Genomic DNA, 57,671 nt, shown 5'->3' with positions numbered 1-57,671 from the left:
ACGATTTCTAATTTAGGGGAATATGAGATTACAGGTTATTTACAAAACCTGAAATTTCAAAAAGTAGATTCAGACTCTATTCGGCCTTTAACAGATAAACCGGCTTTGATTTTAACGGCTACATATTTGAAAACCATTGCAGATAAAACTAAAAATCAAATTATGGTTTATACTCTGGCAGATTCAGATACGAATAAAGATGGAAAGATTGATAGTAGTGATATTAAGACTTTGTATTTAAGTGATATTAGCGGAGAACATTTTACTAAGGTTTCTGAAGATTTTCAGGAGTTAGTAGACTGGAGTTTGATCGATTCTAAAAGCCGCCTGTATTTTAGAACAATAGAAGATACCAACCAAAACGGACAATTCGATAAAAACGATGTCCTGCACTATAATTACATTGATTTGACTTCTAAAAAATGGGAAGTGAAAAGTTATAAACCTATCTAAGTTTCTAAGGTTCTGAGGCCCTAAGTTTCTAAGTTTTTAAAATCTTGTAAATAAAAATGCCTGTTAGAAATTAAATGTAATTTTTAACAGGCTTTCTTATATCATAGCATTAAAAAAAAACTTAGCATCTTTCAAAGAATCTATATCAAAATATCACTTTCCAGATCCGATTTTTCAATTTCAAATCCAAAATCCAAACGCTCTACCAATTCAATTACCAGTTTTTTATACCAGTTTTCTGATTTTGGGTGAATGTATATTTTTTCGATTAATTGTTTAAGATCGACATTGATTTTTAAACCGTCATTTAATTTCAGATCACTTTTAGAAGTGTCGGTAATAATTCGTACTTCACGTTCATATTGAAAACTTTTGCGTTTAAATAGGAAAGGGAAGAATAAATCGTCAAACGGAATGTATTCTTTTTTGTAATCGATATAATTGACTTCGCCAATATACTGATCAAAATTGTTTTCGGGTTTTAATGCTTTTTGCAGTCTTCCAATAGTGGACTGAATGGCTAGTCCTTCACTGTTTTGTGTAAAAATTTGCCACATGGCAAAGGATTCGTATTCGTTAATATGCCAGCTGCTTACGGCTACTTGTTCCCGATGCGTTTTGTAATAATTTAAAAAGTCAGGATTATCAATCGCCAGTTTTTTAATTTCTTCGTAAGTAGGTTCGCTAAAAGTGCCTTCGTACTGATCTTCAAATTTATCAGAACGGGACATAAACAATTTTTTAGAAAGCAGTAAATCCAGAAATTTAGATAAATCTAAGTATTTCCAAACAATTGTATCCGGATCATCTGGAAGCTTTATGTTTGGATTGTTGAGATACATTTTTTTAAGTTTTAAAGATTAGTCTAAAAAAAAGCCACAAATTACACAGATTAAAATGATTTTATTTCGTAAAAAAAAGAATCTGGGTTAATCTGTGTAATCTGTGGCTAAAAGTAAATGCTTTTATTTAGGATTCAAAAGACTGCATGGTTACCAATTTGTTATAAGTACCATTATGTGCAATCAGTTCTTCATGAGTTCCTTTTTCGACGATTTTTCCTTTTTGCATTACAACAATTACATCTGCTTTCTGGATGGTTGAAAGACGGTGCGCAATGACAATAGAGGTTCTGTTCTGCATCATATTCTCCAGCGCAACCTGAACAAACTTTTCGCTTTCAGTATCTAATGCTGATGTCGCCTCATCCAAAATCATAATTGGAGGATTTTTCAATACGGCACGGGCAATCGATAAACGTTGTTTTTGGCCACCGGAAAGCTTGTTTCCACTATCTCCAATGTTAGTATAAATTCCTAAAGGTAATTCTTTTACGAATTCAAAAGCATTAGCAATTTTTAAAGCTTCAATAATTTCATCATCAGTCGCATCGAGTTTTCCTAATAAAATATTGGCTTTTATAGTATCGTTAAACAAGATGCTATCCTGAGTAACTAATCCCATCAGGCTTCTGAGTGATTGCAGGTTCATGTCCTTGATGTTCACTCCGTCAATCAAAATTGTTCCGTCGTTCACATCATAAAAACGAGTCAGCAGGTTTGCAATAGTACTTTTTCCACTTCCGGATTGTCCGACAAGTGCAACGGTCTGACCTTTTTTAATTTGAAGAGAGAAGTCTTTTAAAACGGTTTCGTCTTCGTATTTAAAGTTAATATTTTGAACGTTAATATTGTCATCAAAAGTTGTTTTTTCGACTGCATCAACTTTTGAGGTAATCGTGTTTTCCTGTTCTAAAATTTCAAGAACACGTTCAGCAGCCGCATTTCCTCTTTTTACTCCATAAGAAGCTTTAGATATTGCTTTTGCAGGCGTTAGGATATTATAAGCCAATCCCATATAGGCGATAAATGAAGGTCCGCTTAGAGTCTTGTCAATCAAAACCATTTGTCCTCCATACCACAATAGAATAGCAATAACAGTAATTCCCATAAACTCACTCGCAGGAGAAGCCAGGTTCTGACGATTACCTATCTTATTAGATAAATTGAAAAAACGTTCCGTTGAATTTTGAAAAACAGTATTGAAATAATTTTCAGAATTATATCCCTTTACGACTTTTAATCCACCTATAGTTTCTTCGATAGTAGATAAAAATGTGCCTTGTTCTTCTTGTGCTTTTGTTGATTGTTTTTTTAGTTGTTTTCCAATTAATGAAATAATGTAACCTGAAATTGGAATAAAAATAAAGACAAATAGCGTTAGTTTGGTGCTGATAATCAGCATTGTTGTTATGGTAAAAACTATCGTTAAAGGTTCTTTAACAATAAGTTCCAATATGGCTAGAAAGGAGTTTTGAACCTCATTCACATCAGCGGAAATTCTAGAAATAACATCTCCTTTTCTTTTCTCAGAATAGAAAGCTAAAGGAAGTTCCAGTGTTTTTTTATACATAGCATTTCGCATGTCTTTTAAAACACCATTTCGTAAAAAAGTGATAAAAAACATGGCTAAATAATCGGCTAAGTTTTTTAATAAAAAGATCGAGATGATGATCGCTACCATTATAGATAATATGTAGCCTGGGTCATGATTCCCTTTTGTCGTGGTGATGTAATAGCTCAAATAATCTTCTCCGTATTTCTGGAGTTTTAAAATCCCCTGATATACCGGTTTTATTTTTCTCGCCTTTGTTTGGTCAAATAATACCTGAAGCATTGGTATTAAGGCAACAAAAGAAAGTGTGCTGAAAAGCGCGTATAAAACATTAAAAAATATGTTTAAGAATGCGTATTTTTTATACGGATATATAAAAGGAACTATTTTTTTGAAAGTACTCATTTATTTGTAGATGTTGTTTTCTGCTATAGCAATGGCTCTTTCCAGCTTTTCTAGCAATAATTTTTTCTCTGGTAATTGGGTCAGGTAAGCTGAAACTTTGATTTGTTCATCGTTATCAAGCATTAAATAATTTATTTGTTCGGGAGATTTTTCACTGCACAAAATTAATCCAATTGGTTTGTTTTCGCCTTCTTTTTGTTCGTTTTTCTCTAACCAACGTAAATAAAGTTCCATTTGGCCTTTGTAGCCGGCTTTAAATTTTCCTAGTTTTAAGTCAATTGCAACCAATCGACGAAGACCGCGATGATAAAAAAGAAGGTCAATATAAAAATCCTCATCATCAATTGTTATTCTTTTTTGGCGGGCAAGAAAAGCAAATTCGCTGCCCATTTCAGTAATGAAATTTTGCAATTGGGCTAATATCGAACTTTCTAAGTCTTTCTCAGAATAGCTATCGTGTAATCCTAAAAAGTCTAAAATATAAGGATCTCTAAAAGTTAAATCAGGACTAATTTGTTTTTCGTTTTTTAATAGTGTTAAATCATTAACGATAGTCTGTTCAGGTTTTTTGCTAATAGCAGTTCTTTCAAAAAGCATACTTTCAATACGCTCTTGCAAAGTTCTGACACTCCATCTTTCATGAATACTCATCTGAATATAAAACTCACGTTTTATATTGTTTTCAAGGTAAATTAAAGTTCTAATGTGAGACCAGCTCAATTGTGCACACACTGTGTGCACAATTGTAAGGTCTTGAAATATAGAGTTTAACTTTATAAAACTGTGTAGGTTTCTTTTGTTAAAACCGGTTCCGTATCTTATAGAAAGCTCTTCGCTTAAATTTTTAATAAGCTGCTTTCCGTAATCGGCTCTGTCATTTTTTAGAATTTCGTCATTAATTGTTTTTCCGATTTTCCAATATAATAAGGTCAGTTCCTGATTAACTGTTTTAGCAACAAAATGACGGGTCTGATCTATTAATCCTATAATCGAATTTAATAGTTCAGGCTGATCATTTGTTTCAGGTTTGTCACTCATTCTTTAATTAGTTCAATTGCATTCCTGCAATAATATTTTGTATTTTTTCGTCTAAGAAACTTTCTGCAGCATCAAAATTTTGAACCGAATCTAATTCTGCATTAACGCTAATATAGAATTTAATTTTTGGTTCCGTTCCGCTTGGTCTTGCACAAATTTTAGAACCGTCTTCAGTATAATAAATCAATACATTGGATTTTGGAATATCCATTGCAGATTCTTCACCGGTCAATAAATTTAAAGCAATTGATGATTGGTAATCTTCGACCATAATTACTCTTTGTCCGCTAATCTCTTTTAAAGGATTTTCACGTAAATCAATCATCATCTGATTGATTTCCTGTAAACCTTCCATTCCTTTTTTAGTTAAGGAAACCAGGTATTCTTTATAAAAACCATTTTCAACATAAAGTTGTAAAAGTTCGTTGTAAACACTGCTTCCTGCTGCTTTTGCCTGAGCTGCAACTTCACAGATTAATAAAGTAGCTGCAACGGCATCTTTGTCTCTAACAGCGTCGCCAACCATAAAACCAAAGCTTTCTTCTCCGCCACCGATAAATTCGAGTTCAGGGAAATCCTTGATCATTTTAGCAATCCATTTAAAACCGGTCAAACCTACTTTACATTCTACGCCATAGCTTGTTGCTAATTCCATCATCATTGGAGTGGAGACAATTGTAGAGCCTACGAATTGTTTTCCGTTAATTTTACCGGCTTTTTTCCATTGTTTCAATAAGAAAGAAGTCATCAAAATCATCGTTTGATTTCCGTTAAGTAAAATCATTTTTCCGTCGTTGTTTCTAACCGCAACACCAAGACGGTCGCAATCAGGATCAGTTCCAACAACAATATCTGAATTGGTTTTATCTGCCAGGGCCAAAGCCATAGTCAAAGCTTCCGGTTCTTCCGGGTTTGGGGATTTTACTGTTGGGAAATCTCCGTCAGGAATAGCTTGCTCCGGTACAATATGTACATTTTTGTATCCTGCTTGTGTTAACGTATCAGGAATAGATTTTATAGATGTCCCGTGCAATGAAGTAAAAACGATTTGCAAATTGTCTTTGGCTTCAGCCGGAGTATTAAAACTTGCGTTTTCTATAGATGATTTTATAAAAGCTTTGTCAATTTCGGTATCGATATATTGAATAAGGCTTTCGTTGGCATTAAATTTAATTTTATCGTAATCTAAATGCTCAATTACATTAATAATTGCAGCGTCTTGCGGAGGTACAATTTGACCACCGTCTTCCCAATATACTTTGTATCCGTTATATTCAGGTGGATTGTGAGAAGCTGTTAATACAATTCCGCATTGGCACCCCAAATATTTAAGGGCAAAAGACAATTCCGGAGTTGGTCGTAAATCAGAGAATAAATAAACATGAATTCCGTTTGCCGAGAAAACATCGGCAACAAGTTTGGCTAAAGTATTACTGTTATGACGACAATCATAAGCAATAACGACTTTTAAGGGTTGATTAGGAAAAGCTTCATGTAAATAATCAGATAGCCCCTGAGTGTTTTTTCCAAGTGTGTATTTGTTGATTCTGTTGTTTCCAACCCCCATGACACCACGCATTCCGCCCGTTCCAAATTCCAGGTTTTTATAAAAACTTTCTTCAAGTTCTTTTGGCGATGTAGTCATTAATTCTTTAACCGCGGCTTGTGTTTCGTTGTCAAATGTAGGCGTCAGCCATTCGTTTACAGCATTTAAAATATTAGGTGCTATATTCATGTAAATGTCTTTTTAGTGTTTAAAATAAAGATAAGATTTTTTTAGGAGCTAATTCCTTACTTCCCGATAATTATCAGGATCTTATTTTTTTGTGGCTTTCGAATAATTACAGGAAAGCCACAAAAGGATGTCAGTGCCAACAGGCTATGGCTTTATGTTAGAAATTAACCTCTCGGGCTACTTTATAACGTGCTTCGTTGTTTTTAGTTCTTAGGATAATCTCACCAAGAAAACCGGCTAAGAATAATTGGGTTCCTAAAATCATAGTGGTTAAGGCAATAAAAAACCAGGGATTACTGGTGATTAAGCTGTATTTCATTCCGTTATACATATGGTATAATTTCGAAACGCCAATGTAACCGGCAAGTAAAAATCCAATAATAAACATTAGGGAACCCATTGCTCCAAATAAGTGCATCGGTCTTTTTCCAAATCGGGACAAAAACCAAATTGTAATCAGATCCAGGAAACCATTTATAAAACGTTCCATTCCAAATTTGGTTTCACCGTATTTGCGTGCCTGGTGAATAACTACTTTTTCGCCAATTTTATTAAAACCGGCATTTTTTGCCAAAACAGGAATGTATCGGTGCATTTCGCCCGAAACTTCTATGTTTTTTACCACGGTGTTTTTATATGCTTTTAATCCGCAGTTAAAATCATTCAATTCAACTCCTGAGGTTTTTCTTGCTGCCCAGTTAAAAAGTTTAGAAGGAAGGTTTTTTGCCACAACAGAGTCATAGCGTTTCTTTTTCCAGCCTGAAACCAAATCAAATTTCTGAGCCGTAATCATTTCATATAATCCGGGAATCTCATCCGGGCTGTCTTGTAAATCGGCATCCATTGTAATGATAACATCACCCTGGGCTTTTGCAAAACCAGCATGCAGAGCCTGAGATTTTCCAAAGTTTTTCATAAAGCGAATCCCTTTTACATGAGGGTTTTCGTTAGAAAAACTTTCAATGATATTCCAAGAATCATCTGTACTTCCATCATCTACAAAAATGATTTCATAAGAGTAATTGTTAGATTGCATCACTTTAATAATCCACGAATAGAGTTCTTTAAGTGATTCCTCCTCATTTAGAAGCGGTATAAGTATAGATAAATTCATTTATGTTTTTTATTCTTGTGTAGTTTTGCTTTTAAAAAATGCTGCGAAAATTAATCCGAAAATAGAACTTATTACTATAGCAAAAACAGATCCTTTAAGTAATTCTACTGTAGAATAAGGATTCGTTTCTTTCATTTTAGCAATCGTTTCGTTGATTACAGAAGCCGGCGATCCAAATTTTTGCATCATTCCTGCGGTATATTTAATAATTAATTCGTTTAAAGTGTCTTTTGCGCCCGGATCAATTACGTTAAATAAAAGAATGTTAAAAAGGGTAGAAATCAAAATTCCAATTACAGCAGCTATAAAATAAGTTGTAAAAGCTTCTTTGAATGTGTAAATACCTTTTAAATCTTTCTTGGTTTTAGAAAGTAAGACGATGCTTAAAGTAAGACTTATTGCTAGGCCTATAAGTCCCATCCACCATGCAGTAAACAAATTTAAATCGACTGCATATATGGTAGCAGTGATTAATGCCGATGCAATTCCGATCATTGCACCATAAGTAATTCCATTCTTTTTTATAACTTCATTAATCATATTTCGATATGTTTTAAAATTAATCCACAAATATAGTAATTACCAATATAATCACAGATAAAAAAAGCTTTTTCGATTTAGCTAAAAAAAAGTGAGCGAAACATTTGTTTATTAAAAAAGAATTGTAAATTTGCACACTTAAAAATAATTAAATTTTAAACAAAAAAGAGTATCCCTTATTTACACCTTTTTCTAACCATGGAAAAGCTTCAAAATGAAAATGCTCTGAACAATAAATAAAAAGAAAAGATGAAAAAAGGAATTCACCCAGAAAATTACAGATTAGTTGCATTTAAAGACATGTCAAATGATGACGTTTTTATCACTAAATCTACTGCAGATACAAGAGAAACAATTGAAGTTGACGGAGTTGAGTATCCAGTTGTAAAAATGGAGATTTCCAGAACATCTCACCCTTTTTATACTGGTAAATCTAAACTTATCGATACTGCAGGACGTATTGATAAATTCAAAACTAAATATGCAAAACACGCTAAAAAATAATAGCTGTTTTTATTTATACACAAAAGCCTTCCATTCGGAGGGCTTTTTTTATGGAGTTTTTTTTATCTTTAAAATACGATGTTAACTTATGGCAGTATTTTCTTTATTTATAAATGTACAGGTTTAATGAAACGCATAAATATTTGTAACTTTGAACCCGATAACCAAATCAAGATTTTAACAAGTACCAAATTTAATTATTTATGAATTACATTCTTTTTGACGGTCCGGTCCGGAATGCTTTATTACCTTTTACTTTTACAAGGCCCGTGGCTGATATCCTAATCGGAATTATGACGATTCGTCAAAAATGGGAAACCCGTTTGGGGTCTACTATAACAACAATTACCGAAGATTATTTATCTGCCAAATTTCCTATGGTTGAAATGGAGGAAAATGTGATGATAAATGCTGCGTATTTACCAAATGATACGCTTGCTGAAATGGTTTCGGATTTAAAGGAAAACCAGGCCATCTTTAAAGGAGATGATGTAATCGCTTTTTTTACAACAGAAAATCAGGAAGAAGTTGATTTTGATTCTTACGAAATCATTCCGTACAATGAAGATACTTTGACTGTAGAACATACATGGGATATTTTTTCTAAAAATGACGCTGCAATTCGCCAGGATTTTATTTATCTGACAGAAGATAGAAAATCACAGCCAATTCCGAAAAGTGTGAATGTCATCGCACCTGAAAATGTATTTATTGAAGAAGGGGCAAAATTAGAGTTTGTAACTTTAAATGCTTCAACAGGTCCTATATATATAGGTAAGAATTCCGAAATTATGGAAGGATCCGTAATTCGTGGTCCTTTTGCTTTATGCGAAAATGCACAAGTAAAGCTAAATGCCAAAGTTTACGGAGCGACTACCGTTGGTCCGGGATCCAGAATAGGAGGAGAGGTTAAAAATTCGATTCTTTTTGCCAATTCAAACAAAGGGCATGATGGTTTTTTAGGGGATTCTGTTTTGGGTGAATGGTGTAATATTGGTGCAGACAGTAACAATTCGAACCTGAAAAACAACTATGAGGAAGTGAAATTGTGGAGTTATGAAACAGAAGGTTTTGCTAAAACGGGTCTTCAGTTTTGTGGCCTGATGATGGGAGATCATAGTAAGTGCGGGATCAATACGATGTTTAATACCGGGACTGTAGTAGGAGTAAGTGCTAATATTTTTGGAAGCGGTTTTCCCAGAAATTTTGTTCCGAGTTTCTCCTGGGGCGGAGCGGCAGGTTTTACCACTTATGTAACCAAAAAAGCTTTTGAAACTGCAAAATTAGTAATGGGGCGACGAAACATAGATTTCGACGAAACAGAATCTGCCATCTTAGAACACATTTTTGAGGAAACCAAAAAATGGAGAAAAGATTAATTAAAAGATAATTAGTCCATTTGATAATGATAATGTAGCAAACCCGACAGGTTTTAAAAACTTGTCGGGTTTTTTAGATTTTAAAATTAAAGGGTTATTTGTCGATCTTGGTAAAATCTCCTTTTAAGTTGAATTTTAATTCTAAGCCGTTGGTTAGTTTTGTTTCATAACCAAAAGTTCCTATTTCTATTTTGGTTATTTTTTCTTTACGGAAATTTGTTTTTACATACGAGGCAATTTTTTTCGGAATAATAGACGAAGGGATTTTGGAGCTGTTTCCATCAACTTCTTTCCAGTTTCCTTTTTTATCAAATTCGATTTCAATTTTATTATCAAACTGAACTTTGTATTCTGTAGAAAGAATTTCTTTGTCTTCTATTATGTAACTGGGCTTTTTTGATCCAAAGTGAGTCTTTAGGAAAGTTTGTGCATTTGCCGGCAAAGCTTCTTTTTTAATGACCGTTTTTTGTGCGTTTGCAGAAAATCCAAATAACAATCCTGCAATTAGACCAATCGTTAAGTTTAATTTCGTTCTCATATTTTTGCTGATTTTTGAATTCATAGACAAGTTAAGGCTAAAATTCGAGTATATGTAGGAATATTTATGTGATTTTAAAATCGGGAATGTCAGTCATCTAAAAAATATTGTCTAATAGTCTAATTAATCTATCTTTGCGCTTTCAAAAAAATACTTGCTGGGACGTCTAACAATCTAAGCAGTCTAAAATCTAAAAATCTAAATGATTACAGTTAACGATATTTCGGTTCAGTTTGGTGGAACTACATTATTTAGCGATGTTTCTTTTGCTATAAATGAAAATGATAAAATTGCCCTTATGGGTAAAAATGGTGCGGGGAAATCGACACTTTTAAAAATAATTGCAGGCCAGAGCAAACCTTCTACCGGAAGTATTTCGGCTCCAAAAGAAGCTGTTATTGCTTACTTGCCTCAGCATTTATTGACTAAAGATGGTTCGACTGTAATGGAAGAAGCTTCAAAAGCTTTTGGTGAAATTTTTAAAATGAAAGCCGAAATCGATGAAATCAACGAACAATTAACCGTTCGTACAGATTATGAAAGTGATGCTTACATGAAATTGATTGAAAGGGTTTCTGACTTAAGTGAGAAATTTTATGCAATCGAAGAAGTAAATTACGAAGCTGAAGTTGAAAAAATACTAGTTGGTTTAGGTTTTGAGCGTGAAGATTTTACACGTCAGACATCGGAGTTTTCAGGAGGATGGAGAATGCGTATTGAATTGGCTAAAATTTTATTGCAAAAGCCGGATTTAATTTTACTGGATGAGCCAACCAATCACATGGATATCGAGAGTATTCAATGGTTAGAAGAATTCCTGATCAATTCAGCAAAAGCAGTTGTGGTAATTTCACACGACAGGGCTTTCGTAGATAATATTACCAATCGTACTATTGAGGTTACAATGGGAAGAATCTACGATTATAAAGCAAAATATTCTCATTACTTAGAATTAAGAAAAGACCGTCGTGTACACCAACAAAAAGCATACGATGAGCAACAAAAAATGATTGCAGATAACAGGGCTTTTATCGACCGTTTTAAAGGAACATTTTCTAAAACTGACGCCGTTCAGTCTCGTGTTAAGATGCTTGAAAAACTAGTTATTGTTCAGGTTGATGAAGTAGATAATTCCGCATTAAAATTAAAATTTCCGCCGGCAGCACGTTCCGGACAATATCCTGTTGTGGTAAAAGATTTGTCTAAATCCTATGGAGATCATGTGGTTTTTAAAGACGCCAATATTGTGATTGAAAGAGGGCAAAAAGTAGCGTTTGTGGGTAAAAATGGTGAAGGAAAATCAACCATGATCAAAGCTATCATGAAAGAAATTGGTATTGATGAGGGAAGTGTAGATATTGGTCATAATTCTCAAATTGGGTATTTTGCCCAAAATCAGGCTTCTTTATTAGATGAAAACGCTACGATTTTTGAAACTATTGATAATATCGCGGTTGGAGATGTTCGTACCCAAATAAAAAATATTCTTGGCGCGTTTATGTTTCAGGGTGATGATATTACAAAGAAAGTAAAAGTACTTTCAGGGGGTGAAAAAACGCGTTTGGCAATGATTAAATTATTGTTGGAACCCGTTAACTTACTGATTCTGGATGAGCCTTCAAATCACCTGGACATGAAAACCAAAGACATTATTAAAGATGCCTTACGTGACTTTGACGGAACTTTAATCCTGGTTTCTCACGACCGTGATTTCCTTGACGGATTAGCGACTAAGGTTTTTGAATTTGGTAATAAACGTGTAAAAGAACATTTTGAAGATGTAGCAGGATTCCTCGCGCACAAAAAAATGGATTCGATGAGAGAGATAGAGAAGTAATCTAGTTAAAATTATGATAATAAAAAGGGCGTTAGTTAATCTAACGCCTTTTTTTTGGGTTAAAAATATAAAAAAGTGATTATTAAATAAATGTTAAAAACATGATATAAGTCAGATTTTTAGTTAAAAGTATTGGGTAGATTTAATGTAGTAAAAAGAAGTTGTGGACAGCTGAATTTTTACGAATAAAAATAAATCTACACTTTTATCATGAAATTTCTAAATCAATCTTTTTTAGAAAAGATTATTTTTTTAATCTTTTTATTTCCCTTTTTTTTGAACGGGCAAACTACAGATTCTAATGCTTCAGGTGAGGTAAAATATCCTCAGTTTAAATTTCAGGGACTTTTTCAGGCCCGTTATTTAAATGATTTTAGTAAGGATATTGATGCTGTAACCGGACTTCAGCATACGGATGGTAATGCAGTCGAAAATACATTTGATATTAAAAGAATGCGTCTGGGCGTTACCACTAAATTAGGAGAACGTTTTGATGTTGTTGTTTTGGCAAACCTGGCCGATTTTAAATCAGATCCTAAAGGCAAGGTTTTAGAAAATGCCTTTGCAAGGTATATTTTTAGCAAAGATGTTGGTTTATTAGTAGGGCAGTTTAGGCCTGCATTTGGAATCGAGGAATTGAATCCGGCTGATATCCTTAAATCATTTGATTACTCTAATCAATATACTGAATTTGGAAATAATGGCTGGACTAGCTTTCAAATTGGTGCATCTGTGTTTGGCGGTTTTAATTTAGGAAAAACCCCTGTTACTTATGCTTTATCTGTTGTAAATGGTAATGGAAAAGATCAGATATCAGATAAAGATAATGGCAAACAATATTCTGCTCGTCTTGCTTTTGAACTGGATAAGAAGCATAATATAAATTTCGGGATCAATGGTGGTTTTGGCGAAGTTTTTACTCAGAAAGTTTTCGCTGTGGGGCTGGACCTTACTGCTGATTTTAAACTCGCAGATAAATTGATATTACAAACTCAGCTTGAGGCGAAACAAGGAATCAATCACTTCCTGTATTATTCTTTAGTTCCGGATTTGAGAACTCTAAATATCAATGATTACGAAATGCGAGGGGCTTACTTCCTGCCTAATTTGAGATATGAAATTAGATACCGGAAATTAACGGCGATAGAATTTTCGTGTCGATATGAATATTTTGACAGAAGCTTCAAAATCAATTCAAACGCCAGACAGACTTATACTCCAATGGCAGGTTTAGAATTTGGAAAAGGCTATACCGGACGTATCGAAATGGGCGTGCAGTTCGATAACTATAAACGAAACATTCCAAATACTACCACATACGATAATAACTTGTTTATTATTCAGTTTCAAGGCAGGTTTTTCTAAGCAGACTATTAAAAATTTAATTATAAGATCATGAAAGAAATAAATATAAAAAACACACTTATTACACTGGCAATAGGTTTAGCAATTTGGTTTGTTCCCACTCCTAAAGGACTTTCGCCGGAAGCCTGGCATTTGTTTGCCATCTTTATCTCCACTATTATCGGAATTATTTTAAAAGCAGCGCCAATGGGTACGATGTGTATGCTTGCTATTGCGGTAACTGCTTTTACCCAGGTTTTGGCGCCTGGAAATGCAGGAGATTCAATAACCCTGGCTTTGGGAGGTTTTGGAAATAAAGTGATTTGGCTTATCGGAATTTCATTTTTCATTGCCAGAGGTTTTATAAAAACGGGACTTGGTAATCGGATAGCCTTTTTATTCATTAAAATATTTGGCAAAAGCTCTTTAGGACTGGCGTATGGTTTAGGCCTGGCAGATTTGGTTTTAGCGCCGGTTGTGCCTAGTAACACCGCCAGGGGAGGAGGGATCATTTACCCGATTATGAAATCAATGTCAATGAGTTTTGGTTCAGATCCGGATAAGCCGGAAACACGCAGAAAACTTGGTGCCTATCTTACATTGAGTAGTTATAATGTAAACCTGATTGCTTCATCTATGTTTTTAACCGGAACAGCGAGTAATCCAATGTGTCAAAAATTTGCCGAAAATTTAGGCATCCATATTTCCTGGACATCATGGGCTCTTGCAGCACTGGTTCCTGGTTTAGTTGCTTTTTTTGCGATTCCTTATCTGTTATACAAAATTTATCCGCCTGAATTAAAGAAAACAGGAGATGCGCCAAAAATTGCAGGAGAGAAATTAAAAGAGATGGGGGCGATTTCTAAAAACGAATGGTTAATGCTGCTTACTTTTGTTATTTTATTGTTCCTTTGGATGACTGGTGACCTGTTTTCTATTGATGCCACTACCACAGCGTTTATAGGATTGGTGGTTTTGTTACTGACTTCTGTTTTAACCTGGGATGATGTAAAAGCAGAAAAAGGAGCGTGGGATACCATCGTATGGTTTGCCGTTTTGGTTATGATGGCAAGTTCTCTGGATAAATTAGGTTTTATAGGGTGGTTTAGTGAGATTGTAAAAGGTCAAATGATTGGTATGAGCTGGCAATTAGCCTTTTTAATTATTATTGGGGTTTATTTCTTTAGCCATTATATTTTTGCAAGCGCAACGGCTCACGTAGCGGCAATGTATGCGGCATTATTAGCGGTCGGAATATCTTTGGGTGTTCCGGGTCTATTCCTTGCTTTTATGTTAGGGTTTGTGGGGTCTCTTTACGGAACATTAACGCATTACGGGCACGGGCCAGCGCCGGTTTTCTTTGGTAGTGGTTATGTAGACTTAAAAAGTTGGTGGGTTAAAGGACTTATCACAGGACTTGCGATGCTTGTTATTTATTTAGTAATAGGAGGTTTGTGGCTGAATGTTTTAGGATATGTAAATTAACAGGTTAATATTTAGGATTAAAAAAGCACAGGAATATAATTTCTTGTGCTTTTTATTGCTTTTGAACGAAATGTTTAGGCTTCTTTTAAAACGCTTTTCTTTTTAAAATATAAAGAGGTATACGCTGCCATAAAGCAAACAATGCGTATGATAACCATATTCCAAACGGGTTTTGTGGTTTGGGAAAAAGTACCGTTTACTATAATTAATATTCTAAAAGCTTTCAGGAAATGAGTTAACGGAATCACATTTGCAATTGCCTGAACTGCTTGTGGCATGTGGCTTAATGGCCATGTAAATCCGCTTAAGATAAAACTTGGAGTGGCAATAACCATTAAAATCTCAGTAGCTTTTAATTGGCTCGGAACCAAAATACTGACCAGGATACCGATGAAAGAAACCGAGAGCACAAATATACCGGCAATAAAGGTTAATGGAAGTAAGTTTTTATAAAAAGGCAATCTGAACCATAAAGTAAAAAGCCAGTAGATGAACCAGATACCAAAACTCATAATCACGACGCATGTGGCCTCTTTTTGAATAGCAATTTGCGAAAGCTTATTTTGATCGTATAAGATTGAAGCAATCGAAAGAACTTCGTTATCCTCAAACATCTGAATGGCTTTCGAACTTAACTCAGATCGATCCTGATCGACAATGATTATAGGTAAATCGGTCTTTTCCTCTACCGTAAACATAGCCTAATAAAACGCCGTAAAGAATTGGCGCTCCAATAAAAAGCAATCGGAGATACTTTTTGCTATAGCTTTATTTATAGCCTCTTCGAGAGTGGTCGAGACTTCGATCTGGCTATAGCTGTAAGTAAGTGAAAGAAAGAAAATGAAAATGGGTAAATGTTTTTCATCGTAATTTTGTTTCTATAGTGGTACTAAATCTTAAACAGTTTTTTGTAAGATATTATAAAAGCAATAGGCTACAAGAAAGGAGGGTATTGGCAAAGTTGAGAGTATTAATATTGCTTAAATGGTTTATTACGAGTAAATTGATGGGGAATTAAAGTTTTTTAAATACATTTTTTGAGGATAATAGAAAGTTACGTGATAATGTTAAATTCTTACGTTTTTTTTATATCTTAGTCAGCATAATTCTACTAAACTATTTATTAATATGAAAAAGAGTATTTTATTTTTTGCTATTTTAATGACTGGTTTATTTAGTCCGTCTGTATTTTCTCAAACAGATAATGAGCCTGTTGCTTTAGGTTTGCCCGGAGATAATCTTAATTTATATGCTGTTCTGGATATTTTTCAAAAATCTAAAACTTTAGAAGATTTTGAAAAAGCATTAAATGATCCGGATAATAAGGTCAATAATTTAGATCTAAATGATGACGGACAAATTGATTATATCGAAGTAGAGAGTCATAAAGAAGGGAATACGCATGTAATTGTGCTTCAGGTTGCTGTAAATAATAATGAAACACAAGATGTTGCAGTTATTGAAGTCGATAAAGACAAAAAGAACAATATTCACGTTCAGGCTATAGGCGATGAAGATTTATATGGAAAAAATTATATTGTAGAACCTTCAGATAATGTTTCCGGAACACCAAATCCGGGTTATAAAGGAGATGCGACTGTAATTGTAAATAATAATACAACCAATAATTATAATACAACAACCAGTAATCCAGACTATGTAAGTACTAGTGTTAGTGCCTGGCCGGTAGTATTGTTTTTGTTTTCACCTATATATGTTGCGTATAGATCTCCGTGGCATTGGGGATATTATCCTTCTTACTGGCGTCCCTGGCGTCCGGTTTATTACCATGATTACTGGGGTTATCATGGACATTATTACAGAAGTCCTTACTATCGAAGAACAGTTGTTGTAAGAAATCCAAGGTACTATAATAATTATGTATCCCGAAGAAATACATCAGTAGTGGTTAGAAATAATAGCGCTAACGGACGTTATAATACAACCTATAACGGCAGGGATTATAAAAGACCAGCACCGGTTACCAGACCAGCCAGACCAGGAAATACGACAAGGCCAGTAACACGTCCTGCGAATCCGTCAACGCGACCTGGAAATACAGCCAGGCCTGTAACACGTCCTGTGAATCCATCGACCAGGCCAGGAAATACAACCAGACCTGTGACACGTCCGGTAACGCCAACTAATCCGTCAACACGACCTGCTGTACAACCAACAAGGCCAGCTACACGTCCGGTAACGCCAACTAATCCATCGACGCGACCTGCAGTTAGACCAACGCAACCCTTAACACGTCCGGCGACAACGAGACCAGCAACAACAAGACCGGCTAATCGTGGAGGTTCTGAGAGAAGGTAGGATTAATAGTTAAATTGAAAAATAAGTAATATTGGGCTAATCTTTTATTTACTGTGCTTATGAATAAATCGTTACTAATAAAAATTATTTTTGTCTTTGTTATAATACCACTTTTTGTAACTGCTCAAACTGCTGATAAGCCCGCAGCAGCAAGTCCTGAAAGTAGTGTTGCGTATCCTCAGTTCCAGTTTAAGGGACTTTTGCAGGCCAGATATCTGGAGAGTACCGGTACAAATGTCGATGTAATGGGGGTGCACCATTCTACAGGAGAGGTTACGCAGAGTTCTTTTGATATAAAAAGAATGCGTGTGGGGCTTAATACTAAATTAAGTAATACTACCGAGGTTGTGATCCTGGTAAATCTGGCTGATTTTAAATCGGATACTAAAGGCAAGGTTCTTGAAAATGCTTACGGGAAATATACCTTTAATAAATATATAGCGTTAACAGGAGGGCAATTCAGACCAGCTTTTGGTATTGAAGAATTAGTTCCTGTTGATATTATCAAATCGTTTGATTTCTCCAATCAGTATTATGAATTTGGGAAAAACGGATGGACAAGTTTTCAAATTGGTGCGTCTGCATCCGGAGCATTTGATGTGGGGAAAATTCCGGTAAATTATGCTGTTTCTGTTTTAAACGGCAATGGAAAAAATCAGGAGATGGATAATGACAACGGGAAACAATATTCAACAAGATGGGTTTTTGGCTTGTCAAAAGAGCATCAAATTAATCTTGGTTTAAATGGTGGAATCGGAAAAAGATCAGATCAGAAAGTGTTTGCTTTAGGTGTCGATATCACCAGCGATTTTAAGCTGACAGACAGATTTACTTTTGATTTGCAGGTTGAATACAAGCAAGGGACCAATCAAAATTTATATTTCTCTTTGCCTGCTGACGCCCGAACATCAAATGTTGATGATTACCAGATGCGAGGGATTTATTTTTTACCTAATTTGAGATATGTAGTCGATTATAAAAAATTGACTTCTCTTGAGTTGTCCTGTCGATTTGAATCTTTTGATAATAATTTTAAGGTAAACTCGAATGAACGGAAAACCTATACCCCTATGATAAGTCTTGAATTTGGTAAAGCTTATTTAGGACGCATAGAAATGGGATTTGAAATTGATCGATACGACAAAAATATTCCGGATACGGCTTTCTATAATGATGATTTATTCCTGATTCAGTTGCAACTCCGACTTTAATTTAATTCCTGTTCTTATGAAAGAAGTAAAAATCCCTCAAACTTTAATTACACTTGCTATTGGAATAGTAATTTGGCTTATTCCCGCACCCGATGGTGTAAAAATTGAAGCCTGGCATTTGTTTGCTATTTTTGTGGCCACAATTCTGGGCATCATTTTAAAAGCAGCTCCGATGGGAACGATGTGTATGATTGCGATTGCTTTAACTGCATTTTCACAGGTTTTGGCTCCTGGTGAAGCTGGAAAATCAATTACACTGGCATTAAGAGGTTTTGGTGATAAAGTTATCTGGCTTATTGGTATTTCATTTTTCATCGCAAGAGGTTTTATTAAAACGGGTTTAGGGAACAGGATTGCTTTTTTGTTTATTAGGATATTCGGAAAAAGTTCACTTGGCCTGGCGTATGGGTTAGGCTTGGCCGATTTAGTTTTGGCTCCGGCTGTTCCAAGTAATACCGCCAGAGGAGGAGGGATTATTTATCCTATTATGAAATCGATGTCTATGAGTTTTGGTTCGATGCCGGATCAGCCTGAAACGCATAGAAAACTAGGTTCTTACTTAACACTTAGCAGTTACAATGCTAATTTAATTGCTTCGTCTATGTTTCTAACCGGAACAGCAAGCAATCCCATGTGTCAAAAATTTGCACTTAATTTAGGTATAAAAATTAGTTGGATTTCCTGGGCAACGGCTGCAATAGTTCCCGGATTAGTAGCGTTTTTTGTAATTCCTTTAGTGTTGTATAAAATATATCCGCCAGAGTTGAAAAAAACCGGAGATGCTCCTCAGATTGCAGCTCAAAAGTTAAAAGAAATGGGACCAATAAGTCGTAATGAATGGATGATGTTATTGACTTTTTTTATTTTGCTGTTTCTTTGGATGACGGGTGATCTGTTCTCTATCGATGCTACAACAACTGCATTTATTGGTTTAGTAATTTTGCTTCTGACTTCGGTTTTAACCTGGGATGATGTTAAAGCTGAAAAAGGGGCCTGGGATACTATTGTTTGGTTTTCGGTTTTAGTAATGATGGCAAGTTCACTTAATGAACTTGGATTTATTGGCTGGTTTAGTAATCTGGTAAAAGCTGAAATTGGAGGTTTGAGCTGGCAAATGGCTTTTCCTATTATTATACTTGTTTACTTTTTTAGTCACTATCTTTTTGCAAGCGCAACCGCACATGTTGCCGCAATGTATGCTGCTTTGTTAGGTGTAGGGGTTTCTCTTGGAATTCCGGGATTGCTATTGGCTTTTATGCTTGGTTTCGTAGGGTCGCTTTACGGAACTTTAACCCATTATGGTCATGGTCCGGCACCCGTTTTCTTTGGGAGCGGCTATGTTGACTTAAAGAGCTGGTGGGTTAAAGGTTTGGTGACCGGTTTGGTGATGCTCTTTATTTATATGGTAATTGGAGGATTGTGGCTCCGAATTATTGGTTATTTCTAATATTAGATCCTGATTCCGGGAGGTAACAACTCTTTGTATTTTGGATTTTTTTTGATGAATAATACAATTTTAGGATGAATAGGCATTAATCTGAATTTTTTTTCAATGATGAGTGTCATGATATTTTTAAGTAATTCATCAATTAACGCTTGATTTTCAAAACCTTCCGGGGTGTTTATTTTGGTTAGAAAGATTTTCTTTTCCTGAAATGAATATTCAACAGAAAGTAATCCTTCAGGGACTATGGTTTCAAATTGTCTTGCAAAAGTGTTGTCTTTGATTTCCATAGTTTCAATAGGTTCCATATTAGTCATGTTTTTTGGGGATTGGATTAAAAAATAATAGAAAAAGAACGTTAGGAACATTATAGTAATTAATCTTGGAAGGATATTAAAATAATGTTTATAATGACTGCAAAGGTAATCATTTGATTTTCAATATGAAATTATTTTTTAATACCATATAGATGTCAGTATTGGTTGATCTATTAGGCTTAAAAAATAATTATGGTGTAAGATTTGCAGTGTATATTGCTAAAAAAAGTAATTTTAGCATGAAATTAAAATCTGTAATCCTAATTCTTCTTCTGTCAAATGAGTAAAATTCCTGTATATTTTATGCCTGGTCTGGCTGCCAGTCCGGCAATTTTTGAAAGAATCAAATTAGATGAATCTGTTTTTGAAGTGTGTTTGCTGGAGTGGGAAATTCCCAAGCTAAAAGAATCTCTCTCGGATTATGCATTGCGAATTTCAAAAAAAATCAAACACGAAAATCCGGTTTTAATTGGTGTTTCCTTTGGTGGAATTTTAGTTCAGGAGATAGCCAAACATCTCAAAACCCGAAAAGTAATTATCATTTCGAGTGTTAGAAGTAATGCCGAATTCCCAAGAAGAATGAAAATCGGAAAATCTACAAAGGCCTACAAGCTGATTCCGATGAAATTAATTCTGAATATCGAAAATCTGGCAAAATATTCGTTTGGAGAAAAAATAAACAAGCGCATTAAATTGTATGAGAAGTTTTTAGCCGTTCGCGATCTAAAATATTTACAATGGGCAGTAGAATCGGTTATTCTGTGGGACAGAAATCAAATTGACGAGAAGGTGATCCATATTCACGGCGATCAGGATGATGTTTTTCCTATAAAGTATATTAACAGCTGTATTGTGGTAAAAGGCGGCACTCATATCATGATCCTTAATAAATACAAATGGCTGAATGAGAATTTGCCTTCTATAATATTGGAAGAATAAAATTCTAAATTCAAAATATCTTACGGTTATGAACTGTTGTAAAAGTTTTAAACTTTGGCAAAGCTATGGGCGTGATGTTTAAATTTAATCCTGTCGAGATAATGATGCAAAAAAAATCCCAAATTCATGATTGGAATTTGGGATTTTAAAATATTTGGAATTAAAAAAAATCTAGATTTTCTTCATTTGATCTTTCATCATTGTGATTTGCTCTTTCAGCATTCCTTGTTTGTCTAATTTCTTAGCTTCGTTTAGTAAATTAGTTGCTTCAAGCTTTCTTCGGCGTGACATGGCAACTCCGGCAAGGTTTAATTTTGCTACGGCCAAATCCATATCCATTGATAGTCCCAGTTCGATCGCTTTTTTGAAATGTTTCTCAGCCTGGTTGATATTGGTTTGTGATAACATAATTCCGTGAAGGTAATTAAAGTAACCTTGTTGCTTTCTTACTAAGGCAGCCTCAGGATTTTTGATGTATGCAAGCCATTTTTTAGCGCCTTCAAAGTCTTGTTTTCTTAATTTAAGGAAAGCTAAAAGGATGAATTCGTTTTTAAAGTAAAGAAAAATTGGAATCGCCGTGAGTAAAATAAGGAAAATTCCGTTCCCGATATTACTTTCGGTAAATTGCCAAATGCCAGCAACCACAAGAAGTCCGGCTAAAATAAGTTTAATATTTTTATGAAACATAATAGATGTATATTTGTGATTGCAAATATAGTAAAATGAATTAAAAATATTTTTATTAAAGTACTTGCCAGAAAAAAAAGTCTTTGTATATTTGCACTCGGTTTTGGAATAATGATATTCAAAAACAGAAAAGAGATATTAGATACCATTTTAAAGATACAAAACAATGAGCAAAAGAACATTTCAACCATCGAAAAGAAAAAGAAGAAATAAGCACGGATTTATGGACAGAATGGCTTCTGCGAATGGAAGAAAAGTTCTAGCGCGCAGAAGAGCAAAAGGAAGACATAAATTAACTGTTTCTAGCGAGCCTAGACACAAAAAATAATGTTTCTATAAACATAAATAAGGCGTTACTTTTTTAGTATCGCCTTTTTTTATACCTTGTCGGTAAAAAATCCGCAACGTTCTAGTTTAGAATATACTACGAATGTTTTTTAAAGTACTTTATATAACTACACAATACAAATAAAATGCCTAAAGACACATCAATAAAATCAGTTTTAATAATAGGGTCAGGACCTATTGTTATTGGTCAAGCTTGCGAATTCGATTATGCAGGATCTCAATCTGCACGTTCTATTCGTGAAGAAGGAATTGAAGTTATCTTGATAAACTCAAATCCAGCGACTATCATGACCGACCCAACAATGGCCGATCATGTTTATTTGAAACCATTAACTACAAAATCGATTATTGAAATTCTGAAAGAACATCCACAAATTGATGCTGTTTTGCCTACAATGGGTGGACAAACAGCTTTGAATTTATGTTTGGAGGCGGATGAAAAAGGAATTTGGCAGGATTTCGGAGTAAAATTAATTGGGGTTGATGTAAACGCTATTAATATTACAGAAGACAGAGAGCAGTTTAAACAGCTTTTAGAGAAAATTAATGTACCAACTGCGCCTGCAAAAACAGCTACCTCATATCTGGAAGGAAAAGAAATTGCTCAGGAATTTGGTTTTCCGCTTGTAATTCGTCCTTCGTTTACACTTGGAGGAACAGGAGCAGCGGTGGTTTATAAAAAAGAAGATTTTGATGAGCTTTTAACCCGCGGTCTTGAAGCTTCGCCAATACATGAAGTTTTGATCGATAAAGCTTTGATGGGCTGGAAAGAATATGAATTAGAACTTTTAAGAGATAAAAATGATAATGTTGTGATCATTTGTTCGATCGAAAATATGGACCCAATGGGAATTCATACCGGAGATTCGATTACGGTTGCGCCAGCGATGACATTATCTGATACCACTTTCCAGAAATTACGTGATTATGCGATCTTAATGATGCGTAGTATCGGAAATTTTGCGGGAGGTTGTAACGTGCAATTCGCGGTTTCGCCAGACGAAAAAGAAGATATCGTAGCGATCGAGATTAATCCTCGTGTGTCCCGTTCATCAGCTTTGGCTTCTAAAGCAACAGGTTATCCAATTGCTAAAATTGCTTCTAAACTGGCTTTAGGATATAATTTAGATGAATTACAAAACCAGATTACAAAATCGACTTCGGCTCTTTTTGAACCAACTTTGGACTATGTAATTGTAAAAATACCACGTTGGAACTTTGATAAATTCGAAGGTGCTGACAGAACTTTAGGTCTTCAGATGAAATCTGTTGGTGAGGTAATGGGAATTGGACGTTCTTTCCAGGAAGCTTTACACAAAGCAACCCAATCTTTAGAGATTAAAAGAAATGGTTTAGGTGCTGATGGAAAAGGATATAAAAACTACGAACAAATTATCGAGAAGCTGACTTTTGCAAGTTGGGATCGTGTTTTTGTGATTTATGATGCGATTGCAATGGGAATTCCGTTGAGCCGTATTCATGAAATTACAAAGATTGATATGTGGTTCTTAAAACAATATGAAGAACTTTATACTTTAGAGAAAGAAATTTCAAACTATAAAGTATCAAATCTTCCAAAAGAACTTTTGCTTGAAGCGAAACAAAAAGGTTTTGCTGACAGACAAATTGCTCACATGGTAAATTGTTTAGAAAGTGAAGTACATGCATTGCGTATGGAACAAAACATCAACCGTGTGTTTAAATTAGTAGATACCTGTGCGGCTGAATTTAAGGCAAAAACACCTTATTACTATTCTACTTTTGAGGCTGAAATCGAAAAAGCAAATGGTGAACGTTATGTAGATAACGAAAGTATTGTAACTGATAAAAAGAAAATCATAGTTCTGGGTTCTGGGCCAAACAGAATTGGACAAGGAATTGAGTTTGATTATTCTTGTGTACACGGAGTTTTGGCTGCTAAAGAATGTGGTTACGAAACGATCATGATCAACTGTAATCCTGAGACAGTTTCGACTGATTTTGATACAGCTGATAAATTATACTTCGAACCTGTTTTTTGGGAGCATATTTATGATATCATTCAGCATGAAAAACCAGAAGGGGTTATTGTTCAGTTAGGTGGACAAACAGCTTTGAAACTGGCTGAAAAATTGTCTAAATACGGAGTAAAAATCATCGGAACTAGCTTTGATGCTCTTGATTTAGCTGAAGACCGAGGACGTTTCTCAGATTTATTAAGAGAATTACACATTCCATTCCCACAATTCGGAATTGCTGAAACAGCTGATGAAGCTGCTGCTCTTGCAGATACTTTAGACTTCCCGTTATTGATTCGTCCTTCTTACGTATTAGGAGGTCAGGGGATGAAGATCGTAATCAACAAAAAAGAACTGGAAGAACATGTGATCAACTTATTGAAAACGATTCCGGGAAATAAATTACTTTTAGATCATTACCTAGCCGGAGCAATCGAAGCGGAAGCGGATGCTATTTGTGATGCTGACGGGAATGTGTATATCATAGGGATTATGGAGCATATCGAACCTTGCGGAGTTCACTCCGGAGATAGTAATGCGACTTTGCCTCCTTTTAACTTAGGAGAATTTGTGATGCAACAAATAAAAGACCATACTTTTAAAATCGCGAGAGCTTTGAAAACGGTTGGTTTAATCAACATTCAGTTTGCGATCAAAGATGATACGGTTTACATTATCGAGGCAAACCCAAGAGCTTCGAGAACAGTACCATTTATTGCAAAAGCTTACGGAGAACCTTATGTAAACTACGCTACAAAAGTAATGTTGGGACACAATAAAGTAACGGACTTCGATTTTAATCCGCAATTGAAAGGATATGCGATCAAACAACCGGTTTTCTCTTTCAGCAAGTTCCACAATGTAAACAAAGCATTAGGGCCGGAAATGAAATCGACAGGTGAAAGCATCCTGTTTATTGATGATTTGAAAGACGATCAGTTCTACGAATTGTATTCTAGAAGAAAAATGTATTTGAGTAAATAACCTCAAATCCTGATATAGAAAAAGCTCCATGAAAATGGAGCTTTTTTAGTTTTAGGTTCTCGTTAACTGTTTAACTCATTAAAATTCTGATCAAGTTTTTTAATTAATTTTAGATATAAAAATTTATATATCAGCCATATTGAGCAGCTAATCAATGAAAGGAATAAAATTAAAATACTGTAAAAAAGGATCTGAAAAATAAGCTGACTGTTTTGTGATGGATGGTGGCTGATGAAATTTTTATAAGAAGAATTACTTTCTAAATATAAATAAGCAAAAACTATCGAATTTAAATTAAAAATAATTAAGCTAATATAGATGTAGTTGTAAACTGATTTTCTTGTTTTTAATATATTTTTTGATAGTTCATTTAGATTCGAATTGGTGTTTATTTTTTTAAAGTTGAGATAAAATTGTACTATAAAAAAAATAAAAATGATGTAATATAAATAGTCTAAATACCGCATTATTTCACTTTTTTGAATGATAATTATTTCTTCGGTAAAAAGTTTTTTTCCATCAAAAAAGAAAGGCAGAATGGAAAGGGTAAACTCAATTATGCTTATAATAAAAATTTTTTTTACAATTGAATTGGAGCTCAAATGTATTATTCTTGTGAGTTCCGATTGTTCAATGGTTACATTTTTTAAGTTTAAATTTTCCCATGTTTTCTTGAAAACATTCAGTTTCTTCTGGTTTTTCATAACTAATCTTTTATAATTAGTCTCTTTTTTCTTATATAGTTACAGTTTGAAAGTAGCATAATCAATATTAAAACGTTTTTCCTTTTAATATTGATTATGTTACGATGAATTAATTAAGCCATTTGTTCAACAATCCACCACACTAGTTTAAGAATTACCTTCGTCATAATATTGAATTTTAAGTTAGTAATGAGTTATTAAAAGTCGTCCGTGACTTTCAACTTTTCAAAATTGAAGATAATTCTGTGTTAATTTTGATCATAAAAGGCTTTTATTTAGGCTTATTTTGCCTATAAAATAGACTTATTTAATGGCTAATTTCTTTCTTTTTGAGCTATATTTGTTTAATACACTACATATTATGCAAGCAGAAATAATACAAAAAATTAAAAGAATTCGTCTTGAAAAGGGCATTTCCCTTCAAGAGATGGCTGACAGGTTGAATATTGACCTTTCCGCATACTTACGATTGGAATCTGGGAAAACGTGTACATGGGGAAAATATTTAGAAGATTTGTTATTAATTTTTGAGCTTTCTCCTGAAGATTTTTTTAAGGGAATTGGTAAGAAAAAGTTTTTTTTTAAGAGGAAAAATTCTTTTGCTAAAATTTCTTATGTGGAGAATTTACATGCAGAATACAAAAAAAAGGTTGAGCAAATCGAATTTTTATATCAGGAAAGCTTAAAAGACAAAGATGCCATAATCGAGATGTTAAAAAGTAAATTGAAAAACAAAGACGATAATTAATCTTAAATTTTGACAAAAAAAAAGCTCCACTTTAGTGGAGCTTTTACGTATAGCGATAAAAGGGTATTACTTGATGATAATCTTCTTAGAAGTATTGTTGACTTTTAAAATATAATTTCCTGAAGTTACATTTGGCAATATAATTTTATTGTCTTTCACATCAGATGGCTTGAAGCTTTTAACTACGCGGCCTGTTAGATCATATAATTCAATAGTTTCAATTGTAACATTGTTGGCTTCTATGTTCAAATAGTTTGTTGCCGGATTTGGATAGACAGCAATACCATCGTTTGCAGGTTTTTTAATGTCGCCCACTCCTAAGCTTGGATCTGCCAGTTTAATCACTTTTTTAGTGCTTGAACCTGTACTCACGTAAAGATTTCCGTTGTAAACTGTCATTTGTGCCGGAGTGTCATAATCAACATTAAATCTGTAAAATTGTGTTTGGTCACCATCTGCTCCACCAGCAGGAAGACGGAAAATTCGATTTACTGCTCCACATGAAATATATAAATCACCATTTGGTGCAAAAGCAAGATTGTTTGGACTGCTCAGGAATGTTACTATTGTAGTAACCACACCAGCGGAGGTGATTTTTTTAATGGCTCCAGCTCCTTTATCAGCAACGTATAAGTTACCAGCTTTATCAAATGCTAATCCGTTAGGTTGAAGAAGACCTGAAACAAAAGTTGTCACTGTTCCTGTCGTGCTTATTTTTTTGATGTTACCACCACTCTCTTCTGAATAAAAAACGTTTCCAGTTGCATCAATGGCAATTCCGTATGGACCTCCAGTAGTAGAATAAACCGTTACAACACCTGCAGGGGTTATTTTTTCAATTCTTTGGGCTATACCGGAACCTGCTGACCAAAGATTGCCACTCGCATCAAAAGCTATTTGTTGCGGAGTACCATTTAAGGTAACAAAATTACTTTGCACAAGACCAGGTGTCACTTTTGTTACTTTATAGGTAACGTTATCGGCAACAAATAAGTTTCCGGATGCATCAAACGCAATTCCTGTTGGGGTATTAAATCCCGTTACATAGTTTGAAGGGGTTTGTGCATTAATGCTAAATGCAGATAGTAATGTTAAGAGTAAAATTTTTTTCATATATATTATTTTAGATTTGGTCAAAGATAAATTTTCCTTTGTAAATGTTGTTGCTTTTATAAGAAAGTATGTTGTAATTATTTGATTTTTGTTAGAATAATAGAATTGAAGTCTTTTTCTTTAGATTACTTTAATAAAGGGCTGGTATCAATAAAAATAACTAAATTCTGACATAGAAAAAGCTCCAGATTATGGAGCTTTTTTGTGGTTAATTAACTTTGGAAGTTGGTTTTGGTCATTATAATTGTATGCGATTATTCGTTTTGGGTGAATGACATATTATCGCGGGTATTTTTTTGTACTGAAATTGCTCCAAATAAGGCTAGTAAAAAAGCAAAGGCATAAAAACCTTTTTCGCTGGGTAAAATAGTAGCATTCCAAAGCCCGACTACCAGTAATACAATGGATAGTAAAGTTCCGAACCAGCAAATTCCATAATAGATATCTGTTACCGGAAGTTTTTCAAGCCTGTCTCTAACGCTTTTTTGTAAGGAAACAACAGCAAACAGACCAAACATTAAAACCGTAAAATAATATCCTTTTTCATTCAATAGCATTTCTGCTCTTGCAAGTCCAACGATAAAACCTACTGTTCCTGCTCCAAGAGCTACCCAAGATGCCGCTATAAAGGCATTCGATGTTTTTTGTACCATGTTTATTTAATTTATTTGTATTTAGAAAAAATTCCGGAATCTGTAGCGGTCCAGTAACAACATTTTTGACCGCTGCTTTTTAAGGCAGTATTAGCCCAGGTGTTACAAGTATGAAAGATGCTGTAACTGCCATTTGCTTCGTAAAAGGCATCAGTTTTTCCATAATTTGCGTTTGTTTTTATAGGTAAGAAATTCCCTGAAGCATCTTTCTGAAAACTATCAGAAATGTATTTTATTAAGCGGTCGTATTGCGCTTTGCTGATCATCATTTTTTTGCAATCGGCACCTTCTTTTAGATTTTTGTAGTAGGTCGCATGGATAGCAGTAGTACTTAGTCCGGAAGCTGCTTTGAATGCAACAGAAGCTTTTAAGTCAGACCATTCAGGAGTTTCCAGGTAAAAACCTTTGTCACCCCAGCCCATAGCCAAATATTTAAAGGTAGAATCAGAAATTTTTGTGTTTTCAAATTTTACTTTTTTGCTCCAGTCAATCTGATCGTTTTTTGTTGGCATTACTATATCCGTATGCACACCATTGGTCAAAATGTAAATTTCAACTTCAGGTTTTGTATTGTTTTCCTGATTGATGGTTATTTTAGGAAGTGAAAATACGGCCAGTATGTAAATAATAATAAGTCCAAAAAATACCAGAAATATTTTAAGAGTAATTTTGACTGCTTTCTTCAATGAGATGGTTTTTTGCTTGGTTTGCTTTGTTAATTAGTAAGTTTTGAATTAATAAACTCAATTGGTTGAGTGCAAATATAATTAAATTAGGTTCAGATCAAAATAAATTACAATAAACTATTGTGCAGTATAATCTTTCAAATAGGTTGAGATTCTAATTCTTATTTTCAGGACTGGATATTAAAATAAAAAAAGCTCCACTTATGGAGCTTTTTTGTTTTAAAGTAAGATAGATGTTATTGTTTAAGTATTTGTTGTAAAGGCTTTAGTTGTTCCATGTCTATTTTAGATTCTTTCAAAACAGACATTAAAGTCATGATATTATTTGGATTCATGTTTTCGCCTAATACACGAACGACTGCAAAACCATTTTCTTTTCTGTTGGCAAAAACTACAAATTCCTTAATATTGTCATCAGTACCCACATAACTTATTGATGCGCCGTCTTTACCTGAACCAAACTTCATTAACTGCTGGTATTTTGGATCTTTTAGAATCGCTTTAACTTTGGCTCTTTCTGTTTCAAATTGAGCCTGGTTTTTGTCATTTGCCTTAAAAGCTAAAATGTTCATTTTGTCGAATGATTTTAAAGCTTCATTTTGTTCTGCAGATAACTTGGTTTGGTCGAGATTTAAAATGTTGGGAGAGACATCCAAAGCGATAAAATCTTTGTTATTTGTGTTTTCTACAAAATATTTTTGCAATGAAGGTTCAGAATTACAACTAATAAAAGTTAGTAAGACGAGAACGGCTGTGGTAAAAACGTTAAGTTTCATCTTATTTTTTGCCTTTAGAGGCTTTTTTTAGATCAGAACCACCAGGAAGTTGCATCTTGTCTGTAAGTACTGAAATCTCGTTAATATCAAAGTTACCTGTTAGTGATAATAAAACCGTTTCGTCGTTTTTAGCCCCATTAATGAACATTAGTAATTCTTTTACTTGTGTGTCACTTGCCCCTGATTTTACAGATATTCTTACGTTTCTGCCGCTATCATTTACCCGCATTAATTCTTCTAAACCGGCTGTTTTCACATATTTGTCAGCAGAAGCTTTCATGTCGGCTTCAATTTTAGGGTTTTTTGTGGTAAATACTTTTAAGTAATCTAATTTTTTAATCAGATTAATGTATTGTTGCGTCTCTTTATCAGAGGCATCAACTTTTACTTTACTCATTAAATCGAACATTTTTTTGTTTACAATTACTGAGGTTACATCGTCCTGACCATCAAATTTGTCAAATGCGCCTTGTGCATAAAAGGCATGACTAACGAATGCTAAAACTAGTGTTATGATGAAATTTTTCATTTTTGATTGAATTTTAATTATTGTTTAAAAATTTTATTTTTTGATTGTTCATATTCCTTAATGTATTGTACACTTTCGATACCCACATTAACATTGTTTGATAATAAGGCTAAAGCTTTTTGCGTTGCAGCAAGGGCTTCTTCCGGATTGTCATAGGTTCCTAATTCTGTTTGCCCTACAGTTTGCGCTGCATTTTTTTCGCTTACATAAAAATAGGTTCCAATTCCTAGTAAAACAACAACTGAAGCTGCAATCGATAACCACGCCACATTTCGTTTATTAGTTTTTAGTGGGATCTCCTGCGTCGATTTTTGTTCTTTTACCTGAGAGAAATAACCAAACATAGGTTTGTAATACTCTAAATGCTGCGCAACATTTGGTGAAGAAAAATATTCTTTTAATTCTTTTTCTTCGGCAATATTGGTTTCTCCCTGAAAGTATTTTTCTAATATATCTTCTATTTTACTGAATTCCATATCGGTGTGTATTAAGCATTGATTCTCGTATTTTTTTTCTCGCTCTCGAAAGTGCTACCCGAATAGCCGTTTCATTCATGTTGACAATTTTTGCAATTTCATCAAATTCATATTGTTCAACATCGCGTAACTGAATTAATATTTGTAATTGTTCGGGCAACTGACTTATTATTTTTTCTACCCATTCTAAACTATTGGAATCTTCCAGCTTTTTATCCAGTTGGGGTTCCCGGTCTGTATAATTATTATGAACAATTTTAAGGTTTCCGGCTCTTTTCGATTTTAACTGATCCAGACAGTAATTTTTTGTCATTGTCATCGCCAATGCTTCAACACTACTGTAGGTTTCTAAATTCTCTTTTTTATTCCATAATTTAACCATTACTTCCTGAGTGGCATCTTCTGCTTCTTCGGTGCTGGTTAACAATCTTTTTGCCAGACGAAAAACTTTGTCTTTAAAAGGATTTATTAATTCTATAAACACATTCTGATTCATAAAATTTGGTGGTTATTCGTTAGCTTATATAGTCAAGACGAAGTACAATTATTTTTGTTACATGAGAATGTGAAAATTTTTATAAAAAAAAATACTTTAAAAATAAGTACACTTAAAACTAAAGATACTATTTTTACGTTAGTACTACATAGATACGACTATATGAAAACAATATTAAAGAGTGTACTGTTATTATTTTTACTTGCTTTTTCTTTGCAATCTTGTGAGGATCAGGATGATGTTGAGTCTCCGGCATCATTGCAGGTCAATGATTTTATCTGGAAAGGACTGAATCAGTTTTATTTGTGGCAGGCTGATGTCCCAAATTTGGCAGATAATCGATTTAATAATCAGGAAGCGCTTAATTCTTTTTTACGTGGATATTCTAAACCTGAAGATTTATTTCAGGATTTATTGAACAAACCTATTAGCAAATTTCCTAAAGGGCAGGCTATTGACCGTTTTAGCTGGATTGTTGATGATTACACCGTTTTAGAGCAAGAACTTCAGGGAACTTCGAAAAATAACGGAGTCGATTTTAGACTGAGTTATAAGCCTAACAGTACTACCGATTTGGTAGGTTATGTGCGTTATATTATTCCAAATTCTGATGCTTCTAAAAAAGATATCAAACGCGGTGACCTTTTTACTGCAATAAATGGTACTCAACTTACTGTATCCAATTATCAGTCCCTTTTGGCGGCTGATAGTTATACTTTTAATATGGTTACTTACGATGGAACTACTTTTGTATCTAATGGTAAATCTGTGTCATTAGTGAAAACAACTTTAGATGAAAATCCTGTTTTCATCAATAAAGTCATAACATCAGGAAGTCATAAAATTGGATATTTGATGTATAATGGTTTTTATGCCAATTATGATGCACAACTTAATGCTGCTTTTGCAGATTTAAAAGCGCAGGGAATTACTGATTTTGTCTTAGACTTAAGGTATAATGGTGGAGGTTCTATACAAACGGCAACACGTTTGGCGAGCATGATTACAGGTCAGTTTACCTCTAAGGTTTTCTCTAAGGAGAAATGGAATGCCAAAATTAACCAATATTATGAGAGTGAAGATCCAGAGTCTCTTATTAACAGATTTGTTGATAAAATCGATGGAGCCGCAATTAATAGTCTGAACCAAACTAAAGTATATATTATAACGACTAGTGGCACAGCTTCGGCAAGCGAATTGGTAATAAACGGATTAGTGCCTTATATTTCTGTAATTCAGGTAGGAGAAACAACAGTGGGTAAAAATGTAGGATCAGTTACTTTATACGATTCTCCAACTTTTGGAAAAGCAAACAGAAATCTAAATCATAAGTATGCTATGCAGCCTTTAGTTTTAAAAATTGTAAATTCAGCTGATTTTGGTGAATATACAGACGGTTTAAAGCCAACTTACGAACAACTCGAGCGTATTAGTAATTTAGGTGTTTTAGGTGATCCGTCAGAGCCATTATTAAATTTGGTTATAAGTAAGATTACTGGTGCGACTACTAAAAAAGCAGAAGAGGAAAGAGGAGTAGCTTTAAAAGGTTTTACAGATACTAAAGCAATTAGCGGAATCAGAAATCAAATGTATCTCGAGAAAGCTCCCGAAGGGCTTTTAAGAGCATTAAAATAAAAACAATAAAAAAGGCTTTCATTTCTGAAAGCCTTTTTTATTAGAAATGTCTCGTCCAAAAACTAATTCTAAAAACTAATTAATAATTATTAATCATTAAAGTAAAAACCGTTAGTTCCTATACCGGTAGTTAATTCTTTTTGCAGGGTTCCGGCTAAATTGTAGATGTAAGCTTTACCATCTGTCGAAAAGTTTCCTTGAGCAACATAGATATGGCCATCGTTAACTGCAAATCCGTATACATAAGTCGCAGGCGTTGTTATGACTGCTGTTGTTGATGCAGCAGTAGCATTTGTATTTATAGTATAAACAGAACTTCCTACTGTGTAGTAAATTTTGCTGTCTTCAATATCCATAAATCCGGCACCGCTTAAGCTTTCAGGAAAAGCAATTTTACTAGTTGTTTTGTCTGCTATTTTTACTTTTACAAGTTCACTGGCATTTCCAAATCCTCCTTTTAAAATGTATAAAACTCCATTGTCTTCTTCGATACAATCAGCGTTAAGGCCAATTTGTACAGGAGCGTCCAGTTTTTTCGTTGCAATATCTACAACCAGTAATTTATCGTTATAAGAATCGGTAATGTAAAGTTTTCCATCTTTCAAGACTACTCTGTTTGCAGTAGAATTTAAGTCGATTTTAGATTCAAAAGTATTAGTTGCCAGGTTAATTACTGCAACATAATCATCTGTATCTCCTGTTGCCGCATTTTCGTATGAATAGGTATTGGCGTTCGTAACATACGCTTTACCATCTTTTACAACTCCGTATCTTGGATTCTTTAAACCCGTTTCGATTTTTGTAATTAACTTAAAAGTATATCGGTTAACTACTGTAATATTGTTGGCTCCGCCAGAAATTATATAAGCATTGTCTCCGCTAAAAAAGATGTTTTGTGCATATTTCCCAAGGATGTCATTTCCATTTACGATGGAATAAACGTCTTTAGTGAAAGAAGTTAAATCATTACTTGAAAATGAAACAGTACCTTGTGTAGTGCCTTCATTCAAAATAAAAAAGCCCTTGTCATACACTCCTTTTGGAGTATCGTCGCTGTCATCATTTGAACACGAAACGAATAAAGAAACGCTAAGTGCTATTAAAAATAATTTACTAAATTTCATCATATTAAAATTTTAAGGTTAAATACATATTAAAATTGCGACCCGGCATTGGTCTGTATTCCAGACTTTCGTATTCTTTATTGAAAAGATTTAAAACCTGAAACCCGAGTCTGAAAGCATCCAGAAATTTAAAATCATAATCGATTCCGATGTTCGAAACGTTATAATCGTTTACAATTTCTGTTGGATTATTATCTCCTGTAGTATAAACAAAGCCATTATACATAAATTGATAATAAGCAGAAATTCTGTTTCCTGAATAAGAAAAAGATGCAGTTGCTTTATGAAAAGGCACAAAAAAGAGTTGTTTTTTAGTATCCTCGTCTTTAGAAACGGTGTAAGCATAAGTGGCATTTGCGGCAAAGTAATTTTTTCCAAAATGTTTTTTCCAGCTCAATAATGTTTCTGCTCCATAACTATTGACATTGTCTGTGTTTTTTGGAGACCAGATTCCGTTACTGCCAGGAACCCATTGTAATAAATCTTTTATTTTCATGTAATAAAAGGTTTGGGTAAGTGAAAGGTTTCTAAAAGTAAAAACGTTACCAATCTCTGCCTGATAAGAACTTTCAGGTTTTAAATCGGGATTTCCGCCTTGTTCCCAATACAAATCATTAAAAGTTGGGATTCTGAAATTTCGGGATAAATTAAATTTTAAATTGTACAATTTGCTGAATTGATACGAAGATCCTAACGAGAATAAAACCGGTGATTGATAATTATCTGTAAATTCTTTTCGGATGCCAAATTCATTTTTCCAATCTGCTGAAATATCTTGTTTTACTAATAGAGCAGCTGAGCTAATTTCTCTGGTATGATCACCAAAACCACTTCCGTAACCTTTTGTTCTGTTGTAATCTAAAATGGCACTTACTTGTATTGATTTTGAAAACTGATATCCTATATCTGCTTTTGTAATGAGGCTTTCCGTTTTTCCGTAAGTGAAAAAATTAATAGCATTATTGGGGTAATACTGGTAATTTTCGAAGATATAAGCAGTTTTTAAATTGGTGCTAAATTTGCCAAAATTACCATCATATTCCAGTAAGTTTCGATTAAAACCATTTACATATCGGGTTTTAGTTTCGGTTTCTGATATTAAAGATGTATTCCGATCCGTATTTGAAGTTTGAGAGTATAATTTTAAACTGTTTTTGGAGTCAAATTTATAACCAACGTTGGCGCTCATTGTAATGATGTCGTACTGTCCGTTTTGGTTCCGGCGTTGTTCGCCTTTCCAGTTGTATTGGTTTAAATACTTATAATCATTTGTTGAACTGTTCTTAGAGAAACCAATTTGTGCGCTCCATTTCTCGTTCGAAATATTGGTTTTATAATTGAGTCCAATGGTATTGAAACTTCCGTAATCTACTCTTAAATTATTTTCGAATCTCTTGTAAAAGCCAAGATCATTATTCAGGTGAACTGTTCCGCCAACTGCACCACTGCCATAAATGACACTTCCTCCACCGGCTTTTACGCTGATAGAATTATAATCGGAGCCTGAAATCGTATTAAAGTCAGTACTTCCGTTCATCTGAGAATTAATGTTTATTCCGTTCCAGATTACTGCCGTTTGCGAGGCCGTTGTCCCTCTGAAGGAAACTGTAGAAAGCATTCCTCGTCCGTATTCTTTAAAATAGATGGTAGAACTGAAGTTTAATAAATCAGTTAATAAAGCCTCATTTTTATTAATAACAGAATCATTGAGTTTTAAAACGGATTGTGAATTGGAGTATTTCTTCAGATTAGCATCTGAAACTACAACTTCTTTTAATTTGTTAACAGAATCATTCTGCGCCAAAATAATCTGGCACAACATTAAGAAGCAAAAAGCAAAAAGTTTTTTTAAAGTCATAATTTCTACACTCTTTTTCCCGAGAGCTCGATATTGATTACAAAGGCAGGTCTCCTGGCTTGCGTCTTGTTGTTTACCTTCCCATTCGCCGTGGCGAGCAGTGGTTTTGTAGTTAACAACAAGCATTCTTTTCAGAACAAAGCTTACAGTTGCGGGTACAGCTCAAGATTTTTTATAATTCCTTGATTCCCTTTTAATGTGTTTTTAAATAAACACAACCTTAATTTTGTGCAAAGATAAAGTTAAAATTGTCGAATTTTCAAATTTGTTTGACTTTTTAAAACAAATTCGAAACAAAAATGGTTTTTATAGTTTAATTTTAATGACTTGACCAAAGTCTACTTTGTTGTTAAAGGCATCTTTTAAAGGCAATGAAGCCTGATGGCATAAAATACTTCTGATTACTCCGGCATGTGTTATGATGATAATGGGGTTTTTAATGTTTTTTGAGGCAAGCTCAGTTAAAAAAATGCCCACTCTTTGATGCAATTCAATAAAGGATTCCCCATTTGAAACTGCAATATTTACAAAATCTTCCATCCACGGATTAAGTTGTTCGGGTGAAATCTCATTCCAGTTTTTCAATTCCCAGTCACCAAAATTCATTTCCATTAAACGGCAGTCTTTTTCAAATGAAGTAACGTTTATGCTATCCTGAATGTATTGGGCTAAAATAACACAACGTTTCAATGGACTCGTAAAGAGTACTGCTGCTGCGGGTAATTGCGAAACAATATTCCCGAAAACAGATTCAAAAGGTTCAGCCAGATCAACATCTGATTGTCCGTAGCAAATTCCTTTTTCACAAATCGTTTCAGTATGGCGAACTAGATAAATTTCCATATTAAAAGAATGCTTAAATAATAAATCACTTCACAAACTTGTTGCGTTGCACCAAGACAATCTCCGGTATAACCATCAATCCACTTTTTAAAATATCGGGCCAAAAAATAACGCATTATAAAAACGGGAAGCAGTGCAAAAAGAAATGTATGCTGAAAATAAGAGAAAACAAATAGTGGAATTAATCCAAAGAAAAAGGAACCTGAAATTTCTTTCCAACTATGATTTTTAGCAATTGGTTTGCTTTTGCTTGAAGCATCATCTCTGGAATATTCATGAGTAAAAATTATCGAAATAGCAGCCAGACGACTCAAAGCATGAGCAGAAACAAATAAAAGAAAAACCTGAAAAAGTGCGATAGTATTATCTGTTTTAAATAGCGAAATGGATTCTGAAAGCAATTTGAATTTCAATAAAAAAAGTAACACCAAACCAATTGCGCCATAAGCGCCAATGGCACTATCTTTCATTATCGTTAGAATTTTTTCTTTGGTCCATCCTCCGCCAAATCCGTCGCAAACATCTGCAAACCCATCTTCATGAAAGGCTCCGGTGGTCAGTATTGAGGCTATAATTGCAATAATAACAGCTGTTTCTGTTGAAAGAAAAAGAGAAAAAAGATAAAAAGCCAGAAAAGAAATACTGCCTACAATCCAGCCAATCAAAGGAAAATAGCGAGTGGCTTTGTTTAAATAATCAGGATGGTGCGTGATGTTTTTTGGACAGGGAATTCTGGTATAAAACATTAAGCAGGTAAAGAAGATATGGAGTTCTTTTTTCATGTATAGAATGATAAATTTTGATTTTAATGAGCTACTGAAAACTATTATTATTTCCTGCTAACGCCGGCACTTTCAAAACTGGCCATATCATTTAAAAAAGCTTCAGCCGATTTTAAAATGGGGAAAGCTACTGCACAGCCGGTTCCTTCGCCCAAACGCAAATCCAGATTTAAAATAGGTTTTGCATTCAGGTAATTCAATAGCGTTTGATGTGCTTTTTCAGCCGAACAATGGCAAAAAACAGCATTTTGTATAATATTCGGATTAATTTTTGAAGCAATCAAAAAGGCTACGCTACAAATAAAACCATCAACCAGAACAATCATTTTATGATCGAAAGCAGTTAGCATTCCGCCAGCCATTTGTAGAATTTCAAAACCTCCAAAATAGGCGAGTTGCTGGTTTAATTCGGCCTGACCGGAATAATTTTCAATGGCTTTTTGAAGTAAATTTTGTTTCTGAAGCAATTTTTTATTTTCAACCCCAGTGCCTTTTCCAACACATTCTTCAAGAGGCAGGCTGGTTAGAAGACTCATTAAAACCGAAGCTGTTGAAGTATTCCCGATTCCCATTTCACCAAAACCGATGCAATTAGAACCGGTTTTAGCGATATTTTCTACAATCGATTTTCCTTTTTCGAAACACAATTGCAATTCGGTTTCGCTCATTGCCGGAATATGTAAAAAAGATTGTGTCCCCTTGGCAATTTTAGCATGAATGAGGTTCGCATTTGTTGGAAAATCATAATTAACACCGGCATCTACAATCGATAATTGAATGTTATTTTGTTTACAGAAAACATTTATTGCTGCGCCACCCTGAAGAAAATTACCAACCATTTGTCGGGTAACATCTTGCGGGTAGGCACTTACGCCATGATTTGCAATGCCATGATCAGCGGCAAAAACGACAATATTCGGATGTATTATTTTTGGATTTAAAGTTTCAAAAACCGTTGCGATTTGAAATGCCAATTTTTCTAAAGTACCTAAAGCTCCAATAGGTTTGGTTTTAGCATCGATTTTTTCCTGTAAAAGTGTACTGAAATGATTTTCGATCTTAGCTTCGGTTGGAGATTCTAAAGGTAAATCGAAAGTATAATTTTTAACAATATCTTTAATTTCTTTACAATCCGGAGCTTCTGATTTTTGTTTCCAGTGTAATTGTTGAAGCATCGGCTGATTATCGTAATTCGTTGCCGGTTTTCCAATACAGAAATAGCCCAGAGGCTCAATATTTTCTGGTAAATCAAGAATTTTTTTAAACTGATAATAATTCAAAATTGAAACCCAGCCCATGCCATAACCTTGTTCTGTAAGCGAAAGCCAAATGTTTTGTGCCGCACAAACCGAACTAAATTTAACCGCTTCATTACTGCCAACCGTTCCAATCGTAAATTGGTTCAGCACAGCCCGGTCATACGCAATGATGAGCCCGATTGGTGCTTCTTCAATTGCTTCTAATTTGAGGGATTTATAATGTTCTTTTTGTTCGGGATTATCCGTAAGTTCTTCGGCTTTTTTATTATAATCTAAAAACAGGTTTTTTACTGCCGTTTTAACTTCAGCAGATTTGATGATGAAATATCTTGTCGCATCCGTTAACCCTACAGAAGGAGCCCAATGTCCGGCTTGCAAAGCTTTCTCAATTACTTCGTCCGGAACTTCATCTGCGGTGAAATGTCGGGTATCACGGCGCGATTTTAGAATATCATCAAGGTAGCTCATAATTTTCAGTATCAAGTGCAAGATTCAATTTCAATTTCAAAAATCAAAATTGAAGTTGATGTAAAGATAAAGTATAGCGTTGGAATTTGGAATTTAAGATTTGGAATTTCTTTTTATGATTGATTTTTGAAATTGCTATTGCTATCCTTTAATCTTAACCGGAATTCCTGAAACCATTAAAACGACTTCATCTGCATTCGATGCCAGAAACTGATTCATCCAGCCTTGCAATTCGGTAAATTTTCTGCCAATATGAGTTTCGGCATGAACGCCCATTCCAATTTCGTTTGTTACAATAATCAAAGTAATGTTTTCCTGACTGGCAATTGAAAGAAATTCCTTCTTGGCTTCTTCCAGACTTAAATGCACATCATTTTTATGGTCAATAAAAAAGTTAGTGAGCCAAAGCGTTACACAATCAATCAAAGCCGTTTTTTCGCTAAAAACAATTTTACTTAAGTATTTTTCCTCTTCGATATTTGTCCAGCGTTCATCGCGTTCCTGCTGATGGCGATCGATTCTGTTTTGAAAATCGGCATCCCATTTTCTGGCTGTTGCGACATAAATTGGCGAATTGGATAGTTGCAAGGCTAAATTTTGGGCATAAGTGCTTTTTCCTGATCGCTCACCTCCGGTAATTAAGTAAATCATCTTTTAATTGTGGATTTTTAATTTTTAATTGTGAATTTTTATGGCGTTCCCTCCGGTCGGGCTATACGCTTTATCTTTTATTTTTTTAAAGAAAAAAAATAAAAGGATACCGCTTCTATCCCTAACGCAAAAGATTAATTGTGGTTTAAGAATCAGTCATGAACTTATAATTCAAAACTAATAGGGATTAATAAGGGCAATGCCTGCAATCATTTCCGCAGCAACTTCCTCTTTTGAGATGAAACCAGGATTTAAAAACGTAATTGCCATTTTCGAGATAATAATCAATACCTTCTATTAGTTTTTCTTGTTGAGGTAAAGATATTGCTTTATTTTTTAAGGCTTTTTCGGGAGTGAGGGTTTCTACGTAAGCATCAATTTTATCTTCGCAGGCTTCTTTGAAGCAAACCGGACAAAGGCAATCTCCTCCTTCTGAAAGGTTAAATATAGGAGGGAAGTCATTACACCAACATTTACTTTCTACAGAAATATCTCCGCAACTAAAAGAAGATTCACAGCTTGAGCAAACTTTTGTTTTTATGCTATTCATAGGGGAAAGATGGTATTTGTTGTATTTTGTAAGAATAAAGGTAAACAAAAAAAATAGAAATTGACTTACCTTTGTCACTGCGAAAATCCAAATCATGAAATCAGATTACAATTGAAATTGGAGAAAGCAAAAACTATTCCTTAAAAAAATAAGATAACCTGATATATGAAAAATTTATTACCCAAATTGATTTTTATTTTACCCTTTTTTATTCTTGTTGGATGTAAAAAGAATGAAACTGCGGAGATTGCAAAAACTGAAATTGCAAAGAATAGTATCGAATATGCTTCCGGGCTTTCTATCGTAAAACACGAAGGATATTCAGTCGTAACAGTTTCTGATCCCTGGCCAAATGCCAATGCAAAATTCACTTATATTTTAAAAGAAAAAGAAGCTAAGGTTCCGGACAGTTTACAAGCGTATACAACCATCAAAGTTCCGTTAGAATCTATTGTGGTCACTTCTACAACCAATATTCCGTTTCTTGAAATGCTGGAAGTCGAAGACAAACTGGTAGGTTTTCCTCATACGGATTATGTTTCATCTGAAAAAACCAGAGCTTTAATTGATAAAGGTTCTGTTAAAAATTTGGGTGAAAATGAGAAATTAAATATCGAAAAGCTGATCGAATTAGCTCCGAATTTAATTGTCACTTTTGGTGTAGATAATAACAATTCGATGTTGGACAATCTGAAAAAAAGCGGGCTTACTGTTTTTATTCAGGCAGACTGGATGGAACAATCCCCACTGGGAAAAGCAGAATGGATCAAGCTTTATGGCGCTTTATTTGGGAAAGAGGATAAAGCTAAAGAATTATTTGATAAAATCGTCTTGAGTTACGATCAGGCAAAGAAATTAGTAGCCGATAAACCTGCTGCTTCAACAGTTTTATATGGTTCTATGTATCAGGACATATGGTATGTTGCCAAAGGAAACAGTTGGGTTGCCCAGTTTATGAAAGATGCTCAGGCTAATTATTTATGGGCAGATTTAAAAGGAACCGGTAGCGAAGGGCTATCTTTTGAAAAAGTGCTGGTTAAAGCAAAAACAGCTAATTTCTGGATTGCTTCAGGTTCGTTTAAAACATTGGAGGAATTTGGAAAAACCAATCCGCACTACGCACAATTTGATGCTTTTACTTCTAAAAATGTGTATACTTTCGAAGGTAAACTGGGGGCAACCGGAGGAACGGTTTATTATGAATTGGCGCCAAGCCGTCCGGATTTGGTTTTAAAAGATTATATCAAAATATTTCATCCTGATTTATTACCAAGCTACGAATTCACTTTTGCATCTAAATTAAACTAATTGCATTGGTAAATAAAAAGCGAAATATAATCCTGTTTTCGGTACTGGGGCTGGTACTTTTGTTTATTTTTTTTCTGGACATTAGTCTGGGATCTGTTACCATTCCGTTTAAAGAAGTTTATACGAGTTTAACGGGAGGGCAGGCCAGTAAATCGACCTGGGAATATATTATTATAAATTATCGTTTGCCAAAAGCAATCACAGCTTTTTTAGTTGGAATTGGACTATCAGTTAGTGGTTTACTGATGCAGACCTTATTTAGAAATCCGTTAGCGGGACCCGATGTTTTAGGATTAAGTTCCGGAGCAATTTTGGCTGTCGCTATTGTTATTTTAGGTGCAGGTTTACTGCCTTCATTTTTGAATGCTGTTTTATTGTCGCCATACGCCATTGTACTGGCTTCGACATTAGGAAGTATTTCGGTTTTAATGTTGGTTTTAGTAGTAGCGCAAAAGTTAAGAAACACAATGGCAATTTTAATTATAGGACTTATGTTTGGTAGTTTTACCAGTGCTATCGTTGGGGTTTTAACCTATTTTAGTTCAGCAGAACAGCTACAAAAATTTACCTTTTGGTCGTTAGGAAGTCTTGGAAATCTTTCGTGGACCTCAATTTCTATTTTGGCGGTTTGTGTAAGTTTTGGTTTGCTGTTAAGTGCTGGTAGTATTAAACCTCTGAATGCGTTACTTCTGGGAGAGAATTACGCCAAAAGCATGGGATTGAATTACAAAAAAGCAAGATTAACAATCATTTTTGCAACCAGTATTCTGGCAGGAAGTGTAACGGCTTTTGCAGGTCCTATTGCCTTTATTGGTCTTGCGGTTCCGCATATTGCCAAGCTGACTTTTCAGACCAGTAATCATGCAGTTTTGTATTGGAGCACGCTTTTTTATGGCGGTATCATTATGCTGTTTTGTGATATTGCCTCGCAATTACCCGGATTAGATACCACATTGCCTATTAATGCTATCACTTCTATAATTGGTGCACCGGTTGTAGTTTATTTGTTAATGCGAAAAAGAAATTTTCAGTAAAAACTTACAATTAATTTATATCTTAGTTTTTAAACACATAGAGACATAGTTTTGAAAAGTCTAAAAAGGCGTTTCACTTTTCCTTAAAAATCATAGACTATGCGATTTAAACTTTGACTCTATTTAAATTAAAGAATTAATGTTTACGCAAAAGTATTTAGATGAATTAACTTATGAGCTAATTGGTGCTTGTATTGTGGTGCATAAAACAATTGGCAAAGGATTGCTGGAAAGTATTTATCACCAATGTCTGAAAGAAGAATTAATGTATCGAAAAATAAATTTTTCGACTGAAATGAAGGTGCCACTAATATATAGAAGCAAAGAATTAAATACTGATTTAAGATGTGATTTGTTTGTTGAAAACTGTTTAGTTATGGAATTAAAGGCAGTATCTGAAATAAATAATATGCATGAAGCCCAACTTTTTACATATATAAAGCTTTTACAAGCCCCAAAAGGAATTTTAATCAATTTTAATTGTTTTAATATTTTTAAAGAAGGACAAAAAACATTTGTGAATGAGTATTATAAATTATTACCAAAGTTTTAAGAAGTAAGCTATGTGATAATTTACGAGTAAATTTTAAAATAACTTTTACACTAAAAGAAAAATCTATGTTTCTATGTGTTTAAAAAATACGCCGAAATGAAATCGATCTTAAAAACCTTAAACTTAACTATTGGCTACAAGTCCGGGAAAACTACTGTGACTATTGCTGAGGATTTAAATTTGAACCTGAATTCAGGAAAGCTTATTTCATTAATTGGAGCAAACGGAATTGGGAAATCAACTTTATTAAGAACAATTACAGGAATTCAGGAACCATTAGAGGGAAGTGTTTTGTTGAATGATAAAAACATATCTACTTATAAGCCATTAGATTTAGCCCAGAATTTAAGTTTAGTCTTAACCGAAAAATTACCACCAAGTAATCTGTCTGTTTTTGAATTGGTGGCGTTGGGCCGTCAGCCATACACGAATTGGATTGGCACTTTAACGCAAACTGATATTGAAAAAGTTCAGGAAGCTTTACAGCTCACTCAAATCGAGGATCTGGCTCAAAAAAAGCATTTCGAAATTAGCGACGGGCAATTACAAAAAGTGTTAATAGCACGGGCATTGGCACAAGACACACCACTTATTATTCTGGATGAGCCTACAACACACCTCGATCTACTCCACAAAGTTTCATTGTTCAAATTGCTGAAAAAGCTGACACAGGAAACCCAAAAGTGTATTTTATTTTCGACTCATGATATCGATCTGGCAATTCAGCTAAGTGATGAAATGATCATCATGACGTCAGATCTGGTGGTTCAGGATCAACCTTGTAATTTAATTTCAAACGGAAGTTTTGCTACTTTGTTCCAAGATGAGCATATTACTTTTGATGCTGAAAAAGGGAAGTTTATTGTGACCTAATTATTGTTCTCAAAACGTGCTCTGTAAACATGTAATAAATTCTCCAAGTCATCAAATTTGATAGTTAACTCATCTATGTCTGTCATTTCACTATTAAATATGAGATAATTTGTTGATCTTTTTCCACTCGTTTGAGCAAATACTCTATCATGGTGTATCTTGTGCCAGGAAACAATCTTTTTTACCTCTAGTTATTGCATCCTTTACCGTAATTGTCTTTTCCATATTATTTTTTCAATCCAATCTGTCTCTTAGCTTCCCCAACAACAAAAGCAACAGAATTCGCGATATTAAAACTTCGGATTAATTTAGACATCGGAATCGTTAAATGATTTTCAAAACGTGCCAGAACTTCAGGGCTTAAACCAACACTTTCTTTTCCGAAAACCAACCAGTCTCCATCCTGGAAATCAGTTTCCAGATATGATTTTTCGGCATGTGAACTCATCAGAAAAACCCGGGAATGATCCGGAATCTGCTGAATCCATTCTTCTAAGTTTTGATATTCGGTTACCTCAAGATGCACCCAGTAGTCTAAACCGGAACGCTTTAAATTTTTATCGTTAATGACAAATCCAAACGGATGAATTAGGTGTAATCGGCTTTCGGTGCCTACACACAATCTTCCGATATTTCCGGTATTATTAGGTATTTCCGGTTCTACAAGAACAACGTTTAGCATTTTTTAGGGGTTATGAGTTAAGGGGTAAGAGTTAAAAGGAGGTAATGATCTAATACCAAAATTCTCTAATTTTCAAATTGACACATTATTTAATTTAAAATCGGACACTTCTACAACTTCTCCGGCTTTCAGGTTTTGCAAATATACATTTCCTATACGAACACGTACCAGACGTAAAGTAGGAAAACCAACTGCGGCAGTCATTTTTCGAACCTGACGAAATTTTCCTTCATTTACCGTTATCGAGGCCCATGACGTTGGCCCATGGCGTTCGTCCCGTATTTTTTTTGCTCTTGGACCAAAATCCGGAATTTCAGTAACTATAAAAGCAGAGCAGGGTTTGGTTTTATATTTGCCACCATCAAAACCAATTTCGACTCCTTTTTGTAATTGCTCAATTGCTTCCGGCGTAATAACCCCGTCAACCTGAACATAATATTCTTTGTTTACTTTTTTGCTTCTTATTTGTTCGCTTACTTTTCCGTCGGTAGTCAGTAAAAGCAAACCTTCAGAATCTTCGTCTAATCGGCCAATAGCCATCGTTCCTTCGGGAAAATTATACAATTCTCCCAAAAGCTTTTTCTTTCTTTTTAATTCATAAATAAACTGGCTCAGATAGCCGTAAGGTTTAAAAAGAATAAAGTGTTGGTGCATGCCGTATTTTTTTGACTGCAAAGATAGTTTTGTTTGAGGTGTAATTAAAGAAGAAATTGAAATGAAATTTATACGTTATTCCTGTTTTCCTGATTTCATTTTCTTTACCCATAAATAAACGAACCAAATTACGGTTATACCAAAGATGACTACTATAGGAGTATAATAATTTTTGATAAAATCATGAAAATAACTTCCAATTAGAATGTAGGCGGAGGCAATACAAAGTTTGATGATAGTAAACTCACCATTTGTCCAGCTTGTTTTGATTTTGAAAAAATTCATAGCACTTGTTTTTTGTGTTGTGAGAATGATTTAGAAACAGTTTTTTTCTTTTTGGGTCATGCTAAAAATAGGATTTCACATTGTAATTTACAATATTAGACTGGTAATGATTTGAAAACGAATACTTTGTTTGTGTTTTAAAGTGAAGTTTAATGCTGTAATGAAACCAAAAGCTATGTTAAAGAGCTTAATTTTTCGTCTTATAATTCGTAATATTATAATAATAACATTAAAATATAAAATTATGGGAACTAATAATTTAGGCTCTAAAAAGATAAACGGAGTACAAAAAGATATGGATGAATCGAAAGGGAAGAACATTTCGCATGACGGAAAATCGGATGATGCCAATCTGAAAAAAGAAGTAGTAACCGATGCAGATGGAAATAAAGAGGTAGTAGGCAGGGCACGAAATGAAAATGAGGATGTTAAAAAAGTGAAAGATAGTGTTGATCCAAAAAATGTGAATGCAAATCGTGGTGTTTCTACAGAAGAAGAGGCGAAAAAAACAGTAGAAAATAAAGATCGAAATTCAGATATCACACCCAATCGTTATCCTGACTCTAATCCGGAAAGTCATGAAGACCGCGGAAACATGAAATTAGACGAGTAAGCCTTGTTTCCTTTAAATAGTGATTTTTTTGTTGATTTTTGCCATTTTTAGATAAAATAACAGATCATTGGCAAAGCACGTTAATGTTTTTCTAAAGCTTGTTTTTCCAATGGTTATCCCTCGATAACTTCGTAAATTGTAGCTAGAAATTTAAAATGTAAGATTATGTCACTTTTAGAAAACAAAGTAGCTTTTGTATCCGGTGGAGGTTCAGGAATCGGACGCGCGGTTGCAGAAGCTTATGCTCGTGAAGGAGCAAAAGTAGTAGTTTCAGATATCAATGTAGAACACGGAGAAGAAACCGTAAAAGTTATAAAGGATCAGGCTGGTGAGGCTTTTTTTGTAAAAGGCGATTCCTCAACTGCAAATGACAACAAACGAATGGTAGAAGTGGCCGTTTCAAAATATGGCCGACTTGATATTGCCTGTAACAATGCCGGAATGGGCGGACCTGCAAAACCTACAGGAGAATACGAGCCTGAAGCATGGGATAAAGTAATTGCTTTAAATTTAAGTGGTGTTTTTTATGCCTGTCGCTACCAATTAGAGCAAATGGAAAAAAACGGAGGAGGAAGCATTGTAAACATTGCTTCGATCCACGGACAAGTTGCAGCTCCGCTTAGTCCTGCTTACACCGCTTCTAAACACGGAGTGGTAGGCTTAACTAAAAATATTGCAGCAGAATATGCCTTAAAGAATATTCGTTGTAATGCAATTGGCCCGGGTTATATAGAAACAGCGTTGCTAAAAGATCATTTAAATAATGATGCTATGAAAGCAATTGCTGCAAAAGCACCAATGAACCGCTTAGGAACTGCTGAAGAAATTGCAGAATTGGTAGTTTTTTTAAGTTCTGAAAAATCGTCGTTCACTACAGGAAGTTATATTATTGCTGATGGTGGATATACTGCCATTTAAACTTTTTTTTCGTATATATTTTATAAGGCTATCTCAGTTCGGGATAGCCTTATTTATTCTTTTTCATCTATATTAATAGAGTTTAATCTTGTTAAATTTATGTAGTGAAGTAAATTCTTTCAATAACATATAATAATGTAAAGTCAGTAAAACTATGGTAATTGTATAATTTATTTAATAATAAGTTGATTTTTGTTAGAAGATGTTTATAAAATAGGAAACAATAAGTTTATGTTTTCACAATATTCCCTTAACTTTAAAGAGTATAAATTTGATTTCTAAAAACTCTATTTTTTAAACGTATGAAAAACATTTACTCTGTACGCCATCTCATGGCTTTTTTAAGTTTTTTTTGTTGCTGCTCGGGAAATCTTTTTGCGCAGACAATGCCAACTCCTCAGGAATTAACTCCTAATCAGGATTTAACACTTACTTACGAACAAAATTTTAATTCATTACCAGCAAGTTCTGCAACTTATCCAGCTGGTTTTCAGGGGTGGACTGCAAATGGAGGTGCTCCAGGAACAGAATATAGTGCAGCTTTGAGTGCTACTGACCAAAATCTTCGTGCGAATAGTACAGCAGGTCTTGGTACAGGAGGTGTTCACAATTATAATGGGAAAATTGGTTTTTTGGATACAAGTAATTTAGATTTAGCAATAGGTTTCGCGTTTGTAGCTACTGGTCATAAAAACTTACAGGTAAAATATGATGCAATGGTTATTCGAAATCCTTATAATGGTACTAGCAATTTGTGCATCTACGAAATGGCATTGCAGTATCGAGTTGGTGCTTCCGGACCCTTTATTACATTACCAGAAACAGCTTATTTAAGTAATAAAACAGTACATAAAGATGCAGGGTTGACAGATCCCATAAATTCGACAAATATTAAAGTAGTTTTGCCTGCTACTTGTAACTTTCAGCCATTGGTACAAATAAGATGGATTGCAAAGCAAGTTATTGGTGGCGGTTCAAGACCTTCATTTGCCATTGATAATTTAGACATTAGAGAAGATGTTGCCGCTCCAATTAATAATTTGGGTTATCCTAAAACAAATAATATTTTATCAGATAGTTTTGATTTTATTAATAAAATAGATGAAATAGGAAAAACATATTATGCTTTAGTACCGGCAGGAAGTGCAGCACCATCTGTAGCTCAGGTAAAGGCCGGAAATGATGGAAATAATGTTGCTGCGCTGCAATCAGGATTTCTTACTATTTCAAAGGCTTCTCAGGAATACCTACAAAGTTTTGCAGGATTAAGTTTGGGAACTTCGTATTCTGTTTTCTCCGTTTCTGAGGATCCCTATGGAAATGTTCAGACAGCGGTTAATAAAGTAGATGTTACAACTTCAAACGTTGTGATTCCAGTGTTGTCTTCAACAGTAACTTCATTAAGTCTTTTTGCTGAACCGACCTATACTTCAGAAGCTTCAAGCTATCAAATTCAGGCTACAGATTTAACAAATGATGTAGTTGTAACTTCGTCTTCGTCAAACTTTACATTATCTAAAGATAATTCGACTTTTGCATCTTCAATTACATATTCAGTTTCTGATTTTGCTTCAAATGCAACACCAACGGTTTATGTAAAATTTACTCCAACTGCTTTAGGCAATTCTTCCGGACAAATATCACATACAACAACTGGTGGAGTAACCAAAACGGTTACTCTTAGCGGAGCAGGAATTAATCCGTATGAGCAAGGATTTAATGACTCAAATGTACTAACCAATAGCGGATGGACACAATACAATGTATCAGGTCCTTTAAATAAATGGGTAGCAACAACAAGTGCGAAGAATATAAATTCAGGAGCAGGAGCGGTTTTAATAAACGGATATTCTGATAACGGACCAAGTAAAGACTGGTTGATTTCGCCTAAATTACATTTAGATACTTTTACAAATTATGCTTTACTTTCTTTTTATTCTCGTAAGTATTATGCAGGGCCAGGTTTAAAATTAATGGTTTCTAGTGATTATGATGGCAAAAGTAATCCGGAAACGGCAACATGGACAGAATTACAAGGTGATTTTCCAGCTATTACCAATATATATACCAAATCTCAATATATTAAATTAGATGCTTATAAAACAAGCCCTGTTTATTTGGCATGGGTTTATGAAACCACAAAGGGAGGCAATACTTTTGCTGCCGAATGGTCATTAGACGATATTAAAATTAGTAATGAAACGGCTTATTTGGTTTCAAATCCTGTTTTAGATTTAGATGATACACATCCTGGCGAATTTTCGGCAAGTCAGTCTTTTGTTTTAAAAGGAGAAGGTTACGGAGATATTACAATTACGGCCTCTTCTTCTTATCAGGTATCTTTAGATAATAGTTCATTTTTATCAAATGTTACTGTTAGCGCTGCCGATGCTGCAGCGGGAAAACCAGTTTATGTTAGATTTGCGCCTATTGCAAAAGAAGTAACAATTACAGGAATTCTAACTGCAACGGGAACTTCCTTAAATAAACAAATAGGTACTTTAACAGCGACATCTATTCCAAAAGTAGATACTTTTGATATTGCAACTTACAATTTAGAATTTTTTGCTTCTGATGTAAAAGACGCAACCGGGAAAGAATTTGGCCCTACAGATGATATTTTGCAAGTTGAGAATGTTGCCAAAGTAATGAATAAACTAAATGCCGATGTTTATGTCGTTCAGGAAGTTTCGAATGACGGGGCTATCGACGATTTGATTAAACAAATAAACATTAACGGAAAAACATTCGATAAGACAATTTCAACTTCATGGTCGTATTCACATGAACCGGAATCACCAACTTTTCCACCTCAAAAATTAGTAGTGCTTTACAACACAAAAACTACTACAGTTAAAGCTACAAAAGTAATGTTTAAAGGTTTGTACGATGAATTGCTTGCAGGAACAAAAACTTTGACTAATTATCCGGTAGCGAGTCCTGCTCCTGTAAACCCTAGTGCGAGTTTTTTCTCATCAGGACGTTTGCCTTACATGGTACAATTAGAAACCAATATTGGCGGAGTTAAAAAGCTCATAAATGTTGTCGATCTTCATGCGCGTGCCAACAGCGGAGCTGATATTGTAAAATACAACCAGCGTAAATATGATACTCAAGTATTAAAAGACAGTTTAGATCAATATTATGCCAATCATAATTTAATTATTTTAGGAGATTTTAATGATGATGTAAAAGCATCCGTAGTAGGTACGAATAATCCTTCGACCTACGAAAATTTTGTTGTAGATCAAACCCGATATAATGCTCTGACTTTAGGACTTAGTCAACAGGGAAAAAATAGTTATTTTAATTTTACACCGGAAAGCTTTTTAGATCATATTGTTATTTCTAATGAGTTGAATGATCAATACATTGCTAATTCGATATCTGTTTACGACCCTAGAGCAGATATTGTGGATTATATCAACACAACTTCAGATCACGGACCTGTAATTGCTCGTTTTAACCTAAAAGAAGATGTTTTATCTACTATTGATTTTGAAACTAAAAACGGCTATTTTGTGCAGGCATTCCCTAATCCTGTAAGTGATGTGGTAAATGTTTCAGTTAAAACGACTACTGACAGAAATCTAAAATTAAGATTCTATGACATTTCAGGGCATTTGGTTGGTAATCCTGTCGAAGTAAATGCTACACAGGATTTAAGTACAACAGCAATTCCGGTAAGTTATTTACGATCTGGTATTTATGTGTATACTTTAACAGAGAATAATAAAGTGGTCTATAAAGGTAAGATCATAAAAAAATAAAAAAGAAAGTAAAACCTAAAAAAGGCAGTTCAGTTTTGAACTGCCTTTTTTTATGTTTAAAATTTTAGAGAAGTGTTTTGAATTTGGTTAAATCTGCGTCAGGCATTATTTTATAGAAATAATGTAACTGCCATTGCTGTGTTTTTTGAGCTTGTTTGTTTGTAGTTTCATCCCAGGGAGGATAAACTCTTGTAGCCCTTTTTCCTTCTTTTGTTAAAGTAGAAAATATTCCTTTCTCTAATAAAAGGATTTTAGGAAAAACAAATTGTCCAAACAAATTGTCCTTGCGAACACTTATAATCACAAAATCAATGGAGTCCGAAAAATCAAAAGGTTCAATGATTCCGGTTGCATTGCGTTTCCATAAAGTTACAAACTGGCCTGTTTTGGTTGGTGTTATTTTTGCCATCCTGTAACAAATTCGCTTTTCGTTCAGATCAAAGCGATAGGCATCGTATTCTGCACTTTCTGGTTCAGGCTGAGGTTGCGTACCATCAAAATTGCAATGATCATAAACGAGCTCTTTTGCAATAATAAGATCCTTTGGTAATAATTCTATACTATTCCAATTATTTTTAATAGTCATTTAGTGTGATTTCTTAGAAGATATTTTTGTAAAATTAGCACAAAAAAAACCTTAAAAAGAAACGTTTAACCCAAAATTTAATCCCCATTGAAACTGATTGAAAGACTGATTGTTTAACGGATTGATGTAGTAATTCATTGCCGGTTCAACAAAAACATTTGTTTTCTTATAAACTCGATATTGTAAAGTACTACTTAATGTAGAACCATAAACATAATCGTTTGCATTTACATTCTGACCAATATAATTGCCATCTATAGCCACATTATTAGAAATCAGCTTGCCTATAAAACCACCGGTATTTAAATTGATACTTGCTTTATTTCTGTTAAAAATAGAATAAGAAACTTCCAAAGGCATTTCGATATATCGTAAACTCTGATCCAGATTTCCACTTTCTATGTTACTGCTTTGTATCCCATTTTGCTTTAGTGCGTTTGCAGTATTAAGAGGAACAAATGCATAGCTGTCATTTGATGTAATTGGTGCCGCTAATGCTGAAGCATTTTGGTTAAAATAATCACTGGAAACTAAAAAAGAACTGGTTTTTGCACTTAAATAAGAAACGTTTGCAACGCTCTGCCCCAATTCATTAATTTTAAGACCAGATCCAACTGCCCATTTTTTGTTGATTTTATATTTTGTTTTTACACCATAAGTGCTACTTTGTTTCGAGTCGTTTGTGTTGCCAAAAGTTTTGTCATTTTTATAATTTTCAGAACTTGCCACTCCGGCAAAAACTTCAACGGCCCATTTTTCGCCTTTGGACACCTTTTTATCCTCACGCTCTTTTTTTCCTTCCGGGCTAATAATGCCTTTTTCTAAATTTTGAAGTTCGGCCAGCTGTACAGAGTCTTGCTTACTTAAAACGGTAGTAAATTTTGAATTGCTGGTAAGTTCTTTACTAGGCAATATAGTTTCGTTCTTTTGTTTTAATGTACCTTCATTGAGCCCTCTTACGTTCCCGTTTGCATTTTCATTTAAAAATGGATTTGAGCCATTAGAAGCCAGAGCGCCAGGGTTTTTAGAATTCAGTTGATTTTCAAAAACAGTATTTGGTAATTGATTCGTTGTATTTGAACTGAAAGCATTTGTTTTACCAGCACTAAAAGTTTTTTCGGCCAAAATTTTATTAGCTGCTTTTTTATCGGCACTTAAAACCGGATTTTTTAAATTAGAATTAAAACTGTTTGTGTTGGTTGCATTGAATGTTTTTTCGGCTACACTTTGATTCGAAGCTTTTTTATCAGTATTTAACGCAGGGCTTTTTAAATTAGAATTAAATCCGTTTGTATTGGCGGTATTAAAAGTTTTTTCGGCTACACTTTGATTCGAAGCTTTTTTATCAGTATTTAACGCAGGGCTTTTTAAATTAGAATTAAATCCGTTTGTATTGGCTGTATTGAAAGTTTTTTCGACTACATTTTGATTCACGGCTTTTTTATCAGTACTTAAAACCTGATTTTTTAAACCTGAATTTAAGGTATTCGATTTGTTTGAATTGACAGTATTGTCTTTTGCTGACGCAACCGTTTTTTCAGTTCCGGCAGGATTTAGATTGTTTTGTTTACCATTTGATTTTGAATTTAAACCATCAGAATTCGTTTTTGTTTCAGCACCAGCCTGAGCAACCACTGTTTCCTGGTTTTTTTGACCACGATCCGCTGGATTTGCGTTATTTTTTACAGAAGTGTTATTCTCAGTATCATTTGATGAATTCGCTACGGTAACCTTATTAATATTGTTTTCCTGAATCGGAATTGTTGTATTTGAATTTACATTGTCTTTTTTAGTATCGAGAACTACATTATTATTTCCGGCACTACCATTATGTTTAGTTTTGATGCCTGAAGTAGAATTAAAATGTAAAACAGAAGGGAGCATTAAACCTAATAATAAGCATGCAGCAGCTGACCACCAAAGAATAGCTCTCTTTTTCTTTTTAGGCTTGTCTAGTTTTTCTTCAATCTGACCCCATAGCTCAGGAGGCGGAACACTCGAAAAGTTTTCCATTGATGAAAAAATATCTTCTATATTTTGCTTTTTCATGCTATTTTAAAATTTTTTATACTCAATATCTTTTTTTGCAAAATGTGCTTGGCCCTGTTTAAATTTGATTTTGATGTTCCTTCAGAGATTTTTAATAATTCGGCTATTTCCTTATGTTTCATTTTTTCAAAAACATACAAGTTGAAAACTGTCCGGTATTGATCGGGTAAATCCCGAATATATTCAAGCAATTTTTCTTGCTCTATTGGAACAATATCTAATTCCTCTTCTTCGATAAAATCAGTATCCGGATCAAAAACATCCAGAAAAAAACTTTCTTTTTTCTTTTTATTTAGAGTTTCAATTAGTTTATTAATAAAAATACGCTTTAGCCAGCCTTCGAAGCTTCCTTCAAATTTGTATTGGCCGATTTTTTGAAAAACGATAACAAATGCTTCCTGAAATACATCTTTGGCATCGTCTTCATTTTTCATATACTTTAAGCAGATACCATATAAAACAGGAGAGAACAACTGATAAATTTTCAGTTGCCCCTCTCTGTCATTTTTTATGCACAGCTTGATGTACTTTTCTAAATCGTCTTTCAAAAATGTGGTGTTGGTTAGTTTTGCAAAAATAGTTTTTATAAGCTTATAAAACTACCTTTTAAAAATAGTACGAGCTGCATCCTGACAGTTGCTTACAATTGTTAGGTTTTGATTGTCAAGGTTTTCTATGATATAAGTCTTGCCTTCAAAGGTAATTAAGTCATGTTCTGTCTGATCTGAAAAACCAATGCCTTTTTCTATTTGATACGTACTATTTCTAATTTCAATATCATTTTTGTAAGTGATCACTCTTCCGTTTGGTGTAAAAACTACTTTTTTATTAAATCCAATAGTTTTTGGGGTTGCTGTGTAAGGATTATTTGATCCTCCAATTGATTTCTCCCAAATCCAGGTGTTGACTATAGAACCTGAGTTCATAGTGGTAGATTCCAGTGAATAAGCCGTTGAAAAAAGGCAAGACACCACAATAAGTAATAAGAATTGTTTTTTCATGATTTGATTTTATTTAAGACTTGTGATTTTGTCCTGAATCGCTTTTTTGAAAATTTTCACTTCCGTACTTTGATCAGCAGTATCTGTATTATCGATAAAAACTTTAGTTACCGTAATACCCTGGCGAAGTTCAAAATATACACCACCGTGGTCAACTGCATCCGGTGTTCCGTAGGTTTTAGTTTGTCCTTTTAAGTTTAAAATTTCAGTAGGAACATTTTTTAGAAAAAGTGTATAATCACCTTTTTGAGTCGTTGCAGTATATCTGTACTGATTAAAATCATAACCGCCGGCAACCACATTTTGGAATTTTAAAATGTTGAAATCATTAATTTGAAAGAATTTTTGGCAATCGGCAGTAGTACATTGTTTATTGAAACTTCCTATTACGATATTATTATTGATGTTAACAGTAGTTTCTGAAACCTTATTAAAAAGAATTGCTTTTGAGGTTCTTGGAATTAAAATAAAATCTGAAGGATAACTTGGGGCAGAAACAATAGTTTCCCCAGCCTGAGGTGCTTTTTCGTAATAGTTAATTAAAATTTCACATTTATTTTCTTCAATCGTGGTAATTTTAATAGAGTATCCGTTTGTTGTTTTTAAACCGGCAAAAATACCAACTAAAATATCTTTAGAAAAATCGATAGGAGTATCTGTACTGTTAGGACAGCTATTTTCATGTTTGGTAAATAACGATTTCATTTTTTCATCAGAACCTACTAAAACTGCGGCTGGATTCGTAGGTAAAGTGTTAACGCTGTATGAGCATAAAAGTGGAAATCCTGTAAAAGTTTTGTCTTGGCTGGCTCCGCAATCTACCTTTAAATCGTCATTATTAAGAGAGCAGGCACTAAATCCAAAAGCTATAAACAAGCTTAACATTAATTTTTTCATGATAAATTTTTAATAGGTTATATTTAGTAGATAGCGTCTTTATGAAATGGTTGCGTGAAAAAATATTTTTTTTAATGTTTGATTTGGTTTAGAATGAGTTTTAATTCTGAAAAAAGTGCTATTTAAAATTATGAACTACGTCTTATTGCTTATTTTTACTTCATTAAAAAAATGTAATATGATGGATATTCTTCCGTATTTGTCCGCTTTTGTTGTAGCACTATTTTTAGGGGTTTACATGGGGAAATTATTGTTTTCGGCCAGGTTTCAGTCAGAAAAAGTAAGTCTGGAGGAGCGACTGAATGCAAACTCCAATCAATTCCAATTGCAAAAAGAGCAGTTTGAAATCGAAAGAAAAAATTTCGAAAAACAACTTTCTTTAATACATACAGAAAAAGAAAATATCAGGACAGAGAAAGACAGTCTGGCGATTCAGCTTTCTAAAAAAGAAGTAGATTTTGAAAATTTATGGGAACGCCATAAAGAACAAAAAAACGAGATCAACGAGTTGCAGGAAAAGTTTACCAAAGAGTTTGAAAATTTAGCCAATAAAATCCTCGAAGAAAAGTCGGCTAAATTTACCGAGCAAAATAGCGAAAACATGAAAAATATCCTGCTGCCCCTACAGGATAAAATTCAGGGCTTTGAGCAAAAAGTCGAACAAACACACAAAGAAAGTATCGATTATCATGCAGCATTACGTCAGCAGATTGTTGGTTTAAGCGAAATGAATGCCCAAATGAGCAAAGAAACCCTAAACCTGACCAAAGCCTTAAAAGGAGACAGTAAAATGCAGGGGAATTGGGGCGAGCTGGTTTTAGAACGCGTTCTTGAAAAGTCAGGTCTGGAAAAAGGACGCGAATATGAAGTGCAACAAAGTTTTACCAATAATGAAGGAAACAGAGTTTTGCCGGATGTGGTGATCAATTTGCCAGATGGCAAAAAAATGATTGTGGACTCAAAAGTTTCATTAGTAGCGTATGAAAGATGGATCAATGAAGAATCGGATATTCTTAAAATTGATTTTCTGAGAGAACATGTTAACTCAATTAAAAGGCATGTCGAGCAGCTGGGCAGTAAAAACTATCATGACTTATATCAAATCGAGAGCCCTGATTTTGTATTGCTTTTTATTCCCATAGAACCCGCCTTTGCCATTGCGTTAAACGAAGACTCTACTTTGTATAATAAAGCATTCGATCGCAATATTGTTATTGTTACCCCAACTACCTTGTTAGCAACTTTACGCACAATTGACAGTATGTGGACCAATCAGAAGCAACAGGAAAATGCCTTTGAAATTGCCAGGCAAGCCGGAGCATTATATGATAAATTTGAAGGATTTGTTACCGATCTGGTTCGAATTGGAAATAAAATTAAAGATACAAAAACCGAATATGAAAATGCCATGAGCAAACTTGTAGACGGCAGAGGGAATTTAATATCGAGTGTCGAAAAATTAAAGAAAATGGGAGCCAAGGCTAAAAAGTCACTTCCGGAAAATATTATCGCAAGAGCATCAAATACAGACGAGAATCAATCTTTAAATTAAAAATTAAATGAAAAAAGTTTTAATCATAATTGCCGCAATTAGTGTCTTAAGTTTATCGGCTTATTTTTTATTCATCTATTACGTTCCTTACAGTGAAGGATATCGTTCCGGCGAATTAATCAGAATGAGTCATAAGGGAGTAATGATGAAAACCTGGGAAGGAGAACTGAGCCAGGGCGTTTCCGGGTCACAAATTTTTAGTTTTTCGGTTTTAGACAGCGATAAAAAAGTTATTGATCAGCTAAACGATTTGCAGGGGCAATATGTTAAGCTGACTTATGTTGAACGATACAGAACCTTTAGCTGGTGGGGAGATTCTCATTTTTTTATCACCGCTGTTCAAAAAGAAAATTCCCCTTTTAAATATAAATAATTATGACTGCAGATTTTAAACCGGTTTCATCATCCAAAATAAGTATTTCAGAATTGATGTTACCATCGCATACCAATTTTAGTGGCAAAATTCATGGAGGTTACATTTTACAGCTGCTCGATCAGATTGCTTTTGCATCAGCATCAAAATTTAGCGGAAA

The 57,671-nt window shown here is 34.2% G+C and carries 56 protein-coding genes and 1 riboswitch (2 of these 57 cut by a window edge); of the genes, 24 read left to right on the top strand and 32 right to left on the bottom strand.

All coding sequences use genetic code 11. The annotated features are described in order from the left end of the window. Positions 1–453, top strand: partial view of a hypothetical protein gene (locus ACHRWY_RS14320; protein WP_395355523.1) — the 3' portion only. The gene continues 270 nt to the left of window position 1, outside the view; the window shows 453 of its 723 coding nt (coding positions 271–723); the start codon falls outside the window, past its left edge; it ends in the stop codon at positions 451–453. Positions 454–593: 140 nt separating this feature from the next. Here the strand turns inward: ACHRWY_RS14320 and ACHRWY_RS14315 are convergent, their stop codons facing one another. From ACHRWY_RS14315 to ACHRWY_RS14290, 6 genes are all read right to left on the bottom strand, one after another. After that, positions 594–1,295 (bottom strand): DUF2971 domain-containing protein, encoded by a 702-nt coding sequence (locus ACHRWY_RS14315; protein ID WP_395355522.1) that lies wholly within the window; start codon positions 1,293–1,295, stop codon positions 594–596. Between the two features lie 127 nt (positions 1,296–1,422). After that, the gene (locus ACHRWY_RS14310) at positions 1,423–3,252 is read right to left on the bottom strand and encodes an ABC transporter ATP-binding protein (RefSeq protein ID WP_395355520.1); all 1,830 of its coding nucleotides are present in this window, start codon (positions 3,250–3,252) and stop codon (positions 1,423–1,425) included. Then, entirely contained in the window at positions 3,253–4,290 is a 1,038-nt protein-coding gene (locus ACHRWY_RS14305) for a YhcG family protein (protein ID WP_395355518.1), read from the bottom strand. Positions 4,291–4,297: 7 nt separating this feature from the next. Next, positions 4,298–6,025, bottom strand: coding sequence for a phospho-sugar mutase (locus ACHRWY_RS14300; protein WP_395355516.1), 1,728 nt, complete (start codon positions 6,023–6,025; stop codon positions 4,298–4,300). A gap of 157 nt (positions 6,026–6,182) precedes the next feature. After that, positions 6,183–7,139: a glycosyltransferase family 2 protein gene (locus ACHRWY_RS14295; protein ID WP_395355514.1), complete on the bottom strand. Its 957-nt coding sequence runs from the start codon at positions 7,137–7,139 to the stop codon at positions 6,183–6,185. A 9-nt stretch (positions 7,140–7,148) separates the two neighbouring features. Continuing rightward, the gene (locus tag ACHRWY_RS14290) at positions 7,149–7,679 is read right to left on the bottom strand and encodes a DUF4199 domain-containing protein (RefSeq protein WP_395355512.1); all 531 of its coding nucleotides are present in this window, start codon (positions 7,677–7,679) and stop codon (positions 7,149–7,151) included. 249 nt (positions 7,680–7,928) lie between these two features. Between ACHRWY_RS14290 and ACHRWY_RS14285 the strand changes: the two genes are divergently transcribed. Beyond that, positions 7,929–8,183 carry a type B 50S ribosomal protein L31 gene (locus ACHRWY_RS14285; protein ID WP_031456968.1) on the top strand — a complete coding sequence of 85 codons (255 nt, stop codon included), beginning with the start codon at positions 7,929–7,931 and terminating at the stop codon, positions 8,181–8,183. A gap of 203 nt (positions 8,184–8,386) precedes the next feature. After that, on the top strand, positions 8,387–9,562 hold the full coding sequence (locus tag ACHRWY_RS14280; protein ID WP_395355511.1) for a GlmU family protein: 1,176 nt from the start codon (positions 8,387–8,389) through the stop codon (positions 9,560–9,562). Between the two features lie 94 nt (positions 9,563–9,656). Here ACHRWY_RS14280 and ACHRWY_RS14275 read toward each other — a convergent pair whose 3' ends face one another. Beyond that, the gene (locus ACHRWY_RS14275; RefSeq protein WP_395355510.1) at positions 9,657–10,100 is read right to left on the bottom strand and encodes a PepSY-like domain-containing protein; all 444 of its coding nucleotides are present in this window, start codon (positions 10,098–10,100) and stop codon (positions 9,657–9,659) included. Between the two features lie 202 nt (positions 10,101–10,302). On the opposite strand from ACHRWY_RS14275, the gene ACHRWY_RS14270 reads away from it, so the two are divergent. From ACHRWY_RS14270 to ACHRWY_RS14260, 3 genes are all read left to right on the top strand, one after another. Next, a complete protein-coding gene (locus ACHRWY_RS14270; RefSeq protein ID WP_395355508.1) occupies positions 10,303–11,937 on the top strand; it encodes an ABC-F family ATP-binding cassette domain-containing protein in 1,635 nt (544 codons plus the stop codon). Positions 11,938–12,147: 210 nt separating this feature from the next. Next, positions 12,148–13,302, top strand: a complete 1,155-nt coding sequence (locus ACHRWY_RS14265; RefSeq protein ID WP_395355506.1) for a porin — start codon at positions 12,148–12,150, stop codon at positions 13,300–13,302. A 30-nt stretch (positions 13,303–13,332) separates the two neighbouring features. Beyond that, positions 13,333–14,766 (top strand): anion permease, encoded by a 1,434-nt coding sequence (locus ACHRWY_RS14260; RefSeq protein WP_395355505.1) that lies wholly within the window; start codon positions 13,333–13,335, stop codon positions 14,764–14,766. A gap of 74 nt (positions 14,767–14,840) precedes the next feature. Here the strand turns inward: ACHRWY_RS14260 and ACHRWY_RS14255 are convergent, their stop codons facing one another. Continuing rightward, positions 14,841–15,464: an ABC transporter permease gene (locus ACHRWY_RS14255; RefSeq protein WP_395355504.1), complete on the bottom strand. Its 624-nt coding sequence runs from the start codon at positions 15,462–15,464 to the stop codon at positions 14,841–14,843. A 430-nt stretch (positions 15,465–15,894) separates the two neighbouring features. Between ACHRWY_RS14255 and ACHRWY_RS14250 the strand changes: the two genes are divergently transcribed. The 3 genes from ACHRWY_RS14250 to ACHRWY_RS14240 are packed head-to-tail and all read left to right on the top strand — an operon-like array spanning position 15,895 to position 19,743. Then, on the top strand, positions 15,895–17,085 hold the full coding sequence (locus ACHRWY_RS14250; RefSeq protein ID WP_395355502.1) for a hypothetical protein: 1,191 nt from the start codon (positions 15,895–15,897) through the stop codon (positions 17,083–17,085). A gap of 59 nt (positions 17,086–17,144) precedes the next feature. After that, the gene (locus ACHRWY_RS14245; RefSeq protein ID WP_395355500.1) at positions 17,145–18,296 is read left to right on the top strand and encodes a porin; all 1,152 of its coding nucleotides are present in this window, start codon (positions 17,145–17,147) and stop codon (positions 18,294–18,296) included. A gap of 16 nt (positions 18,297–18,312) precedes the next feature. Beyond that, positions 18,313–19,743: an anion permease gene (locus tag ACHRWY_RS14240; RefSeq protein ID WP_395355498.1), complete on the top strand. Its 1,431-nt coding sequence runs from the start codon at positions 18,313–18,315 to the stop codon at positions 19,741–19,743. A 2-nt stretch (positions 19,744–19,745) separates the two neighbouring features. Here the strand turns inward: ACHRWY_RS14240 and ACHRWY_RS14235 are convergent, their stop codons facing one another. After that, entirely contained in the window at positions 19,746–20,030 is a 285-nt protein-coding gene (locus tag ACHRWY_RS14235) for a GNAT family N-acetyltransferase (protein ID WP_395355750.1), read from the bottom strand. 306 nt (positions 20,031–20,336) lie between these two features. Between ACHRWY_RS14235 and ACHRWY_RS14230 the strand changes: the two genes are divergently transcribed. After that, positions 20,337–20,996, top strand: a complete 660-nt coding sequence (locus tag ACHRWY_RS14230; protein ID WP_395355497.1) for an alpha/beta hydrolase — start codon at positions 20,337–20,339, stop codon at positions 20,994–20,996. A gap of 171 nt (positions 20,997–21,167) precedes the next feature. On the opposite strand, the gene ACHRWY_RS14225 is transcribed toward ACHRWY_RS14230, so the two are convergent. Next, complete coding sequence (locus tag ACHRWY_RS14225) at positions 21,168–21,683, bottom strand: hypothetical protein (RefSeq protein WP_035682014.1); 516 nt, start codon at positions 21,681–21,683, stop codon at positions 21,168–21,170. Positions 21,684–21,849: 166 nt separating this feature from the next. Here ACHRWY_RS14225 and rpmH point away from each other — a divergent pair, with 166 nt between their 5' ends. The 3 genes from rpmH (at position 21,850) to ACHRWY_RS14210 (ending at position 26,464) form a co-directional block, all read left to right on the top strand. After that, positions 21,850–22,011 carry a 50S ribosomal protein L34 gene (gene rpmH, locus ACHRWY_RS14220; protein ID WP_008464848.1) on the top strand — a complete coding sequence of 54 codons (162 nt, stop codon included), beginning with the start codon at positions 21,850–21,852 and terminating at the stop codon, positions 22,009–22,011. A gap of 145 nt (positions 22,012–22,156) precedes the next feature. After that, the gene (carB, locus tag ACHRWY_RS14215) at positions 22,157–25,012 is read left to right on the top strand and encodes a carbamoyl-phosphate synthase large subunit (protein WP_395355495.1); all 2,856 of its coding nucleotides are present in this window, start codon (positions 22,157–22,159) and stop codon (positions 25,010–25,012) included. Positions 25,013–26,077: 1,065 nt separating this feature from the next. Beyond that, complete coding sequence (locus ACHRWY_RS14210) at positions 26,078–26,464, top strand: helix-turn-helix domain-containing protein (RefSeq protein WP_395355494.1); 387 nt, start codon at positions 26,078–26,080, stop codon at positions 26,462–26,464. 66 nt (positions 26,465–26,530) lie between these two features. On the opposite strand, the gene ACHRWY_RS14205 is transcribed toward ACHRWY_RS14210, so the two are convergent. The 7 genes from ACHRWY_RS14205 to ACHRWY_RS14175 all read right to left on the bottom strand — a co-directional run bounded on the left by ACHRWY_RS14205 (position 26,531) and on the right by ACHRWY_RS14175 (position 31,193). Further along, positions 26,531–27,577, bottom strand: coding sequence for a T9SS type A sorting domain-containing protein (locus ACHRWY_RS14205; RefSeq protein WP_395355492.1), 1,047 nt, complete (start codon positions 27,575–27,577; stop codon positions 26,531–26,533). A gap of 254 nt (positions 27,578–27,831) precedes the next feature. Beyond that, a complete protein-coding gene (yiaA, locus tag ACHRWY_RS14200) occupies positions 27,832–28,230 on the bottom strand; it encodes an inner membrane protein YiaA (RefSeq protein ID WP_395355491.1) in 399 nt (132 codons plus the stop codon). Positions 28,231–28,241: 11 nt separating this feature from the next. Continuing rightward, entirely contained in the window at positions 28,242–28,916 is a 675-nt protein-coding gene (locus ACHRWY_RS14195; RefSeq protein ID WP_395355490.1) for a TIGR02117 family protein, read from the bottom strand. 236 nt (positions 28,917–29,152) lie between these two features. Continuing rightward, on the bottom strand, positions 29,153–29,692 hold the full coding sequence (locus tag ACHRWY_RS14190; protein WP_395355489.1) for a DUF4252 domain-containing protein: 540 nt from the start codon (positions 29,690–29,692) through the stop codon (positions 29,153–29,155). A gap of 1 nt (position 29,693) precedes the next feature. After that, on the bottom strand, positions 29,694–30,221 hold the full coding sequence (locus ACHRWY_RS14185) for a DUF4252 domain-containing protein (RefSeq protein WP_395355488.1): 528 nt from the start codon (positions 30,219–30,221) through the stop codon (positions 29,694–29,696). Positions 30,222–30,238: 17 nt separating this feature from the next. After that, positions 30,239–30,697, bottom strand: a complete 459-nt coding sequence (locus tag ACHRWY_RS14180; protein WP_395355487.1) for a hypothetical protein — start codon at positions 30,695–30,697, stop codon at positions 30,239–30,241. Further along, positions 30,684–31,193 carry an RNA polymerase sigma factor gene (locus tag ACHRWY_RS14175; protein ID WP_395355486.1) on the bottom strand — a complete coding sequence of 170 codons (510 nt, stop codon included), beginning with the start codon at positions 31,191–31,193 and terminating at the stop codon, positions 30,684–30,686. Before ACHRWY_RS14175 ends, ACHRWY_RS14180 begins: the two co-directional genes overlap by 14 nt. A 162-nt stretch (positions 31,194–31,355) precedes the next feature. Between ACHRWY_RS14175 and ACHRWY_RS14170 the strand changes: the two genes are divergently transcribed. Beyond that, the gene (locus ACHRWY_RS14170; RefSeq protein ID WP_395355485.1) at positions 31,356–32,828 is read left to right on the top strand and encodes a S41 family peptidase; all 1,473 of its coding nucleotides are present in this window, start codon (positions 31,356–31,358) and stop codon (positions 32,826–32,828) included. Between the two features lie 89 nt (positions 32,829–32,917). Here the strand turns inward: ACHRWY_RS14170 and ACHRWY_RS14165 are convergent, their stop codons facing one another. From ACHRWY_RS14165 to ACHRWY_RS14135, 7 genes are all read right to left on the bottom strand, one after another. Then, a complete protein-coding gene (locus ACHRWY_RS14165) occupies positions 32,918–33,955 on the bottom strand; it encodes a YncE family protein (RefSeq protein ID WP_395355483.1) in 1,038 nt (345 codons plus the stop codon). 1 nt (position 33,956) lies between these two features. After that, entirely contained in the window at positions 33,957–35,810 is a 1,854-nt protein-coding gene (locus ACHRWY_RS14160; RefSeq protein ID WP_395355482.1) for a TonB-dependent receptor plug domain-containing protein, read from the bottom strand. Positions 35,811–35,836: 26 nt separating this feature from the next. Next, a riboswitch (cobalamin riboswitch) is annotated at positions 35,837–36,048 on the bottom strand. Positions 36,049–36,116: 68 nt separating this feature from the next. Then, positions 36,117–36,653 (bottom strand): alpha-ribazole phosphatase, encoded by a 537-nt coding sequence (cobC, locus tag ACHRWY_RS14155; protein ID WP_395355480.1) that lies wholly within the window; start codon positions 36,651–36,653, stop codon positions 36,117–36,119. Next, entirely contained in the window at positions 36,638–37,435 is a 798-nt protein-coding gene (locus ACHRWY_RS14150) for an adenosylcobinamide-GDP ribazoletransferase (protein WP_395355478.1), read from the bottom strand. The genes cobC and ACHRWY_RS14150 overlap by 16 nt, the downstream gene beginning before the upstream one ends. 47 nt (positions 37,436–37,482) lie before the next feature. Beyond that, positions 37,483–39,162, bottom strand: coding sequence for a nicotinate-nucleotide--dimethylbenzimidazole phosphoribosyltransferase (gene cobT / locus ACHRWY_RS14145; protein ID WP_395355476.1), 1,680 nt, complete (start codon positions 39,160–39,162; stop codon positions 37,483–37,485). Positions 39,163–39,303: 141 nt separating this feature from the next. After that, the gene (gene cobU, locus ACHRWY_RS14140; protein WP_395355475.1) at positions 39,304–39,813 is read right to left on the bottom strand and encodes a bifunctional adenosylcobinamide kinase/adenosylcobinamide-phosphate guanylyltransferase; all 510 of its coding nucleotides are present in this window, start codon (positions 39,811–39,813) and stop codon (positions 39,304–39,306) included. 187 nt (positions 39,814–40,000) lie between these two features. Continuing rightward, positions 40,001–40,363 (bottom strand): DUF5522 domain-containing protein, encoded by a 363-nt coding sequence (locus ACHRWY_RS14135; RefSeq protein WP_395355473.1) that lies wholly within the window; start codon positions 40,361–40,363, stop codon positions 40,001–40,003. A gap of 165 nt (positions 40,364–40,528) precedes the next feature. Between ACHRWY_RS14135 and ACHRWY_RS14130 the strand changes: the two genes are divergently transcribed. The 4 genes from ACHRWY_RS14130 to ACHRWY_RS14115 all read left to right on the top strand — a co-directional run bounded on the left by ACHRWY_RS14130 (position 40,529) and on the right by ACHRWY_RS14115 (position 44,131). Continuing rightward, on the top strand, positions 40,529–41,671 hold the full coding sequence (locus tag ACHRWY_RS14130) for an ABC transporter substrate-binding protein (protein WP_395355472.1): 1,143 nt from the start codon (positions 40,529–40,531) through the stop codon (positions 41,669–41,671). 5 nt (positions 41,672–41,676) lie between these two features. After that, the gene (locus ACHRWY_RS14125; protein WP_395355471.1) at positions 41,677–42,705 is read left to right on the top strand and encodes an iron chelate uptake ABC transporter family permease subunit; all 1,029 of its coding nucleotides are present in this window, start codon (positions 41,677–41,679) and stop codon (positions 42,703–42,705) included. Between the two features lie 139 nt (positions 42,706–42,844). Next, positions 42,845–43,258 (top strand): GxxExxY protein, encoded by a 414-nt coding sequence (locus tag ACHRWY_RS14120; protein ID WP_395355469.1) that lies wholly within the window; start codon positions 42,845–42,847, stop codon positions 43,256–43,258. 96 nt (positions 43,259–43,354) lie between these two features. Continuing rightward, a complete protein-coding gene (locus ACHRWY_RS14115; protein WP_395355468.1) occupies positions 43,355–44,131 on the top strand; it encodes an ABC transporter ATP-binding protein in 777 nt (258 codons plus the stop codon). 226 nt (positions 44,132–44,357) lie between these two features. Here the strand turns inward: ACHRWY_RS14115 and ACHRWY_RS14110 are convergent, their stop codons facing one another. The 3 genes from ACHRWY_RS14110 to ACHRWY_RS14100 all read right to left on the bottom strand — a co-directional run bounded on the left by ACHRWY_RS14110 (position 44,358) and on the right by ACHRWY_RS14100 (position 45,752). Next, positions 44,358–44,813: a tRNA (cytidine(34)-2'-O)-methyltransferase gene (locus ACHRWY_RS14110; RefSeq protein WP_395355467.1), complete on the bottom strand. Its 456-nt coding sequence runs from the start codon at positions 44,811–44,813 to the stop codon at positions 44,358–44,360. Between the two features lie 72 nt (positions 44,814–44,885). Then, positions 44,886–45,467 (bottom strand): pseudouridine synthase, encoded by a 582-nt coding sequence (locus tag ACHRWY_RS14105; RefSeq protein ID WP_395355466.1) that lies wholly within the window; start codon positions 45,465–45,467, stop codon positions 44,886–44,888. Between the two features lie 75 nt (positions 45,468–45,542). Then, positions 45,543–45,752, bottom strand: a complete 210-nt coding sequence (locus tag ACHRWY_RS14100; protein WP_395355464.1) for a hypothetical protein — start codon at positions 45,750–45,752, stop codon at positions 45,543–45,545. Between the two features lie 244 nt (positions 45,753–45,996). Between ACHRWY_RS14100 and ACHRWY_RS14095 the strand changes: the two genes are divergently transcribed. The 3 genes from ACHRWY_RS14095 to ACHRWY_RS14085 all read left to right on the top strand — a co-directional run bounded on the left by ACHRWY_RS14095 (position 45,997) and on the right by ACHRWY_RS14085 (position 51,053). Further along, positions 45,997–46,365 carry a hypothetical protein gene (locus tag ACHRWY_RS14095; protein WP_395355462.1) on the top strand — a complete coding sequence of 123 codons (369 nt, stop codon included), beginning with the start codon at positions 45,997–45,999 and terminating at the stop codon, positions 46,363–46,365. A 165-nt stretch (positions 46,366–46,530) separates the two neighbouring features. Beyond that, positions 46,531–47,283, top strand: coding sequence for an SDR family NAD(P)-dependent oxidoreductase (locus tag ACHRWY_RS14090; protein ID WP_395355461.1), 753 nt, complete (start codon positions 46,531–46,533; stop codon positions 47,281–47,283). A gap of 302 nt (positions 47,284–47,585) precedes the next feature. After that, on the top strand, positions 47,586–51,053 hold the full coding sequence (locus ACHRWY_RS14085; RefSeq protein ID WP_395355459.1) for a T9SS type A sorting domain-containing protein: 3,468 nt from the start codon (positions 47,586–47,588) through the stop codon (positions 51,051–51,053). Between the two features lie 64 nt (positions 51,054–51,117). On the opposite strand, the gene ACHRWY_RS14080 is transcribed toward ACHRWY_RS14085, so the two are convergent. From ACHRWY_RS14080 to ACHRWY_RS14060, 5 genes are all read right to left on the bottom strand, one after another. Further along, complete coding sequence (locus ACHRWY_RS14080) at positions 51,118–51,639, bottom strand: MepB family protein (protein WP_395355458.1); 522 nt, start codon at positions 51,637–51,639, stop codon at positions 51,118–51,120. A 51-nt stretch (positions 51,640–51,690) separates the two neighbouring features. Next, positions 51,691–53,688 (bottom strand): hypothetical protein, encoded by a 1,998-nt coding sequence (locus ACHRWY_RS14075; protein ID WP_395355456.1) that lies wholly within the window; start codon positions 53,686–53,688, stop codon positions 51,691–51,693. Beyond that, entirely contained in the window at positions 53,685–54,161 is a 477-nt protein-coding gene (locus ACHRWY_RS14070; RefSeq protein ID WP_395355749.1) for an RNA polymerase sigma factor, read from the bottom strand. The genes ACHRWY_RS14075 and ACHRWY_RS14070 overlap by 4 nt, the downstream gene beginning before the upstream one ends. Before the next feature lie 126 nt (positions 54,162–54,287). Further along, positions 54,288–54,689 (bottom strand): hypothetical protein, encoded by a 402-nt coding sequence (locus ACHRWY_RS14065; protein ID WP_395355454.1) that lies wholly within the window; start codon positions 54,687–54,689, stop codon positions 54,288–54,290. 9 nt (positions 54,690–54,698) lie between these two features. Continuing rightward, positions 54,699–55,586 (bottom strand): protease complex subunit PrcB family protein, encoded by an 888-nt coding sequence (locus ACHRWY_RS14060; protein WP_395355452.1) that lies wholly within the window; start codon positions 55,584–55,586, stop codon positions 54,699–54,701. Positions 55,587–55,764: 178 nt separating this feature from the next. Between ACHRWY_RS14060 and rmuC the strand changes: the two genes are divergently transcribed. The 3 genes in view from rmuC to ACHRWY_RS14045 are tightly spaced (at most 7 nt apart) and all read left to right on the top strand, a layout consistent with a single transcriptional unit that may run on beyond the window. After that, positions 55,765–57,138 carry a DNA recombination protein RmuC gene (gene rmuC / locus ACHRWY_RS14055; RefSeq protein WP_395355747.1) on the top strand — a complete coding sequence of 458 codons (1,374 nt, stop codon included), beginning with the start codon at positions 55,765–55,767 and terminating at the stop codon, positions 57,136–57,138. A 7-nt stretch (positions 57,139–57,145) separates the two neighbouring features. Continuing rightward, positions 57,146–57,511, top strand: coding sequence for a 6-phosphogluconate dehydrogenase (locus ACHRWY_RS14050; protein WP_395355450.1), 366 nt, complete (start codon positions 57,146–57,148; stop codon positions 57,509–57,511). Positions 57,512–57,513: 2 nt separating this feature from the next. Beyond that, a protein-coding gene (locus ACHRWY_RS14045) for an acyl-CoA thioesterase (RefSeq protein WP_395355448.1) crosses the window boundary here: on the top strand, positions 57,514–57,671 show its start. The gene runs 391 nt beyond the window's last position; only the first 158 of its 549 coding nucleotides appear in the window; the start codon lies at positions 57,514–57,516; the stop codon falls past the right edge of the window.

This window comes from Flavobacterium sp. FlaQc-48, from assembly GCF_044007335.1.
GTDB lineage: Bacteria > Bacteroidota > Bacteroidia > Flavobacteriales > Flavobacteriaceae > Flavobacterium.
The sequence above is the reverse complement of the archived record's forward strand: the minus strand, read 5'-3'. Positions and strand labels throughout refer to the sequence as shown.

Coding starts and splice junctions, on each gene's coding strand:
- ACHRWY_RS14315 (WP_395355522.1), bottom strand. CDS start 1,295: ATGTATCTCAACAATCCAAACATAAAGCTTCCAGATGATCCGGATACA.
- ACHRWY_RS14310 (WP_395355520.1), bottom strand. CDS start 3,252: ATGAGTACTTTCAAAAAAATAGTTCCTTTTATATATCCGTATAAAAAA.
- ACHRWY_RS14305 (WP_395355518.1), bottom strand. CDS start 4,290: ATGAGTGACAAACCTGAAACAAATGATCAGCCTGAACTATTAAATTCG.
- ACHRWY_RS14300 (WP_395355516.1), bottom strand. CDS start 6,025: ATGAATATAGCACCTAATATTTTAAATGCTGTAAACGAATGGCTGACG.
- ACHRWY_RS14295 (WP_395355514.1), bottom strand. CDS start 7,139: ATGAATTTATCTATACTTATACCGCTTCTAAATGAGGAGGAATCACTT.
- ACHRWY_RS14290 (WP_395355512.1), bottom strand. CDS start 7,679: ATGATTAATGAAGTTATAAAAAAGAATGGAATTACTTATGGTGCAATG.
- ACHRWY_RS14285 (WP_031456968.1), top strand. CDS start 7,929: ATGAAAAAAGGAATTCACCCAGAAAATTACAGATTAGTTGCATTTAAA.
- ACHRWY_RS14280 (WP_395355511.1), top strand. CDS start 8,387: ATGAATTACATTCTTTTTGACGGTCCGGTCCGGAATGCTTTATTACCT.
- ACHRWY_RS14275 (WP_395355510.1), bottom strand. CDS start 10,100: ATGAGAACGAAATTAAACTTAACGATTGGTCTAATTGCAGGATTGTTA.
- ACHRWY_RS14270 (WP_395355508.1), top strand. CDS start 10,303: ATGATTACAGTTAACGATATTTCGGTTCAGTTTGGTGGAACTACATTA.
- ACHRWY_RS14265 (WP_395355506.1), top strand. CDS start 12,148: ATGAAATTTCTAAATCAATCTTTTTTAGAAAAGATTATTTTTTTAATC.
- ACHRWY_RS14260 (WP_395355505.1), top strand. CDS start 13,333: ATGAAAGAAATAAATATAAAAAACACACTTATTACACTGGCAATAGGT.
- ACHRWY_RS14255 (WP_395355504.1), bottom strand. CDS start 15,464: ATGTTTACGGTAGAGGAAAAGACCGATTTACCTATAATCATTGTCGAT.
- ACHRWY_RS14250 (WP_395355502.1), top strand. CDS start 15,895: ATGAAAAAGAGTATTTTATTTTTTGCTATTTTAATGACTGGTTTATTT.
- ACHRWY_RS14245 (WP_395355500.1), top strand. CDS start 17,145: ATGAATAAATCGTTACTAATAAAAATTATTTTTGTCTTTGTTATAATA.
- ACHRWY_RS14240 (WP_395355498.1), top strand. CDS start 18,313: ATGAAAGAAGTAAAAATCCCTCAAACTTTAATTACACTTGCTATTGGA.
- ACHRWY_RS14235 (WP_395355750.1), bottom strand. CDS start 20,030: ATGGAAATCAAAGACAACACTTTTGCAAGACAATTTGAAACCATAGTC.
- ACHRWY_RS14230 (WP_395355497.1), top strand. CDS start 20,337: ATGAGTAAAATTCCTGTATATTTTATGCCTGGTCTGGCTGCCAGTCCG.
- ACHRWY_RS14225 (WP_035682014.1), bottom strand. CDS start 21,683: ATGTTTCATAAAAATATTAAACTTATTTTAGCCGGACTTCTTGTGGTT.
- rpmH (WP_008464848.1), top strand. CDS start 21,850: ATGAGCAAAAGAACATTTCAACCATCGAAAAGAAAAAGAAGAAATAAG.
- carB (WP_395355495.1), top strand. CDS start 22,157: ATGCCTAAAGACACATCAATAAAATCAGTTTTAATAATAGGGTCAGGA.
- ACHRWY_RS14210 (WP_395355494.1), top strand. CDS start 26,078: ATGCAAGCAGAAATAATACAAAAAATTAAAAGAATTCGTCTTGAAAAG.
- ACHRWY_RS14205 (WP_395355492.1), bottom strand. CDS start 27,577: ATGAAAAAAATTTTACTCTTAACATTACTATCTGCATTTAGCATTAAT.
- yiaA (WP_395355491.1), bottom strand. CDS start 28,230: ATGGTACAAAAAACATCGAATGCCTTTATAGCGGCATCTTGGGTAGCT.
- ACHRWY_RS14190 (WP_395355489.1), bottom strand. CDS start 29,692: ATGAAACTTAACGTTTTTACCACAGCCGTTCTCGTCTTACTAACTTTT.
- ACHRWY_RS14185 (WP_395355488.1), bottom strand. CDS start 30,221: ATGAAAAATTTCATCATAACACTAGTTTTAGCATTCGTTAGTCATGCC.
- ACHRWY_RS14180 (WP_395355487.1), bottom strand. CDS start 30,697: ATGGAATTCAGTAAAATAGAAGATATATTAGAAAAATACTTTCAGGGA.
- ACHRWY_RS14175 (WP_395355486.1), bottom strand. CDS start 31,193: ATGAATCAGAATGTGTTTATAGAATTAATAAATCCTTTTAAAGACAAA.
- ACHRWY_RS14170 (WP_395355485.1), top strand. CDS start 31,356: ATGAAAACAATATTAAAGAGTGTACTGTTATTATTTTTACTTGCTTTT.
- ACHRWY_RS14165 (WP_395355483.1), bottom strand. CDS start 33,955: ATGATGAAATTTAGTAAATTATTTTTAATAGCACTTAGCGTTTCTTTA.
- ACHRWY_RS14160 (WP_395355482.1), bottom strand. CDS start 35,810: ATGACTTTAAAAAAACTTTTTGCTTTTTGCTTCTTAATGTTGTGCCAG.
- cobC (WP_395355480.1), bottom strand. CDS start 36,653: ATGGAAATTTATCTAGTTCGCCATACTGAAACGATTTGTGAAAAAGGA.
- ACHRWY_RS14150 (WP_395355478.1), bottom strand. CDS start 37,435: ATGAAAAAAGAACTCCATATCTTCTTTACCTGCTTAATGTTTTATACC.
- cobT (WP_395355476.1), bottom strand. CDS start 39,162: ATGAGCTACCTTGATGATATTCTAAAATCGCGCCGTGATACCCGACAT.
- cobU (WP_395355475.1), bottom strand. CDS start 39,813: ATGATTTACTTAATTACCGGAGGTGAGCGATCAGGAAAAAGCACTTAT.
- ACHRWY_RS14135 (WP_395355473.1), bottom strand. CDS start 40,363: ATGAATAGCATAAAAACAAAAGTTTGCTCAAGCTGTGAATCTTCTTTT.
- ACHRWY_RS14130 (WP_395355472.1), top strand. CDS start 40,529: ATGAAAAATTTATTACCCAAATTGATTTTTATTTTACCCTTTTTTATT.
- ACHRWY_RS14120 (WP_395355469.1), top strand. CDS start 42,845: ATGTTTACGCAAAAGTATTTAGATGAATTAACTTATGAGCTAATTGGT.
- ACHRWY_RS14115 (WP_395355468.1), top strand. CDS start 43,355: ATGAAATCGATCTTAAAAACCTTAAACTTAACTATTGGCTACAAGTCC.
- ACHRWY_RS14110 (WP_395355467.1), bottom strand. CDS start 44,813: ATGCTAAACGTTGTTCTTGTAGAACCGGAAATACCTAATAATACCGGA.
- ACHRWY_RS14105 (WP_395355466.1), bottom strand. CDS start 45,467: ATGCACCAACACTTTATTCTTTTTAAACCTTACGGCTATCTGAGCCAG.
- ACHRWY_RS14100 (WP_395355464.1), bottom strand. CDS start 45,752: ATGAATTTTTTCAAAATCAAAACAAGCTGGACAAATGGTGAGTTTACT.
- ACHRWY_RS14095 (WP_395355462.1), top strand. CDS start 45,997: ATGGGAACTAATAATTTAGGCTCTAAAAAGATAAACGGAGTACAAAAA.
- ACHRWY_RS14090 (WP_395355461.1), top strand. CDS start 46,531: ATGTCACTTTTAGAAAACAAAGTAGCTTTTGTATCCGGTGGAGGTTCA.
- ACHRWY_RS14085 (WP_395355459.1), top strand. CDS start 47,586: ATGAAAAACATTTACTCTGTACGCCATCTCATGGCTTTTTTAAGTTTT.
- ACHRWY_RS14080 (WP_395355458.1), bottom strand. CDS start 51,639: ATGACTATTAAAAATAATTGGAATAGTATAGAATTATTACCAAAGGAT.
- ACHRWY_RS14075 (WP_395355456.1), bottom strand. CDS start 53,688: ATGAAAAAGCAAAATATAGAAGATATTTTTTCATCAATGGAAAACTTT.
- ACHRWY_RS14065 (WP_395355454.1), bottom strand. CDS start 54,689: ATGAAAAAACAATTCTTATTACTTATTGTGGTGTCTTGCCTTTTTTCA.
- ACHRWY_RS14060 (WP_395355452.1), bottom strand. CDS start 55,586: ATGAAAAAATTAATGTTAAGCTTGTTTATAGCTTTTGGATTTAGTGCC.
- rmuC (WP_395355747.1), top strand. CDS start 55,765: ATGATGGATATTCTTCCGTATTTGTCCGCTTTTGTTGTAGCACTATTT.
- ACHRWY_RS14050 (WP_395355450.1), top strand. CDS start 57,146: ATGAAAAAAGTTTTAATCATAATTGCCGCAATTAGTGTCTTAAGTTTA.